This window comes from Sphingomonas sp. S6, assembly GCF_043498045.1.
Taxonomy (GTDB): Bacteria; Pseudomonadota; Alphaproteobacteria; order Sphingomonadales; family Sphingomonadaceae; genus Sphingomonas.
Genome location: NZ_JBIEOE010000001.1, coordinates 394,815 through 452,485, shown reverse-complemented (window position 1 = coordinate 452,485; position 57,671 = coordinate 394,815). Strand labels below are relative to the sequence as shown.

Here is a 57,671-nt window from a genome sequence, read left to right as displayed (position 1 = left end):
GGCACCCTTGCAGAGCGTGCGGATCTTGGCGAGGTTGCCCTTCGCCACCGCCACGGCGCCCTTCATCACCAGCGCCTCGCCCTGTCCGCGCAAGGCGGCGACATCGTTGGGCTCGAGTGTCAGCGCCTCGCGATACAGGCGGATCGCCTTGCCAGGCAGCCCACGCGTTTCGGCAACCTGCGCCAGCGTGATGAACGCCTGACGGTTGCGAGGATCGACCGCGAGGGCGGTTTCGAGCAGGTCCGTCGCCTGGTCGAGGTTGCCCGCGGCTTTGGCGGAGCGTCCTTCGCTGAGCAATTGCAGCGACCGCGCGTCGATCTGGTCGTCGGGACGCTGGCCGCTAAGCGAGGTGGAGACGCAGACTAGGGTCAGCGCAGCGGCAAGGGCGACGGACATAACGCGCATGAAGGTCTCCACGGGGGGCACGCCCCGAGGACTAGCAGGCGCGGATCAGCCGCGCGACAAAAAATCCGTCGGTGCCATGGCTTGCCGGATCAAGTCGCAGGCCGGCGCCGCGTGGGTTCCCCGCGGGTAGGTCGAGCGGTTCCGCGCGCCAGTCGGAATGATGCGCGAGGAAAGCCTCGACCTGCCCTGCCCCTTCGGCGTCGAGCAGCGAGCAGACGATATACACCAAGGCCCCGCCCGGTCGGACGAGTCCTGCCCCAACCTCCAGCACATGACGCTGCTGCTCGGCGAAACGGGCGAGGCGGTCGGCGGTGAGCCGCCACCGCGCCTCGGGGTTGCGGCGCCACGTACCCGTGCCCGAACAGGGCGCATCGATCAGCACGGTGTCGGCCGTGCCTTCCCAATCGGTCAGCGCCGCCGCCTCGCGCTTCGGATCGAGCAGGCGCGTTTCGACGACCGTCACGCCGGCCTTTTCGGCACGTGGCATCAGACGGGACAGTCGCGCCCGGTCGATATCGGTGGCGAGGATATGCCCCTCGTTACGCATCGCTGCAGCGAGCGCCAGCGTCTTGCCCCCCCCACCGGCGCACAGGTCGACGATGCGCTCGCCGGGCTGAGCACGAGCGGCGAGGCTCACGATCTGGCTGCCGGCATCCTGTACCTCGATCTGCCCGGCATAGCCGTCGACATTGGTGCCGGTTGGCAGGCGGAGCGCATCGGGCACGCCGGGGATCGGTTCGCCACCCAATGCCTGGGCGATCGACGCCGGGTCGGCCAGCAGGCGATTGACGCGCACGTCCAACGGCGCACGGTCGATGAGGGCTGCCTGTTGATCAGGCGAGACGCGGGACGCGGACAAGGCTTCCGCGAGCCATGATGGCATGACACCGTTGGCCGCCATCTGTTCGTCCGCGGCGATCGGTGCCGGTCCGTGCGCCGAGCCGTCGAAGGTTGCGGCGACTGCGGAGTCGCTCGCCGCCACCGACAGCATGGCGGCGCGGCCGGATGCCGGTACGTCCCCTGCCCGCCGGATCGCGGCATAGACGAGGTCACGCACCGCGCGCCGGTCCTTCGATCCGGCGTAGCGGCGCGTCGCGAAATAGCGCGCGATCAACGTGTCTGCCGCCGCGCCGCCGCTGCGCGCGGCGTCGATCACCGCATCGAGCAATTCGATCGCGGCCTGGGTGCGGGCGGCGGGCGTCACTTAACGGGTCGGATAATTGGGCGCTTCGCGCGTGATCGTCACGTCGTGGACGTGGCTTTCCTTTAGGCCCGCGCCGGTGATCTGGACGAACTGCGCACGCGTCTGGAGGTCAGGGATCGTCGCCGATCCGGTATAGCCCATGGCCGCCTTGATGCCGCCGACCAGCTGGTGGATCACGTCCTTCGCTGGCCCCTTATACGCGACCTGTCCCTCGATGCCCTCTGGCACCAGCTTCATCTGATCCTTGATGTCGCCCTGAAAATAGCGATCGGCCGAGCCGCGGCCCATCGCGCCGACCGATCCCATGCCGCGATACGACTTGTAGGCGCGGCCCTGGTACAGGAAGGTCTCGCCCGGTGCTTCCTCCGTGCCCGCAAGCAACGAGCCGACCATGCAGGTCGAGGCGCCCGCAGCGAGCGCCTTGGCAAGATCGCCCGAGGTGCGCAGGCCGCCGTCCGCAATCACCGGCACGCCCGCCTTCGCGGCGCCCTCCGCGCAATCCATGACGGCGGTGAGCTGCGGCACGCCGACACCGGCGACGACGCGCGTCGTGCAGATCGAGCCTGGGCCGATGCCGACCTTGATCCCATCCGCGCCCGCATCGATCAGCGCGCGTGTCGCTTCGCCGGTCGCGACGTTGCCGGCGACGACCTGCACCGAATTGCTGAGCTTCTTCACCCGCTCGACCGCGCGCGCCACGTCGCGGTTGTGGCCGTGCGCGGTGTCGATGACGATCAGGTCGCATTCGGCGTCGACTAGCGCCTCGGTCCGCTCGAAGCCCTTGTCGCCGACCGTCGTCGCGGAGGCGACGCGGAGGCGACCGGCGGCATCCTTCGTCGCCGATGGATAGGTAACCGCCTTTTCGATGTCCTTCACCGTGATCAGACCGACGCAGCGATAGGCATCGTCGACGACCAGCAGCTTCTCGATCCGGCGCTGGTGGAGCAGCCGGCGTGCCTCTTCCTGCCCGACGTCGGTGGTGACCGTGGCGAGGTTCTCATGGGTCATCAATTCGGCGACCGGCTGTTTCGGATTGCCGGCGAAGCGCACGTCGCGGTTGGTCAGGATGCCGACGAGCTTGCCATCGCGCTCGACGACCGGGATGCCGCTGATCCGGTGGTGCGCCATCAGCGCCTGCGCTTCGGCAAGCGTCGCGGTGGGCGCGATGGTGATCGGGTTGACGACCATGCCCGATTCGAAGCGCTTGACCTGCCGCACTGCGGCGACCTGTTCCTCGATCGACAGATTGCGGTGGAGCACGCCGATCCCGCCCAATTGCGCCATGACGATCGCCATGTCGGCCTCGGTCACGGTATCCATGGCTGAAGAAAGAATCGGGATGTTAAGCGCGATGCCGCGCGTCAGCTGCGTGCGCGTATCCGCGGTGCTCGGCAGGATGTCCGACTCGCCCGGTACGAGCAATACGTCGTCGAAGGTGAGACCGAGCCGGATATCCAAGGTGCCATGTCCTCGCGGGAGGGGAGTAAGTGGCGGGCCATGTAACCGCAGTGCAGCAGAAGCGCTAGAGGGCCGTGCATGACTGGCGGACTGTGCTATCGTCGCAGGACAGCGCGGGGCAGATTCGCGCGGCAAGGGGATACGACACCGATGGCCATAACGATCGCAGCCTTCGCCCTCGTCCTGGTGCTCTTCTACCTGATGACGAGCATCAAGATCGTCCGCCAAGGCTACCAATATACGATCGAACATTTCGGCCGTTACACGACCACGGCGAGCCCGGGCTTCAACTTCTACCCCGCCTTCTTCTACCGGGTCGGTCGGAAGATGAACATGATGGAGCAGGTGATCGACATTCCGGGTCAGGAAATCATCACCAAGGACAATGCGATCATCTCGACCGACGGCGTCGTCTTCTTTCAGGTGCTCGACGCGGCCAAGGCCGCCTATGAGGTTTCGAATCTCTATACCGCGCTGCTGCAGCTGACGACGACCAACCTGCGCACCGTGATGGGATCGATGGACCTGGACGAGACGCTGTCGAAGCGCGACGAAATCAACGCGCGACTGTTGTCGGTCGTCGATCATGCGACGGTACCCTGGGGGGTCAAGATCACCCGCGTCGAGATCAAGGACATCCGTCCGCCGGCCGATATCGTCACCGCCATGGGCCGGCAGATGAAGGCCGAGCGCGAGAAGCGCGCCAATATCCTAGAGGCCGAGGGCACGCGCGCATCGGAAATCCTAAGGGCGGAAGGCCAGAAGCAGGCGCGGATCCTGGAAGCGGAGGGACGGCGCGAATCGGCCTATCGCGATTCCGAAGCCCGCGAACGCGCGGCGGAGGCGGAGGCGAAAGCGACGCGCGTCGTGTCGGAGGCGATCGAGCAGGGCGGGACGCAGGCGATCAACTATTTTGTCGCGCAGAAATATGTCGAGGCAGTCGGCAAGTTCGCCACCAGCCCTAACGCCAAAACGATCCTGTTCCCAGTGGAAGCGACGCAGCTGATCGGCACGCTGGGCGGCATCGGCGAGCTGGCAAAGGATGCGCTGGCGAAGGCCCCTGCCGCCGCCCCGGCCAAGCCCGAACCAAAGCGCGGGCCGTTCGAGTTGCCGCAGGCGTGACGCTCGACACGATCGGCGGGGCCGGCGGTGCGTGGCTGATCGCCGCGCTGGCGCTCGGCATTGCGGAACTGCTGATCCCTGGCGTGTTCGCCATCTTTCTGGCGGCAGCCGCGGCGGTCGTGGGCGCGGTCGTGCTGGTGGTGCCGGATCTGCCGCTGCCCGCGCAGATCGCCGCCTTCGCCGTCTGGAGCGTCATCGCGGTGCTGGTCGGACGGCGCTGGTATCGCGACTTCCCCGTGTCGAGCAGCGACCCCAAGCTGAACGATCGGGCGGCGCGTATGATCGGCGAAGTCGTATTGGTCGACGTCGCGATCGGCGAGGCCGGCGGCCGGGTGCGAATCGGCGATGGCAGCTGGCCGGCGAGAGGAGCGCATGCGGCAGTGGGGGAGCGCGTCCGCATCGTTGCGGTCGACGGCGGCATGGTTACCGTCGAAGCGGCGGGCGACTGATCGACGTTCGCCGGGCCATTCGTCGCATCCATCCCGATCGGCCCTGTCGGATCACGCGGGAACTGCTATATCTACAGGCGTGACGCAGAGCATTCCGCATCAGTTTCCGGTTCCGATCGATCCGGCCGACATCGACTTCATGGGGCACGTCAACAACGCAAGTTATCTGAAGTGGGTGCAGGACGCCGTCGTCAGCCATTGGCAGAAGCTCGCGCCCGCCGATGCGGTCGCCGCTCACCTGTGGGTCGCACTGAAGCACGAGATCACCTATCGCAAGCCGACCTTCCTCGGCGACGACGTGATCGCGACGGTATTGCTGGAAAAGGTACAGGGCGCACGCGCCTTCTACGACACCGTCATCCGCCGCGGTGAAGAAGTGGTCGCAGAGGTGAAATCGAGCTGGTGCTGCCTCGATGCGGAAACGCTCCGGCCCGCGCGACTGGCACGCGATATCGTCGAGCGCTTCTTCCAGCTCGGCGAAGGGCCCCTGCCCGCGACGGGTCTGGTCGAACGCCGCTAACGATGGCTCAGGCGATCGTCGCCTCGCAAGCGTAACCACCCCATAGCGGCCGGGCATCGGCCTGTCGGTTGGCTTGCGTCGCGAGGCGCGTAACCTCTTCCGTCAGGTCGGCGCGCGGCGTCACGTCGAAATGGCGCAGCCAGGCAAGAAACGCTGTACGCCACCAGGCGGGCCAGCCGACCTGCGTGCCGAAGTCCATCACCGCGAGCCGCCCGTTCGCTGCCGTTACCGCCAGCCCTTGCTGCAATGCGGCGCGCCATGGCGGGATCATCGACAGCGTATAGCTGAATACGACCCGGTCGAAGCGCGCGAGGCCGAACAGCGCGACGGGATCGAAGTCCGCGGCATCGGCCTGCGCCAGCGTGATCCGACCGGACAGACCCGCCGCCGCAACCTTGGCACGCGCGGTCGTGAGCATCGCGGCCGAGATATCGAGGCCGTAGAAGCGCGCGTCCGGCCACGCCCGCGCCGCCCGGATCAGATTGCGTCCCGTTCCGCAGCCAACCTCCAGCACGGTGGCACCCGGCTGAAGGTCCAAGCGATCGATCATCCGATCGCGCCCGAACAGATAATATTTGCGCGTCAGATCATAGATGTGGCGCTGGCCGGCGTAGATGCGGTCCATCCGCGCGGCGTGATCCACCTTACGCGTCCTGCAGGATGTAGAGGTGGACGCCACCATAGATCGCCGATCGATCTTGCGCGGTGAAGGCTTTCGATGCCTCGGCCTGATACGCCCAGCGCGACAGGGCGGCATCGGGGATGCGGCCGGGGATGATGTCCGCCTCGCCGGCGGTGCGGAACAGAATGCGGGCGCCGGAGCGCGCCGTTCGGGTGATCTGCGTCCACAGCGCGGACAATTGCTCGTCCGTCATCCAGTCCTGCGCGTCGAGCAGAATGTAGCGGTCACGCGAGGCGTCGGGGAGGCTCGCGAGATGCTCGGTCAGATTGGCGTGGGCGAGCGTGATGCGGCCGACGCGGTCGACGATGGCGTCGTAATGCTCGGCCTGCAGATAGGGCGGCAGCGGCGCGGAGGGGCCTTCGCCATATCGGCGGCCGAAGGCCTGCCAGGCGAAGTAATTATCCTTGAGGTCGAAGCCACAGGCGAGTTTTTCGAGGCGCTGGCGCAGGACGCCGGCCATACGCTCCTCGCCGGCCAGCGCATCGAACTGGGCCGGGGGAATGCCGAGGCCGAACAGCGATGCCGGCTGATCGGTCAGCCACTTGACGAAGCGCCGGTCGAAGACCGGCGCAAATTTGTGATCGAAGATCGCACGCTGTTCCTCGATCGATCGCGCGTCGAGCAGCAGGCGCGGGTCGACACCATTGAGCTTGGCGAGCAGATGCGCCGCACCGATGAACCGGCCCAGCAGGCCGCGTTTGTGGACGCCGTGCGCGAAGCCGCCGATGCGGCGTCGGCCGATCAGGTCGCGGCCTTCCCAATAGCGGCGCGTCGGCTCATCGATATGCGGGCGGATGTAGCGCTGATAGGCATCGAGATTGTCGCCGCTGGCGGCGTGGCCGAAGAACCGCAAGAAGCTCGCGTGATCCGGCAGGTGCCGGGCCGCAGCGAGCTTCAAAGTGCCAAGCGCGATATGCGCGGTGTTGAGGTCGACGGCAGTGATCGCCGCCGGATTCGCGGTCAGGTACGACAGCGCGTTGCAGCCGCCCGATGCGATGGTGACGACGTGGCAATCCGGCGTGATCGCCAGCGCCGCCATATCGACGACCGGGTCTTCCCAGATCTGCGCATAGACGAGGCCGCGAAACGCCCAGGTGAAGGCGCGCTCCAGCAGGCCTTGTTTGGAAAGATGGCCGTGCCGCTGCATCGCTGCGGCCACGGCCTTCTGCGTGTTACCCGTCATCTGCCCACCCCTCGGCTGTCCGTCGAGCGGCGCCATGCGCGCGGATTGTGACGCGCCGGGGAAAGTCCTGCGATGATCGCGTGACAGCGCCGCGAGCCCCTCCAGACTCGCGGCGTCGGTTCTCGTCAGGCGGCTTCGGTCGCCTTCACCCGCGGCGCGGACTGACGGACGCCTTCATCGACATGGTCGGCAAATTGCGCAAAATTCTCGACGAACAGGTCGACCAGACGCGCTGCGGTCGCGTCATAGGCGTCCTTGTCCGCCCAGGTGCTGCGCGGGTCGAGGATTGCGGCATCGACGCCCGGCACCGCGACCGGTACCTGGAAACCAAAATTGGGATCGGTGCGGAACTCCGCGTCCTTCAGGCTGCCGTCGAGCGCGGCGTTGAGCAGCGCCCGCGTCGCCTTGATCGGCATGCGATTACCGACGCCATATTTACCACCGGTCCAGCCGGTGTTGACCAGCCAGCAGTCGACACCGCCCTTGGCGATGCGTTCCTTGAGCAGATTGCCGTACACGGACGGATGACGCGGCATGAACGGCGCGCCGAAGCAGGTCGAGAAGGTTGCGTCGGGCTCGGTCACGCCGATCTCGGTCCCCGCCACGCGAGCGGTATAGCCCGACAGGAAGTGGTACATCGCCTGATCGGGCGTCAGCTTCGCGATCGGCGGCAGTACACCATAGGCGTCCGCCGTCAGCATCACGATATTCTTCGGCACGCCTCCCATATTCTCTTTGGAGGCGTTGGGGATGAAATCGATTGGATAGGCGCCGCGGCTGTTTTCGGCGAGGCTGTTGTCGTCGAGGTCGAGCTGCCGCGTGACGGGATCCATCACGACGTTTTCCAGCACGGTGCCGAAGCGCTTGGTGGTCGCGAAGATTTCCGGCTCGGCATCGGCCGACAGACGGATCATCTTGGCGTAGCAGCCGCCCTCGAAATTGAAGACCGCGGTGTCCGACCAGCCATGTTCGTCATCGCCGATCAGCGTGCGGCTGGCATCGGCGCTCAGCGTCGTCTTGCCGGTACCCGAAAGGCCGAAGAAGACGGCGGTCGAACCATCCGCGCCCATATTCGCCGAGCAGTGCATCGGCATCACGCCGGTCGTCGGCAACAGATAGTTGAGCAGGCCGAACACGCTCTTCTTCATTTCGCCGGCATAACGCGTGCCGCCGATCAGGATCAGCTTCTCGGTAAAGTTGACCGCAATCACCGTCTCGCTGCGCGTGCCGTGACGCGCCGGGTCGGCGCGGAAGGTCGGCAGGTCGATGATCGTGTATTCGGGCTGGAAGTCGCGCAGCTCGCGCTCTTCGGGGCGGACCAGCATCGTCCGGATGAACAGATTGTGCCAGGCGAGTTCGTTGATGACGCGCACGCGCACTCGGTTTTCGGGCTGCGATCCGCCGTACAGATCCTGGACGAACAGATGTTCCTTGCTGCCCAGCTCTGTCAGGAAGTCCGCCTTCAGCGCGGCGAAATGCTCCGGCGCCATTGCCTTGTTCGACTTGCCCCACCAGACCGTACCGTCAGTTTCGGCATCGCGAACGATAAACTTGTCCTGCGCGGACCGGCCGGTATGCGCGCCGGTTTCGACGACCAATGGTCCGTCGGCGCTGAGCTTGCCCTCGCCGCGCGCGACGGCGGCTTCGACCAATCGCGCCGTCACCAAGTTCCAGTGCAGGTCGGCCCGCGTTTCGATACCCTGTGCAGCAAGACCCGCGTGCGGAATGCGCTCGTTCACAATCATCCTCCCATGACTCGCCACGGCCTGCACATCCTGGGGAGGGCTGTGCGCACGCCGCTGATATCCCATCATATAGGATACAGCGTTTAACACGTCAAACACTTGACGCAGGGGCAGGTGTTGAGCCGCGGCGCGCTTTGCCCTACGCCACCCTACATGGATCGAAGGCGCCCCAGAGCATGACCGCGACGATCGCGCTGGTCGACGACGACCGCAATATCCTGACGTCCGTCTCCATCGCGCTCCAGACGGAGGGGTTCCTGACCCGTGTCTATTCGGATGGCGAAACGGCGTTGAAGGCACTGACCGACAACCCGCCTGACCTTGCCATCTTCGACATCAAGATGCCGCGGATGGATGGCCTCGAGCTACTTCGGCGATTGCGCGAGAAGAGCCAGATTCCGGTCATCTTCCTGACCAGCAAGGACGACGAGCTGGACGAGGCACTGGGCCTGGCGATGGGCGCGGACGATTATATCGCCAAGCCTTTCAGTCAGCGCCTGCTGATCGCCCGCATCCGTGCGATCCTGCGCCGGACCGAGGCGGTGGCGAGCCCCGCCGAGGAGGGCGAAACGACTGCTGCGGCCCCGCTCGTCCGCGGGCGCCTGTCGATGGACCCGGCGCGGCATCGCACCACTTGGGACGATGCGCCGGTCACGCTGACCGTCACCGAATTCCTGATCCTCGAAACGCTCGCGCAGCGCCCGGGGATCGTCAAGACGCGCAACCAGTTGATGGATGCCGCCTATCAGGACGACATCTACGTCGACGACCGGACGATCGACAGCCACATCAAGCGGCTGCGGCGCAAGTTCCGACAGGTCGATCCCGAATTCGACGCCATCGAGACGCTGTATGGCGCCGGCTACCGCTTCTCCGAAGAGTGAAAGCGGCGGCAGCGACCGGCGACGCGAGGCGAGCGACCTCGCGCTCCGCTGGTCGGGCCAGATCTCGCTCACTCGCCGCATCCTGGCGGTCAACATCTTCGCGTTGCTGCTGCTGGCGGGCGGGTTCTTCTACCTCGATTCGTACCGCAGCCGGCTGCTCGATGCGCGGGTGGCGCAATATGTTCGCGAAGGGCGGCTGATCGCCGAATCGCTGGCGATGGTGGGGCCGGAGCAGCGGGATGACCTCATTACGCGACTGGCGCGAGACACCGGCGCTCGGCTGCGTATCTTCGACGATGGCGGGCGGACGATCGCCGACAGTCGCGACCTCGGCGTCCGCAACGCCGTGCTGCTCGACCCGGACAAGCAGGCATGGAACCAGAGCGTCGCCCGCTTCCTCGATGCGGCCATCGATACGATCGTCGGCGCTGTCCGCCCGCCCTTGTATCGCGAGCGCGGGGACGGACGCGAATGGCCGAACGTTTCGATTGCGGCAGCGCAGAGCAAGGTGTCGGGCAGCATCTGGCGGGCGCCGGATCGTACTCCCGTCATCACTGTCGCGGCGCCGCTGCCGGGCAAACGCGTGGTCATGAGCACGATCAACGCGCGCGACATCACGCAGACGGTGCGGATCGAACGGTTCCGGCTGAGCATCGTGCTGCTCGTCGTGACGCTCGTTTCGGTGCTGCTGTCGCTGTTTCTGGCGCGCACCATCGTCCGGCCGCTGCGACGGCTGGCGCGGGCGGCGGTGCGGGTGCGGCTGGGGCGTGCCCGCGAGGTCGTGGTGCCGCGTCTGCCCTCGCGCCGCGACGAGATTGGCAGCCTTGCTCGGGCCCTGTCCGACATGAGCCTTGCGCTCCGGGCGCGGATCGATGCGACGGAGGCGTTTGCGGCCGACGTGACGCATGAGATGAAGAACCCCCTTGCCTCGCTGCGGTCGGCCGTCGAGGGGCTAGGACGAGTGAAGGACCCGGAGTTGCAAGCTCGGCTGCTCGGTATCGTGCGCGACGACGTGCATCGGCTCGACCGGCTGATCACCGACATTTCAGAGGCATCGCGCCTCGATGCGCAGCTCAGCCGCGCGCATTTCGAACCGATCGATGTCGCCGCGATGATCCGCGCGCTCGTCGCCCAGCGCATCGAGCGCGTGGTGGAGCGCGGCATCCGGCTGCGGGTCGACGATGATGGCCTGCCATTGGTCGTGCTCGGCGAGGGCGCGCGGTTGGAACGGGTGTTCGAAAACCTGATCGAGAATGCGTTATCCTTCTCCCCGGACGGCGGCGTCGTCGCCATTGCCGCGGCATGCAGTGACGAAGACGTCGTCGTCCGGGTCGAAGACGAGGGCCCTGGCGTACCCGAAGAAGCGCGCGAGGCGATCTTCCGGCGCTTCCAATCGATCCGGCCGGAAAGCGAGGCATTCGGCCAGCACAGCGGCCTGGGTCTCGCCATTGCGCGAACCATCGTCGAGGCGCATCAGGGCAGCATCATCGTCGAATCGCGCGAAGACCGGCTGGCGGGCGCGCGCTTCGTCGTGCGCTTGCCGATCGCAGGCGCGCCATCTGCGGCGGACTGAGCATCATGACCATCCTTTCATCGGAAATGCTGCACGCGACCAGCGTCGCGATCGACGGGCATGTCGTGCTGATCCAGGGCGTGTCCGGCACCGGCAAGTCCGATCTGGCGCTGCGCCTGATCGATCGCGGGGCGGTGCTGGTCAGCGACGATCGCACGCTCGTGGTACGGCAGGGAACCACGCTGCGCGCGCGGGCGCCGGAGACGATCCGCGGCCGGATCGAGGTGCGGGGCCTCGGCATCGTCAGCATGGCGCAGGTGGATGACCTGCCGGTCGCATTGATCGTGCATCTGGGCGGTGAGGCGCAGCGCATGCCTGAGCGGCGAGAACGGTTGCTTGCGGGGATCGCCGTACGCGAGCTTGCGTTCGACGCGCATCACGCCTCAACCCCGCTCAAGATCGAATGGGCGGTCCGCCAACCTGGGGCGACGCCCGCGTGACACGCCCTCCCTTCTCCGCCCGCTTTGCAGGGACGTATTGATGACCAAGGACATTCTGCTCGTCACCGGCCTGTCGGGTGCGGGCAAGTCGACCGTGTTGAAGACGCTGGAAGACTTGGGCTGGGAGGTGGTCGACAATCTGCCGCTCGCCCTGCTCGATCGACTGCTGGAAGCGCCGCTGGCACAGGGTGCTGCGGATGGCACGCAGCCGCTGGCGTTGGGCATCGGTGCGCGCACGCGCGACTTCGACCCGAAGCGGATCATCGAGCGCATCCGCGCGCTACGCGAAGGCCATGGGCTCGACGTCGGCATGCTGTTCCTCGATTGCGCGGGGGCCGAGCTCGAGCGGCGCTATTCGGAGACGCGGCGGCGCCATCCGCTGGCACCGGATCGGCCGGCGAGCGATGGCATCGCGCGCGAGCGCGAGCTGCTGGCGCCGCTGCGCGAATGGGCGAATCGGCTGATCGATACGACCGACCTCAGCGCCAACATGCTCGCGCAAAAGGTACGGTCGACCTTCGCCGTGTCGGGCAGCGACGCGCCGGTGCTGTCGATCCAGTCGTTCGGTTTCGCCCGCGGCATCCCGCGCAACGCCGATCTGGTGTTCGACATGCGCTTCCTGCGCAATCCGCACTGGGACTCCGTGCTGCGACCGGGTACCGGCCTAGACGCCGACGTTTCCGCTTATGTCGCCGCAGACCCCGCCTATCCCGCCGCGATGGAGCAGATCGGCAGCCTGCTCGAACTGCTGATTCCGCGCTATCGCGCTGAGGGGAAAGCCTATGTCAGCGTCGCGATCGGCTGCACCGGCGGCCGGCACCGATCGGTCCATGTGGCGGAACATCTCGCTCGACGGTTGCGCGACGCGGGTTTTTCGCCCACCATCACGCATCGCGACCTGGGGGCCGCACCGCAGGACTCGCTCGAGGGGCCGCCGGCCAGCAAATGAGTAACGTAACCGATATGATTGGCCTGGTTCTGGTGACGCACGGACGGCTCGCCGAAGAGTTCGTGACCGCCATGGTGCATGTCGTGGGGCCGCAGGAGCGGATCGCCACCATCTCGATCGGCCCCGACGACGACATGGAAGAGCGCCGCGCGGACATCGCCGCGGCAATCGCCGCCGTCGATACGGGGCGCGGCGTCATCGTGTTGACCGACTTGTTTGGCGGAACGCCGTCCAACCTCGCCATCTCGCTGATGACGCGCGGGCATGTCGAGGTGATTGCGGGGATGAACTTGCCGATGCTGATCCGGCTGGGGTCTGCGCGCAAATCGATGAAAGTTGTCGAAGCGGTGGCTGCGGCGCGCGAGGCGGGACGCAAATATATCTCGGTCGCATCCGAGGTGCTGGGCGAGGCGGCGGCATGAGCGCCGGGATCGAGCGGACCGTCCTGATCACCAACAAGCGCGGTCTACACGCGCGTGCCAGCGCCAAGTTCGTGACCCTCGCCTCCAGCCAGCCGGTCGAGGTGCAGGTGCGCAAGGATGACGGCGCCGTCACCGGCACGTCGATCATGGGACTGATGATGCTGGGCGCCGCCAAGGGCGATTCGATCACGATCAGCGCTGCCGGCGACGGCGCGGAGGCGGCGGTGAGCGCCTTGTGCGAGCTGGTCGAGGCGAAGTTCGGCGAAGACTGAGCGCGCCGACCCGTACGGGTCGGTGGTTTGACTTGAACGCGCCGCGCGGAGCAGCGCCGGCCGTGTGCGTCGTTTTGGCCTTGCGCCATCCCTTGGCTGGCGCGAAGGCACGACGCACGATGCCCCGAGAGATTACCGCCTTTTCCAACCCGCTGGTCAAATATGCCCGCGAGCTGCGCGACAAAAAGCATCGTCGCGGCGCGCGGCAGTTCATGGCCGAGGGATTGCGCATCCTGACCGAAGCGCGCGAGACGGGCCGCCTGCCCCGCATCCTGTTCTACGCCGCGGCGAATGCCGATCATCCGTTGGTCCATGCCCTGTCGATCGACGTCGAGATGGCGGGCGGCGAGTCGATCCAGACGACTCCCGACATCCTGTCCAAGCTGTCGGGCAAGGATAACCCGCAGGCGGTCGTCGGCGTATTCGACGAATTCGATCGCACGCTTGCCGATCTCGACCGCAACAGTGCCGGCATCTGGCTAGTCGCCGAGCGACTGCGCGATCCGGGCAATCTCGGCACGATCTTGCGCACTGCCGATGCGGTGGGAGCCGGCGGACTGATCCTGATCGGCGAGTGCGTCGATCCCTTCTCGGTCGAAGCCGTTCGCGCGAGCATGGGGGCGTTGTTCACCGTACCCGTCGTGCGGAGCGGTTGGGAGGACTTCCTCGGCTGGCTGCGCCAGGGGCCGGGGCAGCTGGTGGGGCTGAGCCTCGACACCACCCACGACTATCGGGGTGCGACCTACGCAGCGCCGACGTTCCTGCTGACGGGCAATGAGGCGCAGGGGATGCCGGCGGATTATGCCGGGGCATGCGACCTGCTGGTCAAGATTCCGATGCTGGGCAAGGCGGACAGCCTGAACGCCGCTGTGGCGACGGCGGTGATGGCCTATGAGGTTCTGGCACAGCAGAGCCAGTAGTCGCCGCATTTCCCGGCAACATAGACAACATCAACACCTTGGCGGAAACGATCGGGGCTGATCGTTTCGGTTGCTGTACCCATGCTGCCCGCAAAGGGGCCGCAGGTAACAGCAAGCCATCTATCCGCCGATCATACCGCTGATGCGCACCGCGCCGCCGTCGTTGAAGACCCGGCCGGATACCATGCCAGTAATCCGAGCGCGGGCACCCTCTTCGACATAGACGTCGCCAGCGACCATGCCGCTGATGCGGACGTCGCAGCCGGGACGAATGACGACATCGCCCGCGACCATGCCGGCGATGCGGCCGTCCTGATCCATCACGATATCGCCGGGGTGCATGCCCTTCATAGCGGCCTCGCTCATTCGGCCGCGTCGGGTAGGCGCAGCACGTCGTCTCCATAGCGCGCCAGAGCCTCGACCGGTTCCGCGACGCCGATCTCGCGTGCCCCGGGTTCGATGTTGAGGTCGCGGAACTTGCGTGCGGACACCAGAGCACGGCTCTCAAAGCTGGAGACGAAGCTGTTGTAATTGTTCACCGCCGTGGTGAGGCCGCTGCCGACCTTCCGTAGATCCTCACCGGCCTTGGCGAGACGGTCGTACAACTCCTTGCCCAGTGCGCCGATCGCCCGGGCTTCGCTGGCGAGCTTTTCCTGACGCCAGACCGCCGCGACGGTGCGGGCGATGGCGATGAGGTTCGTAGGGGTGGCGAGCAGGACCTTCTTGTCGAAGGCATAATCCCATAGCCCCGCGTCATGCTCCAGCGCGGCGGAGAGGAAGTGTTCGCCGGGGACGAACATCACGACATATTCGGGTGTGTCGTCGAATTGCGACCAATAGGCCTTGGCGCTGAGGCCGTTGATATGTGCGCGCATCGAGGCGGCGTGAGCGGTGAGGCCGATATGGCGTTCGTTCTCGTCGACCGCACCGAACGCGTCCTGATAGGCGTTGAGCGACACCTTGGCGTCGATGATCAGCGACTTGCCGCCGGGCACGCGGACGATCGCGTCGGGGCGCAGGCGCCCGCCCTCCCCGTCCGCGACGCTGACCTCCATCGCGAAATCGGTGTGCTCGGCGAGGCCGCACGTCTCGAGCACGTTGCGCAGCTGCTGTTCGCCCCAGCGGCCGCGGGCCTTGGGCGCGTTGCGCAGCGCGTTGACGAGCTTGGCAGCTTCGCCCGAAACGCGCTCCTGGCCGAGGCGCATCTGTTCGATCTGGCCCTTGAGATCGCCGAAGGCGTCGCGGCGTTCGGCCTCGACCTTGGCGACACCCTCTTCATAGCGCGCCAGGCGGTCGTTGACCGGCTGGAGCAGCGACTTGAGGTTGCTGCCGGCGAGCTCTTCGGACTGGCGGAAGCGTGCTTCGGCGCGGTCGAGGAACGCCTTTTGCGCGTCGGTCAACGCCTTGTTGGCGAGATCGTTGAACTGCGTCGCCATCAACTCCTTTGCTTCGCGCATGTCGGCGAGGCGGGCTTCGAACGCCTCGCTCTGCGCCTGCATCGCGGCGAGATCGGCGCGGGCGGCATCGCGATCGGCGCGGATCGTGGCGAGTTCGCGGCGGAGCAGGTCGGCAGCGGCGAGGCTCTGGTCGATCTGCGCGCGGAGATCGATCAGGCGCACCTCGGCCGCCTCGACCTGCGCACCCGCGGCGGCGAGATCGGCGCGCGCCGCATCGCGGTCGCTGCGAACGGCGAGGAGTTCGGTGCGCAGCGCGTCGGCGGTGGCGATCCGGTCGTCGACCTGGGCGCGCAGGCCAGCGAGTTCTCGCATCGCGTCGTTGCGTTCGCGCTCCACCGCGTCGCGCGTCCGGGCGACGAGCTCAGCGTCGGCGACCTTGCTCTGCGCGACCGCCAGATCGGCGGCGAGCCGGCCGCTGCGACGGGCCGCCAGCAGCCAACCAATCAGCAGGCCGGCGGCAAGCGCGAGAATGGCAACGACAAGCAACTGATCCACGAACGTCCCTTCGAAAGGTCACAAAAGTCACGCCGAAGAGGGTGTTTTTCCGTGACGATCCCTTGGCCTATGCCGGGAACATAGATCGAACGAAGCGTGTAGGACAGCCCCTTTTTCAATCCGACCGGCTGAGAGGTTGGACACGCGCGACCGGGCGGCTACGATAGCGCTCACAAGAAGCAGGGGAGAATGTCGTGGGCAGTGGTTGGCTGGGTGTCATGGGCGCCGCAGTGCTGGTGTCGGGCGCGGTGCCCGCCGCGGCACAGGTCAGCGCCGCCGGCGATCCCTTTACAAGCGACCCGACCGGGATCGTCGCCGATCCCTGCCCTGCCCATCCCAAGGTTAGCTGGACCGAGCAGCAGCTGCACAATCTGACCCGCGATTTCGGGCAGCTATGCCGCTATCGTGCCGCAAATGCCGCGCTGACGGAACGCCCGCGGGTCGTGTTCGCCGGGGATTCGATCACGGACAATTGGATCAATTTCGATCCCGCCTTTTTCACCAACGGCGTAATCGATCGCGGCATCGGCGGGCAGACGACGCCGCAGCTGCTGGTCCGCTTTCGCCAGGACGTAATCGATCTGCACCCGCAGGCCGTCCACATCATGATCGGCACCAACGACATTGCCGGCAACACCGGTGCGGCGACGATCGAGACGGTGGAAGGGCATATCGCGAGCATGGCGGAGCTGGCGCGGGCGCATGGCATCCGGGTGATCCTCGCCTCCGTACCGCCGGCGGGCGCCTTCCCCTGGGCGAAGGACAAGCAGCCGGTGCCGCAGATCGCGACGCTGAATGCGTGGATCCGGGATTACGCCCAGCGCGAGGGGTTCACCTATGTTGATTATCATCCCGTGCTGAACGACGGACGGGGCGCGATGAAGCCGGGGCTGGCGAGCGATGGTGTGCATCCGACAGCGGCCGGCTATGCGGCGATGCGGCCCGTGGCGGAGGCGGCGATCCGCCGGGCGCTGGGTGGACGGGGAGCGGGCCGATGAAGCGCCTCGCCCTGATTGCCGCGCTGCTGGCCGGCAGTACGCCCGCCTATGCACAGCGGCTGGCGACCGTCGAGCGCAATGGGGCGCTGGTGTCGGTCGAGCCCTACGGACCGGGGATCGTGCGCGTGACGATCGCGACGGATCGGGCCCAAGCGGAAGGCCTGCCGGGATATGGCATTTCCGGCAAAAGCGACGATGCGGGCTGGGCCCGGCAGCGTGGTAGCGACGGCAGTGACGTCTTCGCCTCGAGCAACCTGCGCGTCACCGTGGCGGCGCAACCCTGGCCCAAGCCGCCGAGCCAGATGGAACGCTATTTTGCTCCGTCCTTGCCGCCGGTGTCGATCCGCTTCGATCGTGCCGACGGCACGCCGCTGACGGCGATGACCGGGTGGGAGATGGCGCCACACGACGTGACCGGCGAGCATACGTTCCGTGTCGGCGCGACCTTCGCCGACACGCCCGACACGCATTATTACGGCCTCGGCCAGTATCAGGACGGCGTGCTCGATCTGCGCGGGCGGACAATCGACTGCCGCCACGATTACGATCGCCCCGCCGGCGAAGCGGTGTGCGTGCCGTTCATGGTGACGGACAAAGGCTATGCGATCCTGTGGGACAATCCGTCGGCGACGATGGTCTCGCCGGGGTTGCACAGCCAGACGCATCTGCAATCCAATGTCGGCGAGCGCGTGTCGTTCTTCGTCATCGCCGGGCGGACCAGTGACGATCTGTATGCGGGCTATGCCAGGCTGACCGGCGCGACGCCGCTGCCGCCCAAAGCGGCATTCGGCCTGATCCAGAGCAAGGCGCGTTACGAGACACAGGCGGAGCTGACCGCGGTGGCGGACGGCTATTGGCAGCGCCGCTATCCGCTCGACATCATCGTGCTCGACTGGTTCTACTGGACCCGGATGGGGCAGATGGACATCGACCGGACGGCCTTTCCCGACCCGGCCGCGATGAACGCCCACCTGAAGTCGCAGGGCGTCCGCAGCATCGTCAGCATTTGGCCGCGGTTCGAGAAGGAGAGCCGCTGGTTCGACACGCTCGCCGCCAAGGGCTGGCTGCTGCACGACGCGGACGGCAAGCCGGTGGACGGATTACCGATCCGGTCGGATCGCGCGGGCGCACTGATCGATAGCACCAATCCGGACGCGCGCGCCTGGTATTGGGGCAAGATCCGCGACGATATCTTCAGCGCAGGCTTCGACTTCGCCTGGCTGGACGAGACGGAGCCCGATCTGGTGCCGGACGGCTTCCACTATGCGATCGGCACCGGCGATCGCTATCACAACGTCTTTCCGCTGCTGCATACGCTGAGCGTCGCGGAAGGGTCGGCGCGCGATCGACCGGATATGCGCAATTTGATCCTGTGCCGGGCGGCGTATCTGGGGACGCAGGCCAATGGCTGTCTGTTCTGGTCGTCGGACGTGCGCTCGACGTGGGAGGCGTTGCGGCGGCAGGTGCCGGCGGGCCTGGGCATGACGGCGAGCGGCATCGCCTATTGGTCGAGCGATACGGGCGGGTGGCAGTGGCCCAACGGCCCGGCGGCCCGGCGCCCCGTGCTCCTCGATCCGGCGGGCGCGACCGCCATGGCGCCGTCGTATCGCGACTATCCCGAACTGTTCGTGCGCTGGTTCCAGTATAATGTGTTCACGCCGACGCTGCGCATCCATGGCCAGCGACCGGCGACGGCGATCTGGGACTATGGCACGGCGGCCGAACCGGTGCTCGCCGCCTCGCTGCGGCTGCGGTACGAGCTGCTGCCCTATATCTATGCGTTGGGACGCCAGACCAGCCTGACCGGCGCACCGTTCATGCGGGCGCTGTTCATGGATTTCCCCAACGATGCGACGGCCAAGACGCTGGGCGACGAATATATGTTCGGCCCCGCCCTCCTCGTCGCGCCCGTCACCGAACAGGGGGTGACCAGCCGCCGCGTCTATCTGCCCGCCGGGACGGACTGGTACGATTTGTGGACGGACAAGCGCTACACCGGCAGCCAGTGGATCGACGCGGCGGCGCCGATCGACCGCATCCCGGTCTTCGTGCGCGCCGGATCGATCCTGCCGATCGGGGAACAGGTGCAAAGCACCGCACGCGAGCAGGGGCTGGCCAAGGTCCGCGTCTATCCGGGGCGTGACGCGCGCTTCACGCTGTACGACGATGACGGGACGACCAACGCCTGGCGCACGGGGGGCGGACGCAGTGCGACATTGGTGTGGAATGACGCCAGCGGCCGGCTGTCAGTTGAGGGACGGCTGCCGACCGGGCAGGCGCTGGACCCGTTGGTCATGGTGATCGGGCGGTAGCGACGCTGCGTCCTTGACGGCGGCGTCGGCGAGGCCAATGATAGCGATAACGAAAGTTGGAGAGGCTATCATGGCAGCGCCGTCGCGACGCGAAATCCTGGGGGGTGCGGCGCTCGCCGTCGCCGGCATGGCGGCGCCGGCCGCATGGGCCGCGCACCCTGACGACAGTCTGGAGGCGATCGCCGCGCGCAAGGGGCTGCGCTTCGGATCGGCGATCCCATGGCAGCCGGGCTCCCCGGCGGGCCTGCCAGTCCGCGACCCAGGCTATGCGCGGCTAATCGCCCAGCAATGCGGGCTGGTCGTCGCCGAAAACGAGATGAAGTGGCAGCGGCTGCGCCCGGCGCCCGACGTGTTCGACTTCGCGCCCTTCGACACGATCGTCGGCTGGGCGGAGCGCAACGGTCTGGCGGTGCGTGGGCACAATCTGTTGTGGCATCAGCCGAAATGGCAGCCGAAGTGGCTGAACGCCTATGATTTCGGCAGCCGGCCCCGCGCCGAAGGCGAACGGCTGCTGACAACGCATATCCGCACCGTGCTCGGCCGGTATGGCAGCAATATCCGCAGCTATGACGTGGTCAACGAGGCGGTCGATCCGGCGGACGGCCACCTGTACGAAACCGCACTGTCCAAGGCGATCGGCGGGGCGGAACCGACGCTGGACCTCGCCTTCCACACCGCGCGCGCGGCGGCGCCGGGCGCGCAGCTGGTCTATAACGATTATATGAGCTGGGAACCGCACAACGAGGCGCATCGCGCGGGCGTGCTGCGGCTGCTCGAGGGGTTCCGGCGACGCGGCGTGCCGGTGGACGCGCTGGGCGTGCAATCGCACCTCATCACCCAGAGCGCGGACGGCCGCGCGGATGTCGGGCGGTTGCAGGGCGAGTGGCGACGGTTCCTCGATGCGGTGACGGGGATGGGCTATGCGTTGCTGATCACCGAGCTCGACGTGCGCGACAACAACCTGCCAGCGGACATTGCGGTGCGGGATCGCGCGGTGGCGGACTTCACCCGCGGCTATCTGGACGTGACGCTCGCCTATCCGCAGCTGCGCGACGTACTGGTGTGGGGCCTGAGCGATGCGCACAGCTGGATTCCGGGCTTCGAGCCCCGCACCGATCGTGCCGCGCGGCGCCCGACGCCGTATGACGCGGCGCTGCGGCCCAAGCCGATGCGGACCGCCATTGCGGAGGCCTTTGCTGCGGCGCGCCCGCGCTGAACTGTTTTCCGGACCGGCATGGAGCCGGCCGGCAATGAGGGGAGACGATGATGAAGGCCATGATCGCACTGGCGCTCGCCACGGTGCCGCTGAGCGCCGTGGCGGCGGGGCAACAATCGGCGCCGGCGCAGGGGAGCATCTTCGACAAGGCGATCAACCAGCCCGGTATCGGGTGGAGCGTCTATGGTCCCGGCCAGACCGCCAAGCAGGTGCCGGCGGCCGACGTGCCCGGCGGGGCCGCCGTTCGGGTGCAGGTGAGCGAGGCGGGCGCGAACGTGTGGGACGTCGGCGCGACCTATCCGACGATCAAGCCGATCGCCGCCGGCGATACGCTGCTCGTGATGGTGTATCTACGCGCGCCCGAGGCCAAGGACGGTACGACCGTGCCGATCCCGGTCAACGTCGGCGGCGCCGACGCCCCCTACCCGCAGGTCACCGGCGAGACGGTGAACGTCGGTCCGGGGTGGAAGCGCTATTTCGTGTCGGGCCTGTCGAACCAGGCGTTCGCGGCGGGCAAGGCGCGGATCGGCGTACAGCTGGCCGGAGCGAAGCAGGTGATCGAGGTGGGGCCAGCGTTCCTGCTCGACCTGGGTGCCGGGTTCGATCGGTCGAAGCTGCCGCACAACTGACGGATACGAAAAAAGGCCGGCTCCTCGATCACGAGGAACCGGCCCGGCAAGGTGGAGGCGGCGGGATATCCCGCCGCCTTTTTCGTCAGAAATTGCCGCGCAGGATGAACGAGAAGCGGCGATCGTTCATGAAGTAGGAGCGCGGGGCGAGCTGGGCCGGATCGCCCGTATACGCCTGCAACGTCTTGGTGACGGTGTTGGTCAGGTTCACACCCTGGACGCCGATCTTGATCGCCTTCGTCACGTTCAGGAACGCGGACGCGTCGAGCTGGCCGGAGGCGTCCTGGAAGATCGACGTATAGGGGAAGATCACGTCCGCCGCGGTCAGAAGATACTTCGACCGCCAGTTGTAGGCGGCACGCAGCGAGATCGGCCCCTTTTCGTAGAAGAGCGTCGCGTTGACGTTGTGCTTCGACAGGCCCTCCAGCGGCAGGCTGCCACGCACCGTCTGCGCGGCTACGTTGGTCACCGGCGCACCGCCGTTGAGGAACGAGTTCGGCAGACCCGAGCTTTCGATATACGAATAATTGCCGGTGAAGCCGAAGCCGTTGAGGAAGCCGGGCAGGAAGCTGAACGTCTGCTGATAGGCGACCTCGACACCCTTGATCTTACCGTGACCGTTATAGTTCGCCGGCCCACGCGTCAGCAGTGGGAACGTCACGCCATTGTTCTGCAGCGGCAGGCTGACCACCGACTGGTAGAAGAAGTTGGACACGTCCTTGTAGAAGGCATCGACGGTCAGCGACCCGACCTTCGAGAAGTACCATTCCGCCGTCGCGTCGAACTGCCATGCGGTTGCCGGCTTCAGATACGGATTGCCGACCGTGCTGAGGAAGTTGCCGTTGCCGTCGATCGTGATCTGCTGGAAATTGCGGATCAGCGCCGAATCCGGCCGCGTCAGCACCTTCGATCCGGCGAGACGCGCGATCAGGTTCTGCGTGACGCCGAACTTCAGGTTCACGCTCGGCAGCCAGTAGGTGTAGCTGTTCTTCGCCTGGTTGTAGAGGTTGACCGAGTTCACCCCGGCGAACTGCTGCAGCAGCGCATAGCCCGTCGGCCCAAGGTTGCAGACGCCGCCCGGCGTGCTGGGCGTCGCACCCGGAGGGGCACCGGCGGGGGGAGCCGCGATGGCGCAACGCGAGCTATACGGGTTGGAAATGTTCAGCGTCGCCTGGTTGGGCACCGTGGTCGTCCCGAACGAATCGAGACCGGTGCGGACATAGCGAACGCCGGCGTTGCCACTGAAATCGAGACCGCTACGCGACTTGAACGAGATCATCGCATAGGCGGCGGTATCGCGCTGATGCACGCGCTGGATTTCACTGGGCAGATAGGATGTGCCGGCCACGACGCCCGGACGCTCGGCGAGGGGCATCCACTGCTGCTGCGTATTGCCGTTCTGATTGCGCGAGACGGCTTCCACCTGCTTCAGGAAGTTCACCGCCGTGCCGTAGCCGTTGATCATATCGCCATTGTAGAAATAGGCGCCCGGCGGCGAGTTGGTGGCTCCGCGGAAGAAGTTGGGGAAGGTGTAATATTGCGCCTGGTTGCCGCCGTATTGGTCCAGCGTGACAGGATAATCGCCCGCCCAGATTTCGCTGAGCATGCCCCAGTTATAGGTCGAATACTTCACATTCTGGTCGCGATCGGCATAGCGTGCGCCGAAACGAGCCTTATTGAAGAAGCTGTCGTCGGCGAAGTCATAGGTGACGTCCGCCTTGAACTGATATTCCTGACCGACGCTGTCTTCGCTGTGGTCCATTGCCGCACGCCAATATTGTGCGCGCGGATCAGCAAAATACTGAGCGTCGGTTTCGCCAGCGAGGATCGTGTTTGCAGGCTGCGCCCAGCTCGCCGACAGCGTGTTCGGCTTGTGCGAGATGACGCTGGGCAGCTTGCCCGTCAGATCCAGCTCCTGATCGGCGAAGGTCGCGCCGAAGATGCTGAGGCTGTAGTTGTTGTGTTCTGACCGCGTATAGTCTGCGTCGAGGTTGATCGACCAACGCTCGGCCGGATGGATTTCGGCGTTGAGGCCGTAATCGTTGACGAGATTGCGATCGTAGGTCTGCCCGCGCGCGAGCTGAAGCTGCGCGCCGCCGGTCGGCAGGAAGGTGGTAGCCGGCGCGCCACTGCGGCTGGTGCGATAGCCCGTGCCCGGGGACGTGATGTAGCCGCTCTGGAACAGTCCGTTCGAATCGTAGACGTAATTCTTGAACTGGCCGACCGGGCATTCCGCCCGCACCGTGCCGTTGCCATTGTACAGCGGGCCGTCGTTGTTCTGCACACAGCCGACCGGGAAGGTGCTGTATTCCGACAGATCGGGCGCCGCTTCGAACGTGTGCTCATCCGTCGTGTTGGTGGTGTGCGAGCGCAGATATTGCGCGGTCAGCAGGAAGGACTTGTCGCGCGTTTCGAACTGCGCGGCGAGAGCGATGCCGTCGCGCTTGCGGTCGAATTCCTGCGTCCGGTACTGGCCGCCGAGCGGCGCATAGGCCTTAGGCAGCAAATCGGCGAAACCATCCGCCCCGGCCGTCGATGCCGTACCGCATGCCGACCCGGCAGGCGGCAGCGTCGTCGTGTTGCTGTTGCTCGGCAATGGGTTGCGGCAGACGAGCACGCCGTTCCCGTTCTGGAACGGCACCTGCGTGTTATCGCGCGTCTGGAAGTTGGTGATCTGCACGCCATCGGCGCGGCTGCGGATGCGCGAATAGGACAGATCGCCCAGGATGCCGAACGTGCCGATCCCGGTTTCGAAGGTGTCGCTGATCAGGATCGAGCCCGTCGGCGTCCACTTCTTGCGGAAGTCGCCGTAATTGCCTTCCGCATCGACGCCCATGTGGAAGCCGCGATTGTCGAAGGGCTTGCGGGTGTTGAGGTTGACCGTACCGGCGAGACCGCCCTCGATCGCGGCGGCGGTGACGTTCTTGTAGACCTCGACCGAGCCAAGAAGCTCGGCGGGAACGTCAGAGAAATTGAGCGACTGGCCGCCGATACCCGCCGCAAAGGCGTCGCGGCCGTTGAATTCGGACCGGACGAAATTGAGACCGCGTACGACGACGCCCGATCCTTCAACCGAGAAGTGGTCGGGATCGTTGGCGGCAGCGAATCGGCTGATCGAGACACCCGGCACGCGCTGCAGCGCTTCCGTGACCGAGCGATCGGGCAGCGCCCCGATGTCGGTCGCGGTGATGGCGTCGACCACGGTATCCGAATTGCGCTTGATATTCTGCGCATTGGCGAGGCTCTGACGGATGCCGGTGACGACGATGTCGTCGGGCGATCCCGACGTATCGCTCGCCTGCGACGTCGCGGCAGGATCGACTTGCGCGCTCGCGGCAGGCGTGGTGGCCGACGCAGTGCCCGCCGTGCCGGTGCCGGCCTTCGCCGCAGTCGGGGAGGTTTGTTCGGTCTGCTCGACCGGTTGCGCATGGGCGACGCCGGTCACGCTGGCGATGCAGAGGGCGCCGACCGAGGCGCCGCGCAGAAGGCGGACGAGCGATGTGGCAGTCGAATGCGATGGCGCGGTTGGGCGCATGATGATCCTCCCCAATGAGCCGCACGGTTTCGAATCCGCGGGTCTCATGCTCTATTTGTCTGAGCAGAGCGGCGGTTGAACTGCAATGGTTGCGGTAACGCCCGGTCCGGTGCCATTACATTTTATGTCTCCAGTGTGATTTTCAAGCAACATTGGCGCGTCGTCGGAACTGCTGTAGACCGTCGACCAAAGAGGACATTGCATGAGTGGGAGCGCCACCATACGGGAGTCGGGGAGGGATGAGGATGGCCGGGGAACGGCGACAGGCGACCCGCGTGGTCATCGTAGGCGGCGGGACCGCGGGCTGGATGACCGCGGCGGCGATCGCGCGATTGCTGCCGCATCGCGCCGAGGTTCACCTGATCGAGTCGGAGGCGATCGGCGTGGTCGGCGTCGGCGAGGCCACCCTGCCCCATATTCGCGCCTTCAACGAACGGCTCGGCATCCCCGAAGCGGAGTTCATGGCGCGGACGCGCGCGACCTTCAAGCTCGGCATCGAATTCCGCGACTGGGGCGCGATCGGCGACAGCTACATCCACCCGTTCGGCACGTTCGGCACCGGATCGGGTGCGGTCGATTTCCACCATTATTATGCCCGGTTGCTGCGCGAGGGCGCCGAGCTGCCGCCGCTCGACCGGCTGTCCTATGCCTGTGCGCTGGCGCGCGAGGGGCGGTTCGCCATGCCGGAGACGGACCGGCGGTCGCTCGCCGGGACGTTCGGCTATGCCTATCAATTCGACGCGCTGCTGTTCGCGCCCTATCTGCGCGGCCTTGCCGAAGAGATGGGCGCACGGCGCAGCGAGGGGATCGTCGTCGACGTCGCGCGCGACGGCGAGAGCGGCGATATCGTCGCGGTGACATTGGCCGATGGAACGCGGATCGAGGGCGACCTGTTCGTCGACTGCTCCGGCTTCCGATCGCTGCTGCTGGGCGAGGCGTTAGGCGAGCCGTTCGAAGACTGGTCGCGCTGGCTGCCCGCCGATCGGGCGGTGGCGATGCCGTGCCGGACCGAGACGGCGGTGACGCCCTATACCAGCGCGATCGCGATGCCGGCGGGGTGGCGCTGGCGCATCCCGCTGCAACACCGGACCGGCAACGGCTATGTCTATGCCAGCGCGTTCCTGAGCGACGATGCCGCCGCCGCGGCGCTGCGCAGCGTGGTGGAGGGCGAAGCGCTCGCCGACCCGCGGCCGCTGCGCTTCAAGGCAGGCCGGCGGCGGCACAGCTGGTCGCACAATTGCATCGGGATCGGGCTGGCGAGCGGGTTTTTGGAGCCACTCGAATCGACCAGCATCTATCTGGTGCAGCAGGCGATCACGTTGCTGGTCGAGCTATTCCCGGACGGGCGCACCAGCGCTGCCGATCGCGACGAGTTCAACCGCGTGATCGATCTGGAATATGACCGGATCCGCGACTTCCTGATCCTGCACTATCATGCGACGACGCGGAGCGATTCGCCGTTCTGGGACTATGTGCGGACGATGCCCATCCCCGACAGCCTGGCGGAAAAGCTGGAGCTGTGGCGCCGACGCGGGCGCGTAGTGAAATATCGCGAGGGCGTATTCCTGGATGCGTCGTGGATCGCGGTCTACATGGGCCAGGGCATCGTGCCTGCGGGCTGGGACCCGCGCGCCGACGTTCCGCCCGAGGGCGACCTGCGGCGTGGCATCGGCAGCCTTGCGGAACAGATTGCCGCAGATGTGGCGCGACGGCCGGGGCATCGCGCCTTCATCGACGGCTATTGCCCGATGGCGGAGGCGGCGTGACGCAGGATCGCGCCATTCGCAGCATTCTGGTGGCGGGGGGCGGGATCGTCGGCTGGCTCGCCGCGGCCGCACTGAAGCGGCGCGCGCCGTTTCTGACGGTGACGCTGCTTGACGGGGCGCGGTCGCCGAATGCGCTGGCGGATCGGATCGCCTGTACCCTGCCCTCGCTTGCCGGCTTTCATGCCGATCTGGGCATCGGTGACGAGGATGCCGTGGTGCGGACCGGTGCCGGCTATCGGCTGGGCACGCGTTTCGTCAGGTGGGGGCGCGACGACGCAGACTATGTCCATGCCTATGATCATTATGGTCAGGCGTTCGGCGCCACGGCGTTCCACCTCCACTGGCTGCGTGCCGCGCAGGAGGGGGCGGTGCCGCGGTTCGATGCATTCGCGCCGGCCGCGGCGCTCGGTCGGTCCGGGCGATACGCACCGCCGACGCCGGGGACGATCTTCGCCCGGCACCAGCCTGCGCTGACGCTGGACCTGCCGCGCTACATGCGGATGATCCGGGCCTTTGCCGCGCACGTCGGCATCGACGTCGTGGCGGGAGAGATCGCCGACATCGAGCGCGATGAACGTGGCGGGATCGCGGCGGTGGCGCTCGCCGGTGGGGGAAGGCTGGCAGCGGACCTGTACGTCGATGCGACCGGGCCTGAGGCACGGCTGCGCGATACGATCGACAGTGCGCGTGACGACTGGAGCGCGTGGCTGCCGTGCGATCGGGTGATGCTGGCCGATGGGACAACGGCCGAACCGCCGCTGCTGACGCCCGTCACCGCGCATGCGGCGGGCTGGTCGTGGGACGGCGGCACGCAGCGCGGTGTCGTCTATGCCGCCGACCGGCTGGCCGATGACGATGCGGCGGCATTGCTAGGGACGGCGAATGCTACGCCCATCACAATCCAGCCGGGGACGCGCCGGGAGCCCTGGCGTGCCAATTGCGTCGCGATCGGCGATGCCGCAACGGCGATCGATCCGCTGGAATGGTGCAACCTGCATCTGGCGCTGAGCGCGATCGATCGCCTGATCGCGATGCTGCCCGACCGGGACATGGCGCCGGTGGAGGCGGCGGACTTCAACCGCCAGACGCTGGCGGAGGCGGAACGCGTGCGCGACATGATGGCGCTGCATTACCGTGCCACCGCCCGGCCGGAACCGATGTGGCGTGCGGTCGCGGCGGTGCCGCCGCCGGACAGCCTGGCGCATACGATGCGCCAGTTCGAAGAGCGCGGGCGCCTGCCCTTCTACGAAGAGGAAACCTTCACGCGCGACGGCTGGGCGGCTGTGCTGATCGGTCAGGGGATACGCCCGCGGCGGATCGATCCGCTGGCGGACGCCATCCCGCTGTCCGACGCGCATGCGGCGATGCACGGCGTCACCGATGCCATCGCGGCGGCACTGCCGCATGCCCCCACCCATGCCGCCTGGCTCGCGGCGCAAGCGAGGCGCCTAGCCCGATGACCCTGCCCGTCCCCGACCATGCCATCCGCAATATCGTCATTGTCGGCGGCGGCACCGCGGGCTGGATGGCCGCCGCCGCGTTCTCGCGCCTGCTCAACACCGGCTATACGCGCGTCACACTGATCGAATCGGAGGAGATCGGGACGGTCGGCGTCGGCGAAGCGACCATCCCGCCGCTGCTGAATTTCAACCGGATGCTGGGGATCGACGAAAACGAATTCCTCGCGGCGACGGCAGGCACGTTCAAGCTGGGCATCGAGTTTCGCGACTGGGGCGCGATCGGCGATCGCTACATCCATCCGTTCGGCACCTTCGGTCAGGATTTGCAGGGCATATCCTTTCACCAACTGTGGCTGCGTGAGCGCAGCCGCCGGGCGATTCCGGACATCACCGCCTGGTCGATGAGCGCGCAGGCGGCGGCGCGCGGGCGGTTCGGCCGGGCGCGCGAAGATGCACGCTCGCCGGTGCGGGAGCTGTTCTACGCCTATCATTTCGATGCCTCGCTCTATGCGCGCTATTTGCGCGGCTATGCCGAGCGCGGCGGGGTAACGCGGATCGAGGGGCGAATCGCCGACGTCCGGTTGCGGGGCGAGGATGGCTATGTCGAAGCGCTGACGCTCGCCGACGGGCGGCAGGTGGCGGGCGATCTGTTCATCGACTGTTCCGGCTATCGCGGGCTGCTGATCGAGGAAGCGCTGCATACGGGATATGAGAGCTACGCGCAGTGGCTGCCCTGCGACCGGGCGGTGGCGGTGCCGTGTGCGCTGCCGAATGCGCGCGAGCCCGACCCGTACACCCGCGCCACCGCCCGTGCGGCTGGCTGGCAGTGGCGCATCCCGCTGCAGCACCGGATGGGTAACGGTTATGTCTATTGCAGCGACGATCTGTCCGACGAGGCGGCGGAGTTCGATCTGCTCGCCAGTCTGGAGGGCGAGCCGCTGGGCGATCCCCGCCGGCTGCGCTTCACAGCGGGACGGCGGCGACAAAGCTGGAACCGCAACGTCATCGCACTAGGGCTGTCGAGCGGCTTTATCGAACCGCTCGAATCGACGAGCATCCATCTGGTCCAGGCGGGCATTCAGCGGATCGTCGCGATGTTCCCCGACACGCGCTTCGACCCCGCCGAACGCGACGAGTTCAACCGCCAGCTGCACGGTCTGTACGAGGACATCCGCGACTTCATCATCCTGCATTATGCCCAGACCCGGCGGACCGACACGCCGTTCTGGGATCGGGTCCGTACAATGCCGCTGCCCGACAGTCTGACCCGCAAGCTGGACCTGTGGCGCGGCAAGGGGCGGCTGTTTCGCGAGGGATATGATCTGTTCAGCGTGCCGAGCTGGGTCGCGGTGTGCCTGGGCCAGGGACTTGTGCCATCGACCTGGGAGCCGGCTGCGGACGCGCTGGACGAAACTCTGGTCGCCGAGGCGATGGAGACGATGCGGCGCGGCTATGCGGACACTGCGGAGCGGCTGCCGTCGCATGGCGATTTTCTGCGGATGGTGGCGCCCTCCCCGCTCGCCAATTGGGGGCAGGCTCGATGAGGAAGGCCTTGGCGCAGCTGTTGCCGCTGGCGCTGGCGGGCGCGGCGTCGCCGCCGCCTGCGGTGCATCTCAACCAGATCGGCTTTCGTCCCGACACGGCGAAATGGGCGATCCTGTCGGACGACGCCAAGGCGCCGCTGCCCTGGCGCGTCGTCGACGCAAGCGGCAAGGCCGTGGCAGAAGGCAAGACCCAGCCGTTCGGCGACGATGCGGCATCAGGCGATCACGTCCACCAGATCGACCTGAGCGCGGTGCGGGTGCCCGGCACCTATCGGCTGACGGTGGATGGCGTGACCAGCCATCCCTTTGCGATCAAGGTCGACACCTATGCGCCGCTGGCCCGCGCGGCGCTGAACTTCTTCTACCAGAACCGCGCGGGCATCGCGATCGACGCGCGCTATGCCGGCGGCCCGCAATGGGCGCGCGCGGCGGGCCATCCGCATGAGGTGGCGACCTGTTTTGCCGGGCGCGACACCGCAGGGACGGTCTGGCCGGGCTGCCGCTACACATTGGATGTGACGGGTGGCTGGTACGATGCGGGCGATCACGGCAAGTATGTGGTCAACGGCGGCATCGCGCTGTGGACGTTGCAGAATCTGTACGAGGTGAATGCCGCTGCGCCGCCGTTCGCGGATGGTAGCGCGATGCTGCCCGAGGCAGGCAACGGCATCAACGACCTGCTCGACGAAAGCCGATGGGAGATGCGGTTCCTGCTGGCGATGCAGGTGCCCGACGGCACGCAACTGGCGCTGCCGGTCGGGCCGCAATCGCGCCGGCCGACGACCCTGACCAGCGTCGATGCCGGTGGCATGGCGCATCACAAGGTCGCCGATCGCAACTGGACCCCGCTGCCGACGATCCCCGCGGACGATCGCGAGGAGCGGTTGCTGTATCCACCAAGCACCGCTGCCACGCTGAACCTGGCGGCCACCGCCGCGCAATGCGCGCGGATCTGGCGGGCGATCGACAAAGCCTTCGCGCATCGCTGCCTGGCGGCGGCGGGCAAGGCCTACCAAGCGGCGGTGCGCAACCCGGATATCTACGCCGCACAGGATTTCGAGGGCAGCGGCGGCTATGGCGACACGCACCTCGACGACGAGCGGTATTGGGCGACCGCGGAGCTGTATGCGACGACCAGGATGCCCGAGTTGGCCGAGGCGTTGCGCCGCATGCCCCTGCATGCCGCACCGCTGTGGGGCGAAGCGGGCTGGGCCAATGTCGGGACGCTGGGGACGATCACCCTGGCGACCGCCGAGGGCATCCCCGTGGCCGAACGCGAGGCGGCGCGGGCGAAGCTGGTGGCGCTCGCCGATGCATTTCTGGCGGAGCGGGAGCGGTCGGGGTATCACCTGCCCTATGCGACCACCGACTATGTCTGGGGATCGAACGGCGCGATCCTGAGCCGCGGCATCGTGCTGGCGCTGGCGGCGCGCTTTACCGGTGAGGCGCGCTACCGCGATGCGGTGGTCGATACCGCCGATTACGTGCTGGGGCGCAATCCGCTCGATCAGAGCTATGTCACCGGCTTCGGGTGGAAGCCGATGCAGTACCCCCACCATCGTTTCTGGGCGCATCAGTTCGACGCGCGGCTGCCGGGGCCGCCGCCGGGCGTGGTGAGCGGGGGGGCGAACAACACGTCCTTCGCCGATCCCGTCTCGGCCTCGCTGAAGGGGCGATGCGTTGCGCAGCGATGCTGGCTGGACGATTCGCGGGCCTTTGCGGACAATGAAGTGGCCATCAACTGGAACGCGCCGCTGGTCTGGGTCGCGACGTATTTGGCGATGCCGCGCTAGGCATCGCGCGAGAGAGGATCGGGCGAATGAAGGCGGCATGGCGGGGCCGGGTGCGGCGGGCGACGATGGTAACGGGCGGCACGCTGGTGCTCGCCGGGATGGCGGCTGCGGGTTGGGCGCAGGGACCGCACTGGGTGCCAGCCTGGGGATCGGCGCAAATGGTCGCCGCCCAGGCCGAAGCGGACAAGCTGGCGGCGCTGGGGCCAGTGACGGTGCGACAGACCGTCCACCTTTCGGGCGGTGGCACGATGGTGCGCGTGCGGCTGTCGAATATCGCGGGCACCGCGCCGCTGCGGATCGACGCCGCTGCGCTGGGCAAGGGCGCGCCCGCCAGCGCCATTGTCACCGGCAATACGCCGCTGACCTTCGCGGGCACACGTGCTGTCACCATCCCGGCGGGTGCCGAAGTCTATTCGGACCCCTTGCCGCTCGCAACCAAGGCGGGTGACGATCTGACGATCAGCCTGTTCTTCCCGGACGCGCCCGCCACGCGCACTGGCCACCCCGGCGCGCGCGCGACGACCTTTGCCGCGCGCGGCGACCAGACCGCTGCGGCATCGCTGATCGACCCGCAGACCGTCGGCGGCTGGTGGAGCCTCGCCGATGTGGAGGTCAGCGGTGGCGGCACGACGGGGACGATCGTCGCGATCGGCGATTCGATCACCGATGGCCGCGGCGTGCGTGACGATGCGAACACGCGCTGGCCCGACGAACTGGCACGCCGCCTGTCCGCAAACCGCGCCACCGCGGGCCTGTCGGTGGTCAACGCCGGGATCGGCGGCAATCGCGTGCTGCTCGACGGCGCCGGCCCCAATCTGCTCGCACGGTTCGATCGGGACGTGATCGACCGGCCCAACGTACGCGCGGCGATCGTGCTGGAAGGGGTCAACGATCTCGGTATGCTGACGCGCGACCGACCTGTCGATGCCGCGACCCATCGCGCGATGATCACCGCCATCACCGCTGCGTATCGGCACATCGCAGCGCGGGCTCATGCGCATGGCATCCGGCTGATCGGGGGCACGATCACGCCGCTGGTCGGCAACGCGAATTATCACGACGGCCCTGAAACGGAGGCGGACCGGCAGGCGATCAATCGCTTCATCCGTACCTCCGGCACGTTCGACGCGGTGGTCGATTTCGACGCGGCGGTCCGCGACCCGGCGCATCCGGACCGGCTGCTGCCCGCTTATGATACTGGCGACCACCTTCATCCCAACGAAGCCGGCTATCGCGCGATGGCTCAGGCGATCCCGCTGTCGTTCTTCACCGAGCGACGGATTGCTGGCGCCGCCGCCCCGATCACGGTCGGGCCGCAGCCCATGTCGCCGCAGATCGCGCTGACCTTCGACGACCTGCCCTCTCATGGTCCGTTGCCGATCGGGGACGACCGCCTGCGCATCGCGCAGCGCATTATCGCGGCACTGAAGGCCGAACGGGCGCCCGCGTTCGGCTTCTATAACGGCGGATTCGCAAGTGATGCGACGGCGCCTCAGGTGGTTGCAGCATGGCGCCGTGCCGGGCTTCCGATCGGCAACCACAGTTGGAGCCACGGCAATCTGGCGACGACGACGGCGCCCGCCTTCCTCGCCGACGTCGCCCGCGACGAGCCGACGCTGGCTGCGGCCGGAAAGGGCAGCGACTGGCGCTGGTTCCGCTACCCGTTCCTCAGCGAGGGCAAGGATGTCGCGCAGGTCGGCGCAGTGCGCGCAGGGTTGCGGGCGAAAGGCTATCGTATTGCCGCGGTGACGATGAGCTTCGGCGATTACGGCTGGAACGACGCATATGCGCGTTGCGTGGAGAAGAGGGACGACGCCGCCATCGCGACGCTCGAAACCAGCTTCCTCGCCGCCGCGCGTGCGCAAGCGCTCCGCTCGCGCGCATTATCCCAAGCCGCGTTAGGGCGCGACATTCCCTATGTCCTGCTGATGCATCTGGGGGCGTTCGATGCGCGGATGATGCCGCGCCTGCTGGCGCAGTATCGCGAGATGGGCTTCGCCTTCACGACGCTGCAACGCGCGGAAGCGGACCCCTTCTACGCGGCAGCGACTAACCTGAGCTTGCCCGGCCCCAGCCCGACGCTCGAAGCCGCAGCAGCGGCGAAGGGGGTTCCCATTCCCGTCGACGCCCCGTTGCCGCCCGCCACGCTCTGCGCGTGACGGGACGGCGCACGCGTCAGACCAATGCGTTGCGGCGGATCAGTTCCTTGTACCACAGAGCGCTCAGCTTCGGGGTCCGCTTCTGCGTGGCGAAGTCGACGTGGTGGATGCCGAAGCGCTTGCCATAGCCATCCGCCCATTCGAAATTGTCCATCAGGCTCCACAGGAAATAGCCCTTCAGCGGATAGCCTTCGGCGGCGGCGCGGCGGAACTGGCCCAGATAGTTGCGCAGGTACATGATCCGGTCGGAGTCATCGACCAGCCCGCTCGCGTTGACGGGATCGTCCGCCGAACACCCGTTCTCGCTGATGTAGATCGCCTTGGGCTTCCACAACTCGCTGACCGCACGCACGCCCCAATAGGCGACCTCCGGTCCTACATACAGCCAGGGCGATGCCATCCGCGGTGACGAGGGCAGATGCGGCAGCGGCGTGTAACCGCGCGGGGCCGACGGATCGGCCTTCACATACGTCGGCGTATAGATGTTGAGCGCGACGAAATCGATCGGACTGCCGATCGCCGCCATGTCGCCTGCCTGTACCTTGGGCGCGTCGGCCCCGGCGGCGGCGAGATAGCTGTCCGGATATGCCCCCTCCATGATCGCGGTCAGGAACATGGCATTGTCGTCGCGCAGCGCCTTTTTCGCCGCCGCGATATGATCGGGCGTCTCGATGACGGGGACGAAGATATTGGCGTTGTCGGCAAGGCCTACCTCGGTCCCGGCCCGCACATTGGCGCGAATGGCCTGGACCCCCAGGCCATGCGCCAGCACGCCATGATGGCGGACCTGATTGACCTGCCCCTGGGGCAGCTTCAGCCCCGGCGCATGGATACCGACCATATGACCCAGGTCAGTAAAGCAGCGCAGTTCGTTGACCGTCATGAAGCGGTGGACGCGGTCGGACAGCTTGCCCGCCATGAAGCCCGCATAATCGGCGAAGGCCTTCGCCGTATCGCGATTCTGCCAACCGCCGGGCAGTGCCTGCGGCAGATCCCAGTGGAACAGGGTGACATTGGGCTGGATGCCCGCCGCCAGCAGGCCGTCGATTACGCGGTTGTAATAGTCGATGCCCTTTTGGTTGGGCTTGCCGCGCCCGTCGGGAAAGATGCGCGACCAGGCGAGCGACAGGCGATAGGCCTTTACGCCGAGGGCCTTCAGGAGGGCGATGTCATCCTTGTACCGGTGATAGCTGTCGCAGGCGACATCGCCGGTATCGCCATTGGCGACCTTGCCCGGCGTATGTGAGAATACGTCCCAATTGGTCTGCCCGCGGCCGTCCTCCTTCACCGCGCCTTCGATCTGATAGGAGGCGGTGGCGCAGCCCCACAGGAAATCCTTGGGAAAGCTGAGGTCCTGCGGTGTCATCGGATCTGCACCCGCGACTGTGGCAAGACCATTGGCCGCCAAACCGGCAGCACCCCCCAACATGCCCTTCGTCAGAAAATCGCGGCGATCCATGCGCCCTCTCCCTTTGTGATATCGTTAGCATAACGATGTGTCAGAAGTTTCGCTGTGTGAAAAGCGGCCCATCGCTCTTTCCGTTGCAGCCTTTCCTCGCCCTTATGATGGCGTTACCACTAGCCGAAAGGCGTCGTCGTAAGGCGCCAATCATCGAGAGGGTCTGCCATGAAGCCGCTGTTTGCCTTGTTGCTGATCGGCACCAGTGCCGTGGCCGATGCGGCTCCTCGGTTCGATGGCGTCCTGACCGACCATGGTGTGATCCAGCGGGGACAACCGGTCGACCTATCGGGCGATGCGGCCCCCGGCGAAATGGTGATGGTGACGCTCGCCGGGCACAGCGTCACTGCGCGCGCCGACCGAACCGGCCGCTTTGCCGCGCAGCTTCCCGCGCTGCCCGCCGGCGGCCCCTACGACCTGACCATCGCCGCTCCGAGTGGCGCTGCGGTGGTACGCGACCTGTTGGTGGGCGACGTGTTCCTCTGTTCGGGGCAGAGCAACATGGAGATGACCGTTTCGAGCGCGCAGGACATGATCGCCGACGCGCATGCCCCCGCCGACGATAAACTGCGGCTGCTCACCGTAGCGAAAGTGTCTTCCGCGACGCCGCTGGCCCGCTTTGCCGACCAGCCCCGCTGGGTCGCGGCGACGCCCGAGAGCGTCCCCGGCTTTTCGGCCGCCTGCTATTACATGGTGCAGGCCCTCCGCCGCACCGCCGACGTCCCGATCGGCGCGATCCATGCCAGCTGGGGCGGGTCACGGATCAGCGCGTGGATGAGCGATGCCGCCCTGCGCCGTGCCGGCATGGCGGATGCCGCCGACCTGCTGGCGCTGTACGCGCGCGATCCCGCCGCAGCCAACACGCGAGCGATGACCGCGTGGGAGGAGTGGTGGCGAAAGGGATCGGGCGATGCCGCGGGGCGCGAGCCCTGGCAGCCGGGGGCGCGGCTCGACTGGCGACCGGTGCCGTCGATGACCAACTTCGAACATTGGGGCGTGCCCGAACTCGCCGAGTATAACGGCATGCTCTGGTACAGCCGCGACGTCGATGTCTCGGCGCAGCAGGCACGAGGACCGGCGACGTTGACGCTGGGCGCAATCGACGATGCGGATCGGACCTGGGTCAACGGCAAGGGGGTTGGCGGCAGCAGCCTGGCATCGCAGATGCGGGTCTACGCGCTTCCCGCCGGAACGCTGACCGCGGGCCGCAACGTCATCACCGTCAATGACGACGACGTCTATGCGCTCGGCGGGATGACCGGCCCGGCCGAGGCAATGCGGATCACCTTTGCCGATGGCAGCAGCATTCCGCTGGGCTCCGGCTGGCGTTACGCGATCGCCAAACGGTTGACGGGCGCCGCACCGCGCGTGCCTTGGGACGACATCAACGGCGCGGGCACGCTGTACAATGCGATGATCGCGCCGCTGGGGCATACGCATGTCGCCGGCATCGCCTGGTATCAAGGTGAATCGGATACCGGTATCCCGGGATATGACCGGCGCCTTGCCGCCCTGTTTGCCGACTGGCGCGCGCGGCTGGGCAGCCCGCAGGCGGCATGGGGCGTCGTACAACTATCGTCTTATGGTGCCGTCCCCGCCGCGCCGGCCGAAAGCGGTTGGGGCGAGGTGCGCAATGCGCAACGCATGGTCGCCGAGCGGGACGGACGTGCGGGCATTGCGGTATCGCACGATATCGGCGATCCGCTCGATATCCACCCCGGCGAGAAGCATGCCGTGGGCCAGCGGCTTGCCCGCGTCATGCGCGCCGTCGTCTACAAGGACGCGATCGGCGCGTCCGGGCCAGCGATTGCGACGGCCCGGGCGAGCGGCACCGGCGTGGCGTTGCGGTTTAGCGGTGTCACCGGGGCGCTCCATGCACGGGGCGCCGCGCAGGCAATCGGCTTCGAATTGTGCGGCGCTGGGCCGGGCACGTGTCGCTTTGCCGCCGGCAGCACGGTCGACAACGACGGCGTGATGCTGTCGGGCGACGGCAAGCCGGTCACGCGCGTGCGCTACGCATGGGGGGACACCGCCATCACCAACCTCACCGATGATGCCGGCCTGCCGGTGGGGGCGTTCGAGATACCGGTGTCCTGAGCCACGGTCCGCCGTCCCGTCATTCGCACGATTGATGGCCCTATCGTCAATTCGGATTTGCGATTGGTTGCGCGAGCGGCTTTATCGGCGCGATGGACACTTCGACGACCAATCCGCTGCTCGATACCGATGCGCTGCCCCGTTTCGCCGAGATCACGCCCGAGATGATCGCGCCCGCGCTCGACGTGGCGCTGGCCGAACATCAAGCGACGGTCGCCGCGATCAAGGCAGCGAAACCCACCAATTTCGCGTCCGTATGGCTCCCCTATGAGCGGGCGAACACGCGCATCGACGCGATCTGGTCGGCGGTGTCGCACCTGCACGGCGTCGCCGACACGCCCGACATTCGCGCTGCGCATGCCGAAGCGCAGCGCCGGCTGACCGAGCATAGCATCGCCGTCGGCCAGGACCGCGACTTCCACGATATCCTGGTCGGCCTTACGACATCGCCCGATTTCGCCGCCCTGCCAGTGGCCGATCGTGTCGCGGTGGAGCATGCGGTGCGTGATTTCCGCCTGTCGGGCGTGGCGCTGGATGCCGACGATCGCGACCGCTTTCGCGACATCTCGGTCGAGCTATCCGCACTGTCCAACGCGTTTGGCAGCGCGGTGCTGGATGCGACCGAAAGCTGGAGCGAGCATGTCACCGACGCGGCGCTGCTCGACGGCGTGTCCGACGCGGACAAGACGATGCTCGCCGCCGCCGCGAAGGCCAAGGGGCTCGACGGCTGGCTGGTCACGCTGCAACAACCCAGCGTCAACGCGATCCTGACCTTCGCGGCGAACCGCGACCTGCGGGCGCGGGTCTATCGGGCGTCGGCTACGCGCGCATCGGATCAGGGGCCGGACGCCGGGAAATTCGATAACTCGCCGCGCATCGCCCGCATCTTGGAACTGCGGCATGAGGCCGCCCGGCTGTTGGGCTTTGCCGATCCGGTCGAATGGTCGCTCGCCACCAAGATGGCGCCCAATGCCGGCGAAGTGCTCGCCTTCCTGCGCGACCTGGCGCGCCGGGCCAAGCCGGCCGCGGAGCGCGACTTGGCCGAGCTGAGGGCCTACGCCGCCGCGGAGCTGGGCATCGCCGACCTGCAGCCATGGGACGTCGGCTTCGCCTCGAACAAGCTGCGCCAGTCGCGCTACGCCGTCGACGAGCAATTGGTGCGCGCCTATTTCCCCGTCGAACGCGTCGTAGCGGGATGGCAGGCGCTGCTGACCCGACTGTTCGGCGTCACGCTGGTCGAGCGTCACGACGTGTCGCTCTATCACCCGGACGCGCGCTATTTCGACGTGATCGACGAGGGCGGCACGGTGCTGGCCGGCATGTACCTCGACCTCCACGCCCGCGCCGGCAAGCGGGGCGGCGCCTGGATGAGCGAGGCACGGCCGCGGCTTCACGACGGCAACACGATCGCCAATCCAGTGGCCTATCTGGTGTGCAACTTCCCGCCAGCCAGCGAAGGGTCGCCGGCGCTGTTGAGCCACAACGACGTTACCACCTTGCTCCACGAGACGGGCCACGTCCTCCATCTGCTGTTCACGCGGGTGAACCGGCCGAGCATCGCCGGCACCAACGGGTTCGAATGGGACGCGATCGAGCTGCCCAGCCAGCTGATGGAAGATTTCGCCTGGGATGCGGATGTGTTGACCGGCATGTCCGGTCATGTCGCGACCGGCGAGCGCCTGCCGCGCGACCTGTTCGACCGAATGGTGAAGGCGCGGCATTTCCAGGCGGGGCTGTTCATCGTCCGACAGGTGGAATTCGCTTTGTTCGATCTGCTGCTCCACCTCGGAACGATGGGGTCCGACCCGATCGAGGTGATCGAGGCAGTGCGCGACGAGGTGGCGGTGATCCGGCCGCCGGCGTGGAATCGCTTCCCGCATGCGTTCAGCCATATTTTCGCGGGCGGCTATGCCTCGGGCTATTACAGCTACCTGTGGGCAGAGCTGCTGGCCGCCGATGGCTTCGACCGCTTCCGTGAGGCGGGCCTCGTCGACCGCACGACCGGGGACCTGTTTCGCGAGGAAGTGCTGGCGCGAGGCGCGACACGGCCGGCGGCAGACAGCTTCCGCGCGTTCCGTGGTCGCGACCCCGATCCGGTCGCGATGCTGGTGCGGCACGGACTGCAATGATGCGGACGCGTACGAACCGGACGTGGCTGGCCGAGGCGGTGCGGCGGATCGAGGCGGACTTCAACCGATCCGCCGACACGCATCTGATCCGCGTCGATCTGCCGCGCTTTCCGGGTATCACGCTCTATTTGAAGGACGAAAGTTCGCATCCAACGGGTAGCCTGAAGCACCGGTTGGCGCGCTCGCTGTTCCTCTACGCTTTGTGCAACGAGTGGATCGGGCCCGATACATGCGTGATCGAGGCGTCGTCGGGCTCGACCGCGGTGAGCGAAGCCTATTTCGCGCGGATGCTGGGGCTGCGGTTCATTGCCGTGGTGCCCGCCAGCACCGCGGCGCCGAAGCTTGATGCGATCCGCTTCCATGGCGGCGAGATCCACACGGTCGACGATCCGCGGGCGATCTACGAAGCGTCGCACCGGCTCGCTGCGGAAACCGGCGGGCATTTCATCGACCAGTTCACCTATGCGGAACGCGCAACCGATTGGCGTGGCAACAACAACATCGCCGAATCGATCTTCGCGCAGATGGCGGCGGAAGAGCATCCAGTGCCGTCCTGGGTGGTGTGCGGCGCGGGAACCGGCGGCACATCAGCGACGATCGGGCGCTTTATCCGCTATTGTCGCTATGACAGTGAGTTGTGCGTCGCCGACCCCGTGCATTCGGTGTTCCATCGCCATTTCTGCAATTGTTCGGTGACTGCCTTGCCTGAAGGATGCGGTTCGCGGATCGAAGGCATCGGCCGCCCGCGTGTCGAGCCGAGTTTCGTGCCGAGCGTCATCGATAGGATGATCGCGGTCGAAGATGCGGACAGCATCGGCGCGATGCGCGCGCTGTCGGATCGACTGGGGCGACGGGTCGGCGGATCGACCGGCACCAACTTGATCGCCTGCATGACGCTGATCGAGGAAATGGCGGCGGCAGGCCGCACCGGCAGCGTCGTCACCTTGCTGTGTGACGGGGGCGAGCGGTACGGCTGTACGTACTATGACGATGCCTGGCTCAGCACCCATGGCGTCGCGTGGGAAGCCGCAGCGGCGCGAACCGCTGCGTTCCTGGGTTCGTAGAGCGGCTTATACCTTGGCGGCGCTCGAGCCGCCTTCGGCGTAGAGGGTGGCATAGCGGCGGGTGATCGTCGGCAAGGCGTCGTCGATCCATGCCGCCATCCGCTCTTCCTCGCCGAGCGATTGCGACAGCAATGTCGTCGCAGAGCTGAACCCGCCGTCTTCGGCGAGGGTCAGCAGCGATTTGTACGCCGCGATTTCGAAATGCTCGAAGGCGTAATTGGCGAAGCTGTTCTTCAGGATCTCGTCGCCCGCCGGGACGTGGGCGATCGCCGCCATCGTGCCGGACAGGCTGAGCGCCGCCTCCTTCAGCAGCGAGCCGCTGGTGTCGAATCCTTCGAGCAGTTCGTCGAGCCGGGCGATCTGCTGGTTGGTTTCCTCGATGTGGCGGCGAAGCTGGTCGGCGACTTCGGGATAATGTTCGATGCGGCTGACCTGCGGCGTCATGATCGACAGCGCTTGCTTTTCCACGGCGTGCGCATTGCGCAGGCCGACGATGAAGAGGTCGCGCAGGCGGTCCGGCTGGGCTGTCATGGCGTGCTGTCTTTCGATCGTTGAAGGGTACAATCGATCAACGGCCAAAGACGGCCTAAGTCTCGGCGAGATATAGGTTTTTCTGATTGATCCGGGTTAGGAAGGCGCCGGCCCATCGGCCCGGCGCCCTCCCAAATTCATGCCGCGACCGGAGCCTCAGCCAGCGCCGAACGGATGACATCGACCGCATCGGCGGCCTTGCTGCCATCAGGCCCACCGCCCTGCGCCATGTCCGGACGACCGCCGCCGCCCTGCCCGCCGAGAACCGCCACCGCCTTGCGCAGCAAGTCGACCGCACTGACGCGCCCGACCAGATCATCGGTCACGCCGACCGCGATCGAGGCGCGGCCATCGTTCACCGCGACCATCACCGCGACGCCCGATCCGCCGAGCCGCTGCTTGGCCTCGTCGACCGCACCGCGCAGCCCCTTGGCATCGAAGCCGTCCAGCACCTGCCCGATAAAGGCGACGCCGCCGACCTGCTCCGGCCCAGCCGGACCACCGGCGCCGCCGCCCATGGCGAGCGCCTTCTTCGCCTCGGCCAGCTCACGCTCCAACCGGCGTCGTTCGTCGAGCAGCGCGGCGACGCGGGCAGGCACCTCGTCCGGCGTGGTCTTGAGCGTCGCCGCCGTCTCGCGCAGGCGTTCGTCGCGGCCGACCAGATAGGCGCGCGCCGCTTCGCCGGTCAGCGCCTCGACGCGGCGGACACCGGACGACACCGCGCCCTCACCCACCACCTTGAACAGACCGATATCACCGAGCGCGTTGACATGGGTACCGCCGCACAGCTCGATCGAGTAGGTCTTGCCACCAACCTCCGTGCCCATCGAGACGACGCGGACCTCGTCGCCGTATTTCTCGCCGAACAGCGCCATTGCGCCTTCGGCGATCGCCTCGTCCGGGGTCATCAGCCGGGTGGTGACGGCGCCATTGCCGCGGATCTGCGCGTTGACCGCGGCTTCGGCGTCGGCGAGTTCGGCCGGCGTCATCGCGACCGGGTGCGACACGTCGAAGCGCAACCGCTCCGGCGCGACCAGCGAGCCCTTTTGCGCGACATGGGTGCCGAGCCGCTGGCGCAGCGCCTCGTGCAACAGGTGCGTCGCCGAATGGTTGGCACGGATCGCGGCGCGGCGGGCGACGTCGATCTGCAGCTTCACCGCATCGCCGACCGTGATCGACCCGGCCTCGACCACCGCATGATGGACGAAGATGCGGCCGAGCTGCTTCGAGGTTTCGCTGACGGTGGCGCGCAGGCCCGCGTCGGTCGAGATCGTCCCACTGTCGCCGACCTGGCCGCCGCTCTCGCCGTAGAACGGCGTCTGGTTGACGATGATCGCGACAGTGTCGCCTGCACTCGCCGTGTCGACGCGCGCACCGTCCTTGACCAGCGCGACGACTTCCGCCTCGCCGATATCGGCCGAATAGCCGATGAATTCGGTCGAGCCGGTTTCCTCGGCGATGTCGAACCACAGATCGTCCGATGCCTTGGCGCCAGACCCCTTCCATGCCGCACGCGCCGCGCGCTTCTGTTCTGCCATCGCGGCGTCGAAGCCGGCACGATCGACGTGAAGCCCCTGCGTACGCAGTGCGTCCTCGGTCAGGTCGTAGGGAAAGCCATAGGTGTCGTAGAGCTTGAACGCGGTTTCGCCGGCGAGCGTATCGCCCTCGGCCATGCCCGAGGTCGCCTCGTCGAGCAGCTTCAGCCCCTTGTCGAGCGTCTTGCGGAACTGCGTTTCTTCCTGGCGCAACGTCGCCTCGATCAGCGGCTGGGCGCGGACGAGCTCGGGGTAGGCGGCGCCCATTTCTGCGACGAGCGCCGGCACTAGCCGGTGCATCAACGGCTCCTTGGCACCCAGCAGATGCGCGTGGCGCATCGCACGGCGCATGATCCGGCGCAGCACGTAACCGCGCCCTTCGTTTGCCGGCAGCACGCCGTCCGCAACGAGGAAGCCCGATGAGCGCAGGTGATCGGCGATGACGCGATGCGACGCGCGCCGCTCGCCCTCGGCATCGGTGCCGGTCAGCGAGGTGGATGCGGCGATCAGCGCCTTGAACGTATCCGTGTCGTAATTGTCGTGCACGCCCTGCAGGACCGCGGCAATCCGCTCCAGCCCCATGCCGGTATCGATCGACTTCTTCGGCAGTTCGCCAACGATCTCATTGGCCTCCTGCTCATATTGCATGAACACGAGGTTCCAGATCTCGACGAAGCGGTCGCCGTCCTCATCCGGGCTGCCGGGAGGGCCACCGAAGATATGGTCGCCGTGGTCGTAGAAGATTTCCGAGCACGGACCACATGGCCCGCTGTCGCCCATCGCCCAGAAATTGTCCTTCGTGGCGATGCGGATGATCCGCTCTTCGGGCAGGTATTTGGTCCAGAGGCCGTACGCCTCGTCGTCGGTATGGTAGACGGTGGCGGTGAGCTTTTCGGCTGGAATGCCCCAGACGCTCGTCAGCAACGTCCAAGCGTGGTGGATCGCCTGTTCCTTGAAATAGTCGCCGAACGAGAAGTTGCCGAGCATTTCGAAGAAGGTGTGGTGGCGCGCGGTGTAGCCGACATTGTCGAGGTCGTTGTGCTTGCCGCCGGCGCGTACCGACTTCTGGCTGCTCGTCGCGGTGACGTAGGGGCGGGTTTCCAGCCCCGTGAACACATTCTTGAACGGCACCATGCCGGCGTTGACGAACATCAACGTCGGGTCGTTCTGCGGCACCAACGGCGCGGAGGGCACGATGGTGTGGCCGGCGCTCGCGAAATATTCGAGGAAGCTGCGGCGAATGTCGTTGGTCGAGATCATAGGCGTCGTGACTTAGGCGAGAGCGCCCCTCCCCTCAAGCATGATCGGCGGCCCAGCGCAGGCCGCCAGGCAGATCGGTCGCGGCAAAGTCCATCTGCAGCACGCGGCGGCGAAGGCCGGGCGCGCTGCGCGCCGACGCGTGCAGGATCAGCGTGGCGTAGAACCAGACGCTACCCGCCTCGGCGAGGCACGTCGCCGTGCCGCATCGGGCAACGACGTCGGGAATCGCGTCTTCCCAGACAAGCCCCAGCCGGTGTGATCCCGGAGCGACTTCGAGAGGTGCATTATCAGGCCCGACGGGATCGAGGTGCAGGCGTACGGTCAGCATCGTTTCCAGCACGTCGATCGGTGGTGAGACATGCAGCCGCCCCTGTTTGACCGTCCATGGCCCATAGCCGGTAACATCGACGCGCTCGGCGACCTCGATCGTGCGATCCTGATGCCAGCCCAGCGCCCAATTGTTTACGTCTCGCTTGTCGAACAACAGCGCCCGGACCGGCCGCGCCGCGGAACCGATCACATGCCGCACATCGTCGCTGATCGCGCGGCAGGCGCTCAAATGGGCCGCGTCTCCGGGTGCGATCCGCAAACCCGGGCGATCGGCAGGCATGACGTTGAACAGCCGCTCTAATTCGGCGAGGGCCACGGCGTCGAGCCGTCCCGGCCATAGGGTGAAACCGTGCTCTGCCAGCGCCTGCTTCATCCGAACGGCCGATCGATCGAGCGGGGCGGCGTGCTGAACCAGCGGGGGCCGTCGGTGGTCATGTGGAAACAGTCTTCCAGGCGGACGCCGAACTTCCCGGGGAGGTAGAGGCCGGGTTCGTCGGAGAAGCACATGCCGGGTGCGAGGCGCGTCGCTTCGCCACGGACGAGATTGACGGGTTCGTGGCCGTCCATGCCGATGCCATGACCGGTGCGGTGCGACAGGCCGGGCAGCTTATAGTCGGGGCCGTAGCCCAGGCTGGTGTAATAGCCGCGGACGGCATCGTCGACGCTGCCAGCGGTGGCGCCGAGCTTCGCGGCGGCGAAGGCGACCTGCTGGCCGCGGGCGACCTGATCCCAGACCTTGCGGTGTTCCGCGCCGGGCGTCCCCTTCGGCACCCAGGTGCGCGAGACGTCGGACTGATAGCCCTGCACGGTGCAACCGCAGTCCATCAGCAGGATTTCGCCCGGCGTGACGCGATATACCTCGCGGCTGCCGTGGGGCAGTGCGGCTGCGGGGCCGATCAGCGCGAGCGCGAATTCGGGGTCGCCGCCCAGTTTGCGCGTCGCAGCGTTCATCAGCGCGCCGATCTCCGCGCCGATCATGCCGGTTTCGACGCGGGGCGCGAGCCAGCGATAGGCCGCCAGCGTGACGTCCGTCGCAGTCTGCATCAGCGCGAGTTCGGCCGGGGTCTTCACCATACGGCAACCGCGGACGACCGGGTTGGCGCTGACTTGCCGTGCGGCGGATGCGAAGCGGGCGAGATCGGCGGGAATGAAGCTGCGGACGGTTTCCTCGATGCCGATCCTGGCGTTGGCGAGGCCGCGCTCCTTCAGCCAGCCGGCGACGATGGCGAGCGCGTTGCCGTCCTCCTGCCAGACGCGCACCTCTGCGGGGACCGCGAGCGACTGATGGACCGAGGGCTCCTCGAAGAAGGGGGTGACGATCAACGGTTGCCCTTCGCGGGGCAGGATGGCGAGCGTCGGACGCTCGCTGCGTCCCCAGCGGACGCCGGTGAAGTAGATCATCGACGATCCCGGCTCGATCAGGACGGCGCCGATGTCGTTCTGCGCCATCAGCGTCTGAGCGCGGGCCAAGCGGCGGGCGCGCTCGTCGGGACCGATCGGCCGGGCGCCGGTGGTAATGTCGCGCAACGCCGACAGGTCGGGTTCGGCAGCACGAAGCATGGCCGACGAGAGCAGCGGCGTAGCGGCGGCCGCGGCGAGAAACGTGCGGCGCGAGGGGGTGAAGGGCATCGCGAAACGATACGGCGCTTGACCCGGCGCTCGCAATCCCCTTCCCTTAGCGGCGAATCCGGGAGGGAATGAATGGCCAAGCGGCTGACTGTATTTATTGTTATCGGCCTGTTGCTCGGCATCGTTACCGGCCTGGTTCTGAACGGCTGGCTGGACGACGGCACGCCGGAGGCCGCGGCGCGGCTGAAGGCGATCGCCGGCTATTTCACGATCGGCACGACGGTGTTCCTGCGGCTGATCAAGATGATCATCGCGCCGCTCGTCTTCGCGACATTGGTCAGCGGCATTGCGCAGATGGGCGATACCGCGGCGTTGGGGCGCGTCGGCGCCAAGGCAATCGGCTGGTTCATCGGCGCGAGCCTGGTGTCGCTGGGCCTTGGCCTGGTGCTGGTCAATGCGATTCATCCGGGCGTCGGCATCAACCTGGCGCTGCCGCCGGCGGGCACCGATGCCGGCGTGGCCACCGCGGCATTCAGCCTCGACAAGTTCATCACGCATATCGTCCCCGCCTCGATGATCGAGGCGATGGCGACCAACGAAATCCTGCAGATCGTCGTCTTTTCGATCTTCGTCGGCGTCGCGCTGACCGCGGTCGGCGAGCGCGGTGCGCCGCTTGTGCGGGCGGTCGACGGCCTCGTCGCCGTCATGCTGCGGATCACCGACTATGTGATGCGCGTGGCGCCGGTGGCGGTGTTCTGCGCCGTGACCGCCACACTCGCCGAGCGCGGTGCGGGGGTGATCGGGCAGCTCGCCTTCTTCATGGGCAGTTTCTATTTCGCGCTCCTGTGCCTGTGGGCAGTGCTGCTCGGCGTCGGGTTCCTCGTCATCGGGCCGCGGATCAAGGACCTGATCCGCTACGTTCGCGAGCCGCTGCTCGTCGCCTTCACCACGGCGTCGTCGGAAGCCGCCTATCCGCGGATGCTGGAGGCACTCGACAAGTTCGGGGTGCCGCCGCGGATCGCGAGTTTCGTCCTTCCCCTGGGCTATTCGTTCAACCTCGACGGTTCGATGATCTACATGACGTTCGCGTCGCTGTTCATCGCCCAGGCCTATGGCATCGACATGCCACTGGGGACGCAGGTGGCGATGCTGCTGTTCCTGATGATCTCGTCCAAGGGGATCGCCGGGGTGCCCCGCGCCAGCCTGGTGGTGATCGCCGCGGTGCTGCCGGTGTTCGACATTCCGGAGGCGGGGCTGCTGCTGATCCTGGCCATCGACCATTTCCTCGACATGGGGCGTACCGCGACCAACGTGATCGGCAATGCGGTGGCGGCGTCGGTCGTCGCGAAATGGGAGGGCGGCTTCGATCCGCGCGAACCCGCCGAGATCGACCCTGCGGTGACCGAGGGGCCGGCGTTGCCGCCGGCCACCAGCTTCAGGCACTAAGCATCGGGGTCAGGCGTAAGCGTAAGCGCCTCCCTTCGCGAGCGCCGCCTGGTACGCCGGGCGGGCGTGGACCTTTTCGAGCCAGGCGATCGTCGCCGGGCGGGAGGCGTCCAGGCCGGCGCGGCTGCGCGCGGCTTCCAACGGGAAGCTCATCATGATGTCGGCGGCCGTCATCGCGTCGCCGGCGAACCATGGGCGCTGCTTCAGCTCCGATTCGACATAGTCGAGATGGACGTCGATCATCGGCTGAATGCGCTTCACCGCGGCCTTGCCCATCAGCGGCACGCGGCTGAGCACCAGCTTCAGCAACAGCGGCGGCATTAGCGAGCCTTCGGCATAATGCAGCCAGAAGCGGTAGCGGAGCGCCGAGTCGCGGTGCGCGGGCGCGCCCAGGCGGCCATCGGCCTTCTCGACCAGATATTCGACGATCGCACCGGTTTCGGCGATGACGTGGCCGCCGTCGGTATCCTCGATCACCGGCGATTTGCCCAAGGGGTGGACCTGCTTCAGCTCGGGCGGCGCGAGCATCGTCTTCTTGTTCCGCTCGTAGCGCTTGACCTGATAGGGCAGGCCCAGCTCCTCGAGCATCCACAGCACGCGCTGCGATCGGCTGTTTTCGAGATGGTGGACGATGATCATGGCTGTTCCCCTGTTGCGGTCGCGCGCCAGATCCAGGCGGAGGCCGGGAGCGCGACGATGCCGTCGGCTGCATAACGCTTCAATGCCGATTTGAGCCGGTCGTCGAGCGACGGATCGGCGGCGTCCTTGAGCGCCGAGGCGAGCGGGCCGATGTGGTGGAAGAAATCGGCGGCATCGGCGACCGGATCGGGGCCGGCCCCGGCGACATAGGCGAAATCGATGCGGGTGGCGCTGTCGACCGTCCAGCCTGCCGATTCTAGGATCGTGGCGGTGGCCGCCTGGTCGGCAAACCCGAAGGGTCCGGGGGCGTAGCCGGGGGCGACCTCTGGGCGGGTGCCGGTGACCTGCTCGATCAAATCGGATGCCCAGACATTGTCGCGGCGATCGCGGAAGCAGGAGAAGACGAGGCGGGCGCCTGAATTGGCCGCGGTGCGCAGCGCCGTGAAGGCGGCGATGGGGTCGGCGAAGAACATGACGCCGTGGCGCGAGACGATGAGGTCGGCGGGTGGGAGTTGCAGGACCATCGCAACGGCGTCGCCGGCGTGGAAGGTGACGGTGCCGCGGTCGCCGGCGCGGGTGTGCGCCGTCCGGATCAGATCGGCGGACAGGTCCAGGCCGGTGACGGTGGCGTCGGGACGCGCGTCGGCGAGTGCGAGGCTGGTGGCGCCGGCGCCGCAGCCGATGTCGATCGCGTGGAAGGGGCCGGCGGGGGCGGCGGTGCGGATCGCGGCGTCGAGATGCGGCGACAGGTTGGCGAAGGAGCGGTCGGTGCGCTGCCATTCGGCGGCCCAGGTGCGGCCGACGCGGCCGGTCCAGTCGGTGGCGGAGGTCATGGGGTGGGTCCGGTCTTGGTGGGGTGGGCGCACGTCTGCCCCTTGCTCTGCGTCACCCCGGACGTGTTCCGGGGTCCACTCAGCCGCGGGGGCGAGGCTTGAGTCTTCAACTGTGCCCGTGCCGCACGGTGGACCCCGGAACACGTCCAGGGTGACGTGGTGAGTGTGGATCGGGCAGGAACGACACCTGCCCCGCTCATCCGGCTGCGGGCGAGGCGTGAGGGGCTATACGGATTACGCCCCCAACCCATTTTCCGCCAAAACGAGCGTGGAAGTGGACGAAGTGGAGGATACGTCATCGTCCGGAGTATCCCATGCGAAAGGGGCCCGCCGTTGCCGGCGAGCCCCCCCGTAGCATCCGATCGGATGGCGCGGCGATCACAGATCGTCGTCGGCTTCCGGTCCGGCCATCATTTCCTCGGCGACCTTTTCGGTGCGCTGGCGGATCGCCTTTTCGAGGCGGTCGGCCATCTCGGGGTTTTCGCGCAAATAGTTCTTGGCGTTCTCACGCCCCTGCCCGATCCGCACCGAATCGTAGGAGAACCAGCTGCCCGACTTTTCGACGAGGCCCGCCTTGACGCCGAGGTCGAGGATCTCGCCGATCTTCGAAATGCCCTCGCCGTACATGATGTCGAATTCGACCTGCTTGAACGGCGGTGCGACCTTGTTCTTTACCACCTTCACACGCGTGGTGTTGCCGGTGACTTCCTCGCGATCCTTGATCGCGCCGGTGCGGCGGATGTCGAGGCGGACGGAGGCGTAGAACTTCAGCGCGTTGCCGCCCGTCGTCGTTTCCGGGTTGCCGTACATCACGCCGATCTTCATGCGCAGCTGGTTGATGAAGATCACCATGCAGCGCGAGCGGCTGATCGAGCCGGTGAGCTTGCGCAGCGACTGCGACATCAGGCGGGCCTGAAGGCCGACGTGGCTGTCGCCCATCTCGCCCTCGATTTCGGCACGGGGGACAAGCGCGGCGACCGAATCGACCACCAGCACGTCGATCGCGTTCGAGCGGACGAGCGTGTCGGTGATTTCGAGCGCCTGTTCGCCGGTATCGGGCTGCGACACGATCAGTTCGTCGATGTTGACGCCCAGCTTCTTAGCATAGACGGGATCGAGCGCATGTTCGGCGTCGACGAAGGCGGCGGTGCCGCCGTTCTTCTGCGCTTCGGCGATGACATGCAGCGCGAGCGTGGTCTTGCCCGACGATTCAGGGCCATAGACCTCGATCACGCGGCCACGCGGCAGACCGCCGACGCCGAGCGCGATGTCGAGGCCGAGGCTGCCGGTCGAGATCGCCTCGACCTGCATCGTTTCCTTCTGACCGAGCTTCATCGCGCTGCCCTTGCCGAAGGCGCGGTCGATCTGCGCGAGGGCGGCGTCGAGCGCCTTTTGACGGTCTGCGTTTGCGGTTGCCATGCCGGTGTCGATCACTTTCAGATTGGCGGCCATCGGGAGGGTTCCTCGCTAGAGCAAGCGCGCGGCATGAGCAACGCGTCTGTTCTGTATGTACGATGTTTGTTCCATGAGAACAAGAGGGGAACTTTGGTTTTTGGCCATGGGGTTGGTGGGATATGGTGCGCGCGAAGACGCGAAGGCGCGAAGCGCGGAGGCGCTGGGGGCGCGGAGGGGTTGCGCGTGTGCAGCGGCTGTTTGGGGCCTTGGGCGTCACCTCAGCGCGGGCTGGGGTCTTTCTCGGCGCTGGTGGTGCGCTGCAACTATAAGATCCCAGCCTGCACTGGGATGACGGTTGGGGAACGGGAGGGCTAGGCCTTTACGTCAGGGTCGTGGCTAGGGTCCACCAGCCCTTGGCCGCGGCTGCGTCACGAGCCGTGTCTCTCGTACCCCCGTCCGCGAACAGAGCGAAACAGGTGGCGCCGCTGCCGGACATGCGCGCCAGGCGGACGCCCTCTGCCAGTTCGAGGAGCGACAGGACGTCGGCGATGACGGGGGCGAGTGCGAGCGCGGCGGGTTGCAGGTCGTTGCGGCCGGCGATGGCGCGGGTGAAGAGGGCACCCTCTCCGGCTATGCCGCCGCGGTCGGTGCCGTCCCAGCGGGCGAAGACGGCAGCGGTGCTGACCGCGACGCCGGGGTTGACGAGGAGCAACGGCGTGCCGGTGAGGCCGGTGATGGGGACCAACGCCTCGCCCTTGCCGGTGCCCAAGGTGGTGCGGCCGTCGAGGCAGGCGGGCACATCGGCGCCGAGCGTTTCGGCGAGGACGAACAGACGCGGGTCTCCCGGCGCGATAGCGTGCAAGCGGGCGAGCGCGCGTAGCGTCGCGGCGGCGTCGGCCGAACCGCCGCCTATCCCTGAGGCGATGGGGAGATGCTTGTCGAGCGTGATCGCGTGATGCCGGGCGATGCCGAACGTGTCGCGGAAAGCGCTGGCGGCCTTTTGCACGAGGTTCGGGCCGGAGGCCGTCTCGAGTGCCGCGGCAAACGGGCCGGTGATGGCGAAGCTGTCAGTGTCGGCGGGCACGACCGTCACCGTGTCGCCGTCGGCCGCGAAGGCGAACAGCGTTTCGAGCTCGTGATAGCCGTCCGGCCGGCGGTGGCGGACGTGGAGCGCGAGGTTGATCTTAGCGGGGGCGGCTTCGACGATCATCGGGCGGGCGGGCCTTGTGCAATCCGGGCGGCAAGCGCCGCGGCATCCTGGGCCGGGGCGGTCAGCGCCGCGGCGCGCCACGCGTAGCGGGCTTCGTAACGGCGGCCCAGCGCCCAATAGACGTCGCCGAGATGTTCGGCGATTTCGGCATTGGTGGGTTCCGCCTCGGCGGCGCGCTCGATCAGCGGCAGCGCGCGCGTGGTGTCGCCGTTGACGAACAGCGCCCAGCCGAGCGAATCGGCGATCGAGGCGTCGTCGGGCTTGGCGGCGTGTGCGCGCTCCAGCATCGCGATCGACGCGGGAACGTCGACGCGGCGTTCGGCTTGCGCATAGCCGAGGTAGTTGAGCGCGAGCGGCTCGGCGGGGGCGAGCGCCACCGCCTTTTGCAGCGCCGCGCGGGCGGCGGGCCAGTCGCCCGCCTGCTCCAGCGCACCGCCATATTGCAGCCAGGCGTTCCACGCGGTGGGCTGCGCCTCGGCGATGCGGCGATACCAACGGGCGGCTTCGGCATAATTGCCGGCGGTGCTGAGCTGATCGGCGTAGAGCTGCCATGCGGCGGGGCCGGCGTCGGCGCGTTCGGCGTCGCGGCGGGCGAGTGCGAGGGCGTCGGCGGTGCGATCGGCGCGGGCGAGGATCGATATGCGCGCGGCGACGGCGGTGGACGCGAACGGGCTGGACGCCGGCACGGCGTCGAGCGTCGCGAGCGCCTGATCGGTCGCATCCTCCCCCGCGAGCGCCTGGGCGAGCAGCAGGCGGGCGCGATCGTTGGCGGGCGACGCGATGAGCGCGGTGCGGGTGAGCGCGATCGAGAGCGGCGCGACGTCCTGGTCGACGAGGTCGCCGGCGACGCGGGCGAGCAGGCGCGAAACGCCATAGGCGAGTGTCGGCTTGGCGGCGGCACCCTGACGGAGCGCGGCGAGCGCGGGGTCGTTGCCGGCGAGCAGTGCGCGCGCCTCGTCGGCATGGCCGGTGCCGAACAGCAATTGCGCGGCGGACAGGCGCAGGTCGACGGGCGAACCGGTTTCGCGGAGGGCCTGCACGGTCTTCAGCCCCTGCCCCGTGTCGCCGCGGGCGATCTGGAGCAGCGCCGCGGTTTCGGCGGCGAGGCGCTGGGTGACGGGGTCTTTCCCGGCGCTGGTTATGGCGGGGGCGGGATCGCGGCCGGCGGCATAAGCGATCCAGGCGCGCAGCGAGGGCACCATGACGGCGAGCGGTGTGCGCGCCAGCGTTTGCGTCGCGGCCTCGGCCCCTGCCGCATCGTTGCGGGCGGCGGCGAGCGCGAGGGGAAGCAGCGCGAGGTCGGCAGGCGCGCCAGGCTGGTCGCGCAGCACCGCGGCGGCGCGGGTGGCGAGCGGGATGTCGCCCGCGGCGAGCGCCTGGCGGTAGGCACGCAACGCCACCGTAGCATCGCCGGGCCGGGCGGCGAGCGCGCGGGCGTAACCGGCGATGGCGGTGGCGACGTCGCCGTCCGCATCGGCGACGCGGGCCTGCATATAGTCCGCGACCGGATCGGTGCGGCGAGCCGCATCGGCCTGAGCGGGCGCGGCGGCCGCGATGCTCAGAACCGATGCGAAGATCAGACGCTTACATATTGGGATAATTGGGGCCTCCACCGCCCTCCGGCACCACCCAGTTGATGTTCTGCGTGGGGTCCTTGATGTCGCATGTCTTGCAGTGGACGCAGTTTTGCGCGTTGATGACGAACTTGGGATCGCCCGTCTCCTGCCCGACGATCTCGTAAACGCCGGCCGGGCAATAGCGTTGCGCAGGCTCGTCGTAGAGCGGCAGATCGTATTCGACGGGGACGTTGGGGTCCTTCAGCGTCAGATGGACAGGCTGGTCCTCCTCATGGTTGGTGTTCGACAGGAACACCGACGACAGGCGGTCGAAGGTCAGGACGCCATCGGGCTTCGGGTAGACCGGGGCCTTCACCAGATCCTTGCGCCAGAGCGTCTCGTGGTCCGGATGATGCTTCATCGTGAAGGGCATCTTGAGGCCGAAATGTTCGAGCCACATCGTGATGCCGGCAAGACCCGACCCTAGGAAATCGCCGAACTTCTTGACCAGCGGCACGACGTTGCGGACGATCGACAGCTCCTTCTTCACCCAGCTGTGCTCGAACGCCTCGGGGTAAGCGGCCAGTTCGTCATGCTGACGCTGCGACAGGATCGCGTCGGCGGCGGCTTCGGCGGCCATCATGCCGCTCTTCATCGCGGTGTGCGTGCCCTTGATGCGCGGCACGTTGAGGAAACCGGCGCTGTCACCGATCAGCGCGCCGCCGGGGAAAACGAGCTTCGGAATCGACTGGAGCCCGCCGTCGCTGATCGCACGCGCGCCGTAGCTGACGCGCTTGGCACCCTTCAGGATCGCAGCGATTTCGGGGTGGGTCTTCCACTTCTGCATCTCCTGGAACGGCGAGATGTAGGGGTTGGAATAGTTGAGCCAGGTGACGAAGCCGAGGCTGACCTGGCCATTCGCCTGATGGTACAGCCAGCCGCCACCATTGGCGTCGTCGCCCAGCGGCCAGCCCTGCGTGTGGATGACGCGGCCGGGCTGGTGGAACTCCGGATCGATGTCCCACAATTCCTTGACGCCTAGGCCATAGACCTGCGGATCGCTGTCCTTTGCCAGGTCGAAGGTGCGGATCACTTCCTTCGTGAGGTGTCCGCGGCAACCCTCTGCAAAGAAGGTATATTTGGCGTGGAGTTCGAGGCCGGGCTGGTAATCGCCCTTGTGCGTGCCGTCGCGCGCGACGCCCATGTCGCCGGTCGCGACGCCCATCACCCTGCCCTGCTCGTCGAACAGGATTTCGGCGGCGGCGAAGCCGGGGAAGATTTCGACGCCCAGCTCCTCGGCCTTGCCCGCGAGCCAACGGCACAGGTTGCCGAGGCTGCCGGTGTAGGTGCCCTTGTTGTGCAGGAACGGCGGCGTCCACAGATGCGGCAGAACGGTCTTTTTCTTCTCCGTCAGCACCCAGTGGAGGTTTTCGGTCACCGGCACTTCGGCGAGCGGGCAGTCCTGCCGCCAGTCGGGCAGCAGTTCGTCGAGGCTGCGCGGATCGATCACCGCACCCGACAGGATGTGCGCGCCGACCTCGGAGCCCTTTTCGAGCACGCAGACGCTGAGGTCCGCGCCCTTTTCGGCCGCCACCTGTTTGAACCGGATCGCCGCCGACAGGCCCGCCGGGCCGGCGCCGACGATCACCACGTCGTAAGGCATCGATTCACGTTGCGTCATTGTCATCCACTCCCGGATACGGTTGCGGTTGTCGGCGCCGGGGGATAGCGGTCAGGCGCAGGCCGACAACGTCTCGTCTCTGAACCGCGATCGGACAAGTTGACGAAAACGTCAACCTACAGAAAGAGAGAAACGTGGGGGCCGATCAGCATCACAGTTGGAATGAGAGCCTCGCGAGCGCGCTCGACTGGTGGCAGGAGGCGGGCGTCGACACGCTCGTCGACGCGGATCCGCGCGACTGGCTGACCCAGCCGATGGCCACGCCGGTCTTCGCGCGGGCGCCCTCCCCCGCCGCGCCGGTCGAACTGGCACCGGCGATGCCCGCCGAACTGGCCGACTTCATCTTATGGCGCGGCGGCGATGCCGTGCCCGAAGTGTCGTGGCGCGGCGTCTCGATCGCGGCGACCGGCCCGGCGGATGCCGCGGTGATGGTGCTGGTCGACTGCCCCGACAAGGACGACGATGCCGCCGGCATCCTGATGAGCGGCGAGACGGGGCGGCTGTTCGACCGCATGCTCGCCGCGATCGGCCTGTCGCGCGAGACGATCCACCTCGCCTCGGTCTGCGCGAAGCGGCCCGTTGCCGGGCGGATGCCGCGCGAGGTGGAAGCGCAGCTGGCCGATATCGCCAAGCACCACATCGGCCTCGTCGCGCCGAAACGGCTGTTGCTGATGGGCAATGCGGCGAGCCGTGCGATTTTGGGGGCGGAAATGCCCGGGACGCGCGGGTCTTTACACGCGTTTAACCATAGACGGGGAAAGACAGGGGTGGTCGCCAGCTTTCATCCGCGCTTCCTGATCGAGAAGCCGGCGGCGAAGGCGGAGGCCTGGAAGGACCTGCAATTGCTGATGGGGAATTTGTCCGCATGACCCGTACGCTGGCGCCAGGAATAGCGGCTCTGGGAATGGCCGCGATCGCCGCGCTGACCGTATCGCAGGCCGCTTCGGCCGCCGAACCCGGCACCCCCGCAGGCGGCGACGCCCGGATTACCGCAGCAAGCCGCAACGACCGTATCCCCGACCAGCTGGATAGCACGCAGCGCGAGGGGTATCGCGCCGTCTTCCAGGCGATCCGCGACGGCCGCTGGCAGGATGCGCAGATGGGCCTCGACGCGATGAAGCCGGGTCCGCTTCACGCCATCGCCCGCGCCGAACTCTACACCGCCAAGGGATCGCCCAGGGTCGAGCTGGAGCCGCTGGTCGCGCTGCTCAACGAAGCGCCCGAACTGCCCGAGGCCGCCGACCTCGCTCGGCTGGCCAAGGTGCGCGGCGCGAGCGAGCTGCCGCCCCTGCCCGTCGCGCAGCGGCTGATCTGGCAGGATGGCGCGCCGCGCCGCGTCCGCGCCAAGACGACGAGGAGCGACGAGATCGCCGCGGAGCTGGCGGTGAAGATGCAGCCCTATATCAAGGGCGATCAGGGCGCCGAGGCGCAGGTGTTGCTCGAATCGACCGCGGGCCTGACGCCCGAGGCGCAAACCGAATGGCAGGCAAAGATCGCCTGGATGTATTTCCTGACCGGCGACGACCTCAACACGCGCGCGATGGCGGCGAAGGCCGCAAATGGCGTGGGTGACTGGGCCGTGCAGGGCCGCTGGACGGGCGCGCTGTCGGCGTGGCGGCAGAACGATTGCGCCGCGGCCGGCACCGGCTTCGAAGGCGTCGCCGCGCGCGCGACCGACGTCGATCTGCGCGCCGCCGCGCTCTATTGGGCGTCGCGCGCCGATATGGTGTGCGGACGGCCCGACAAGGTGCAGCCGCGCCTGCAGAATGCCGCGCAATTTTCCGAAAGCTTCTATGGTCAGTTGGCGCGGCAGGCGCTGCTGATCCGCGACAAGGGCCGACCGCAGACGCAGGTCGTCGCCGCCGATTGGGCGCGGCTCGACAAGCGTCCCAATATCCGCGTCGCCGCCGCGCTGACCGAGATCGGCGAGACCGACCTTGCCGACAGCGTGGTGCGCCAGCAGGCGCGGATCGGCGATCCGTCCGAATTCGGCAGCCTGGTGCGCGTCGCCGAGGCGCTCAGCCTGCCGGCGACCACCGTATGGCTGGCGCATAACTGCCCGCAGGGCGTCGTCGCCGCCGCCGAGGCGCGCTATCCGACGCCGAACTGGACGCCGACCAGCGGCTGGCGCGTCGACAAGGCGCTGGTCTACGCCCACACGCTGGAGGAAAGCGGCTTCCGCAACAAGGTCGTCAGCCCCGCCGGCGCCTATGGCCTGATGCAGATCATGCCCGCCGCCGCGACCGATTATATGCGCGAGAGCGGCTATACCGTCGACAAGAGCGCGCTGACCAAGCCGGCGACCAATATGGACATCGGCCAGCGTCATCTGGAGCGGCTGCGCGATATGGCGGGCGTGACGGGCGGGCTGCTGCCCAAGGTTATCGCCGCCTATAACGCGGGCCCACGCCCGGTGGGCGACTGGAATGCGATCGTCCACGATAACGGCGATCCGCTGCTGTATATCGAGAGCATCCCTTATTGGGAGACGCGCGGCTATGTGACCACGGTGCTGCGCAATTACTGGATGTATGAGGCGCAGGGCGGTCGCAAGGCGTCGGTGAGCCGATCCGCGCTGGCGCAGGGCATGTGGCCGCGCTTCCCCGGTCTGCCGGGCGCCGCGGCGGTGCGGATGAACGCCCGGCCCGCGACGGCGATCGCGGTGAACGGGCGCGTGTCGCCGCAATCGACGACGGTGTCGGGGAATTAGGGTCTTTCCGGTCCTACCCCGCCAGGGGAGGTGGCGCCGCGAAGCGGTGACAGACGGGCGGTAAGCGGCGCGTTCGGTAAGGGAGTGTGTCGCTCCCTGCCCTCCGCCTTTTGGCTGACGGCGAACTGCTCTCCGTATGGTGTAAGACATAAGCCGCCTCGGGGACTCATTGTCTCATCGGCCCGCGGCGGCGGTAGCGTGCGTGTCGGAAGTTTGCCTCATTCCATAGCGGGTTGACGGTTATGCCCCGTCATCCCGGACTTGATCCGGGATCCCGCTTTGACAGTCGGTTATAGCGGGACCCCGGATCAAGTCCGGGGTGACGGAGAGGCGTGGCTATCAGCCGCCCCGGCCGGCCGCCCCGACAGTCCCCGGCAATTCTTCGTCACATCGGCCATCTTGCCCTCGCTCCTGTCTCGGGTATGGTCCGCTTCGGCAAGAGGCGCACCGATGCGCCCGGACTGAGAGGAGCCACGGATGCTGGGCGGCATGCAGGATTTCGAACTCAGGGTATCGACGCTGCTGGATCATGCGGCGCGCGAACATCCCACGCGGGAGATCGTGACGCATTGGGCGGATGGCAGCCAGACGCGCACCGACTGGCAGGGCGTCGCGCGCGATTCGCGGCGGCTGGC

46 protein-coding genes (2 of these 46 cut by a window edge) are annotated in these 57,671 nt (G+C 67.2%); 26 read left to right on the top strand and 20 right to left on the bottom strand.

Annotated features, from left to right (window positions below; genetic code table 11):
• The 3 genes in view from ACGVWT_RS02080 to guaB are tightly spaced (at most 31 nt apart) and all read right to left on the bottom strand, a layout consistent with a single transcriptional unit that may run on beyond the window.
• Positions 1–405 carry the 5' portion of a M48 family metallopeptidase gene (locus ACGVWT_RS02080; protein WP_315461263.1) on the bottom strand. It extends 96 nt beyond the left edge of the window, so 405 of the gene's 501 nt are visible here — the first part of the coding sequence; its start codon is at positions 403–405; its stop codon lies beyond the left edge, outside the window.
• A 31-nt stretch (positions 406–436) separates the two neighbouring features.
• Positions 437–1,609, bottom strand: a complete 1,173-nt coding sequence (locus tag ACGVWT_RS02075; protein ID WP_315461264.1) for an RsmB/NOP family class I SAM-dependent RNA methyltransferase — start codon at positions 1,607–1,609, stop codon at positions 437–439.
• A complete protein-coding gene (guaB, locus tag ACGVWT_RS02070; RefSeq protein WP_315461265.1) occupies positions 1,610–3,067 on the bottom strand; it encodes an IMP dehydrogenase in 1,458 nt (485 codons plus the stop codon).
• 150 nt (positions 3,068–3,217) lie between these two features.
• Between guaB and ACGVWT_RS02065 the strand changes: the two genes are divergently transcribed.
• The 3 genes from ACGVWT_RS02065 to ACGVWT_RS02055 all read left to right on the top strand — a co-directional run bounded on the left by ACGVWT_RS02065 (position 3,218) and on the right by ACGVWT_RS02055 (position 5,158).
• The gene (locus ACGVWT_RS02065; RefSeq protein ID WP_315461266.1) at positions 3,218–4,189 is read left to right on the top strand and encodes an SPFH domain-containing protein; all 972 of its coding nucleotides are present in this window, start codon (positions 3,218–3,220) and stop codon (positions 4,187–4,189) included.
• Positions 4,186–4,638 carry an NfeD family protein gene (locus ACGVWT_RS02060; RefSeq protein WP_315461267.1) on the top strand — a complete coding sequence of 151 codons (453 nt, stop codon included), beginning with the start codon at positions 4,186–4,188 and terminating at the stop codon, positions 4,636–4,638. The genes ACGVWT_RS02065 and ACGVWT_RS02060 overlap by 4 nt, the downstream gene beginning before the upstream one ends.
• A 79-nt stretch (positions 4,639–4,717) precedes the next feature.
• Positions 4,718–5,158: a thioesterase family protein gene (locus ACGVWT_RS02055; RefSeq protein WP_017978855.1), complete on the top strand. Its 441-nt coding sequence runs from the start codon at positions 4,718–4,720 to the stop codon at positions 5,156–5,158.
• Positions 5,159–5,165: 7 nt separating this feature from the next.
• Here the strand turns inward: ACGVWT_RS02055 and ACGVWT_RS02050 are convergent, their stop codons facing one another.
• The 3 genes from ACGVWT_RS02050 to ACGVWT_RS02040 all read right to left on the bottom strand — a co-directional run bounded on the left by ACGVWT_RS02050 (position 5,166) and on the right by ACGVWT_RS02040 (position 8,768).
• Positions 5,166–5,801: a class I SAM-dependent methyltransferase gene (locus tag ACGVWT_RS02050; RefSeq protein ID WP_315461268.1), complete on the bottom strand. Its 636-nt coding sequence runs from the start codon at positions 5,799–5,801 to the stop codon at positions 5,166–5,168.
• 1 nt (position 5,802) lies between these two features.
• A complete protein-coding gene (locus ACGVWT_RS02045) occupies positions 5,803–7,023 on the bottom strand; it encodes a DUF3419 family protein (RefSeq protein WP_315461269.1) in 1,221 nt (406 codons plus the stop codon).
• 125 nt (positions 7,024–7,148) lie between these two features.
• Positions 7,149–8,768 carry a phosphoenolpyruvate carboxykinase gene (locus tag ACGVWT_RS02040; RefSeq protein WP_315461270.1) on the bottom strand — a complete coding sequence of 540 codons (1,620 nt, stop codon included), beginning with the start codon at positions 8,766–8,768 and terminating at the stop codon, positions 7,149–7,151.
• Between the two features lie 176 nt (positions 8,769–8,944).
• On the opposite strand from ACGVWT_RS02040, the gene ACGVWT_RS02035 reads away from it, so the two are divergent.
• The 7 genes from ACGVWT_RS02035 to ACGVWT_RS02005 all read left to right on the top strand — a co-directional run bounded on the left by ACGVWT_RS02035 (position 8,945) and on the right by ACGVWT_RS02005 (position 14,228).
• On the top strand, positions 8,945–9,652 hold the full coding sequence (locus tag ACGVWT_RS02035; RefSeq protein WP_116461210.1) for a response regulator transcription factor: 708 nt from the start codon (positions 8,945–8,947) through the stop codon (positions 9,650–9,652).
• Positions 9,621–11,225 carry a stimulus-sensing domain-containing protein gene (locus ACGVWT_RS02030; protein ID WP_315461271.1) on the top strand — a complete coding sequence of 535 codons (1,605 nt, stop codon included), beginning with the start codon at positions 9,621–9,623 and terminating at the stop codon, positions 11,223–11,225. Before ACGVWT_RS02035 ends, ACGVWT_RS02030 begins: the two co-directional genes overlap by 32 nt.
• A 5-nt stretch (positions 11,226–11,230) precedes the next feature.
• Entirely contained in the window at positions 11,231–11,665 is a 435-nt protein-coding gene (locus ACGVWT_RS02025; protein WP_315461272.1) for an HPr kinase/phosphorylase, read from the top strand.
• A 40-nt stretch (positions 11,666–11,705) separates the two neighbouring features.
• Positions 11,706–12,614: an RNase adapter RapZ gene (gene rapZ / locus ACGVWT_RS02020; protein ID WP_315461273.1), complete on the top strand. Its 909-nt coding sequence runs from the start codon at positions 11,706–11,708 to the stop codon at positions 12,612–12,614.
• 14 nt (positions 12,615–12,628) lie between these two features.
• Positions 12,629–13,036: a PTS sugar transporter subunit IIA gene (locus ACGVWT_RS02015; RefSeq protein ID WP_017978863.1), complete on the top strand. Its 408-nt coding sequence runs from the start codon at positions 12,629–12,631 to the stop codon at positions 13,034–13,036.
• Complete coding sequence (locus ACGVWT_RS02010; protein WP_017978864.1) at positions 13,033–13,308, top strand: HPr family phosphocarrier protein; 276 nt, start codon at positions 13,033–13,035, stop codon at positions 13,306–13,308. Before ACGVWT_RS02015 ends, ACGVWT_RS02010 begins: the two co-directional genes overlap by 4 nt.
• A gap of 119 nt (positions 13,309–13,427) precedes the next feature.
• Positions 13,428–14,228 carry an RNA methyltransferase gene (locus ACGVWT_RS02005; RefSeq protein WP_315461274.1) on the top strand — a complete coding sequence of 267 codons (801 nt, stop codon included), beginning with the start codon at positions 13,428–13,430 and terminating at the stop codon, positions 14,226–14,228.
• A 120-nt stretch (positions 14,229–14,348) separates the two neighbouring features.
• On the opposite strand, the gene ACGVWT_RS02000 is transcribed toward ACGVWT_RS02005, so the two are convergent.
• Positions 14,349–14,594, bottom strand: coding sequence for a hypothetical protein (locus tag ACGVWT_RS02000; RefSeq protein ID WP_243402887.1), 246 nt, complete (start codon positions 14,592–14,594; stop codon positions 14,349–14,351).
• Positions 14,591–16,180, bottom strand: a complete 1,590-nt coding sequence (gene rmuC / locus ACGVWT_RS01995; protein ID WP_017978867.1) for a DNA recombination protein RmuC — start codon at positions 16,178–16,180, stop codon at positions 14,591–14,593. Before rmuC ends, ACGVWT_RS02000 begins: the two co-directional genes overlap by 4 nt.
• 218 nt (positions 16,181–16,398) lie before the next feature.
• Between rmuC and ACGVWT_RS01990 the strand changes: the two genes are divergently transcribed.
• The 4 genes from ACGVWT_RS01990 to ACGVWT_RS01975 all read left to right on the top strand — a co-directional run bounded on the left by ACGVWT_RS01990 (position 16,399) and on the right by ACGVWT_RS01975 (position 21,335).
• Complete coding sequence (locus ACGVWT_RS01990) at positions 16,399–17,178, top strand: SGNH/GDSL hydrolase family protein (protein WP_315461398.1); 780 nt, start codon at positions 16,399–16,401, stop codon at positions 17,176–17,178.
• On the top strand, positions 17,175–19,490 hold the full coding sequence (locus ACGVWT_RS01985; RefSeq protein WP_315461275.1) for a TIM-barrel domain-containing protein: 2,316 nt from the start codon (positions 17,175–17,177) through the stop codon (positions 19,488–19,490). The genes ACGVWT_RS01990 and ACGVWT_RS01985 overlap by 4 nt, the downstream gene beginning before the upstream one ends.
• Before the next feature lie 70 nt (positions 19,491–19,560).
• Positions 19,561–20,706: an endo-1,4-beta-xylanase gene (locus ACGVWT_RS01980; protein WP_315461276.1), complete on the top strand. Its 1,146-nt coding sequence runs from the start codon at positions 19,561–19,563 to the stop codon at positions 20,704–20,706.
• A gap of 47 nt (positions 20,707–20,753) precedes the next feature.
• On the top strand, positions 20,754–21,335 hold the full coding sequence (locus ACGVWT_RS01975; RefSeq protein WP_315461277.1) for a hypothetical protein: 582 nt from the start codon (positions 20,754–20,756) through the stop codon (positions 21,333–21,335).
• An 85-nt stretch (positions 21,336–21,420) separates the two neighbouring features.
• On the opposite strand, the gene ACGVWT_RS01970 is transcribed toward ACGVWT_RS01975, so the two are convergent.
• Positions 21,421–24,870, bottom strand: a complete 3,450-nt coding sequence (locus tag ACGVWT_RS01970; RefSeq protein WP_315461278.1) for a TonB-dependent receptor — start codon at positions 24,868–24,870, stop codon at positions 21,421–21,423.
• A gap of 245 nt (positions 24,871–25,115) precedes the next feature.
• Between ACGVWT_RS01970 and ACGVWT_RS01965 the strand changes: the two genes are divergently transcribed.
• The 5 genes from ACGVWT_RS01965 to ACGVWT_RS01945 are packed head-to-tail and all read left to right on the top strand — an operon-like array spanning position 25,116 to position 33,592.
• Positions 25,116–26,636 (top strand): tryptophan halogenase family protein, encoded by a 1,521-nt coding sequence (locus tag ACGVWT_RS01965; protein ID WP_315461279.1) that lies wholly within the window; start codon positions 25,116–25,118, stop codon positions 26,634–26,636.
• Positions 26,633–28,096, top strand: coding sequence for a tryptophan 7-halogenase (locus tag ACGVWT_RS01960; RefSeq protein ID WP_315461280.1), 1,464 nt, complete (start codon positions 26,633–26,635; stop codon positions 28,094–28,096). Before ACGVWT_RS01965 ends, ACGVWT_RS01960 begins: the two co-directional genes overlap by 4 nt.
• Complete coding sequence (locus ACGVWT_RS01955) at positions 28,093–29,640, top strand: tryptophan halogenase family protein (protein ID WP_315461281.1); 1,548 nt, start codon at positions 28,093–28,095, stop codon at positions 29,638–29,640. Before ACGVWT_RS01960 ends, ACGVWT_RS01955 begins: the two co-directional genes overlap by 4 nt.
• Entirely contained in the window at positions 29,637–31,433 is a 1,797-nt protein-coding gene (locus ACGVWT_RS01950) for a glycoside hydrolase family 9 protein (RefSeq protein ID WP_315461282.1), read from the top strand. The genes ACGVWT_RS01955 and ACGVWT_RS01950 overlap by 4 nt, the downstream gene beginning before the upstream one ends.
• A 26-nt stretch (positions 31,434–31,459) precedes the next feature.
• Positions 31,460–33,592 (top strand): GDSL-type esterase/lipase family protein, encoded by a 2,133-nt coding sequence (locus ACGVWT_RS01945; RefSeq protein ID WP_315461283.1) that lies wholly within the window; start codon positions 31,460–31,462, stop codon positions 33,590–33,592.
• A gap of 16 nt (positions 33,593–33,608) precedes the next feature.
• Here ACGVWT_RS01945 and ACGVWT_RS01940 read toward each other — a convergent pair whose 3' ends face one another.
• Complete coding sequence (locus tag ACGVWT_RS01940) at positions 33,609–35,051, bottom strand: GH1 family beta-glucosidase (RefSeq protein ID WP_315461284.1); 1,443 nt, start codon at positions 35,049–35,051, stop codon at positions 33,609–33,611.
• A 168-nt stretch (positions 35,052–35,219) separates the two neighbouring features.
• Here ACGVWT_RS01940 and ACGVWT_RS01935 point away from each other — a divergent pair, with 168 nt between their 5' ends.
• From ACGVWT_RS01935 to ACGVWT_RS01925, 3 genes are all read left to right on the top strand, one after another.
• On the top strand, positions 35,220–37,148 hold the full coding sequence (locus ACGVWT_RS01935; protein ID WP_315461285.1) for a sialate O-acetylesterase: 1,929 nt from the start codon (positions 35,220–35,222) through the stop codon (positions 37,146–37,148).
• Between the two features lie 92 nt (positions 37,149–37,240).
• Positions 37,241–39,277, top strand: coding sequence for a M3 family metallopeptidase (locus ACGVWT_RS01930; RefSeq protein WP_394425181.1), 2,037 nt, complete (start codon positions 37,241–37,243; stop codon positions 39,275–39,277).
• The gene (locus tag ACGVWT_RS01925; protein WP_315461287.1) at positions 39,274–40,341 is read left to right on the top strand and encodes a PLP-dependent cysteine synthase family protein; all 1,068 of its coding nucleotides are present in this window, start codon (positions 39,274–39,276) and stop codon (positions 40,339–40,341) included. Before ACGVWT_RS01930 ends, ACGVWT_RS01925 begins: the two co-directional genes overlap by 4 nt.
• Before the next feature lie 6 nt (positions 40,342–40,347).
• Here ACGVWT_RS01925 and ACGVWT_RS01920 read toward each other — a convergent pair whose 3' ends face one another.
• From ACGVWT_RS01920 to ACGVWT_RS01905, 4 genes are all read right to left on the bottom strand, one after another.
• The gene (locus ACGVWT_RS01920; protein WP_116461227.1) at positions 40,348–40,872 is read right to left on the bottom strand and encodes a ferritin-like domain-containing protein; all 525 of its coding nucleotides are present in this window, start codon (positions 40,870–40,872) and stop codon (positions 40,348–40,350) included.
• Between the two features lie 137 nt (positions 40,873–41,009).
• Complete coding sequence (gene alaS, locus ACGVWT_RS01915) at positions 41,010–43,667, bottom strand: alanine--tRNA ligase (RefSeq protein ID WP_315461288.1); 2,658 nt, start codon at positions 43,665–43,667, stop codon at positions 41,010–41,012.
• 34 nt (positions 43,668–43,701) lie between these two features.
• On the bottom strand, positions 43,702–44,370 hold the full coding sequence (locus ACGVWT_RS01910; protein WP_315461289.1) for a phytanoyl-CoA dioxygenase family protein: 669 nt from the start codon (positions 44,368–44,370) through the stop codon (positions 43,702–43,704).
• On the bottom strand, positions 44,367–45,626 hold the full coding sequence (locus tag ACGVWT_RS01905) for a Xaa-Pro peptidase family protein (protein ID WP_315461290.1): 1,260 nt from the start codon (positions 45,624–45,626) through the stop codon (positions 44,367–44,369). The genes ACGVWT_RS01910 and ACGVWT_RS01905 overlap by 4 nt, the downstream gene beginning before the upstream one ends.
• Before the next feature lie 72 nt (positions 45,627–45,698).
• Here ACGVWT_RS01905 and ACGVWT_RS01900 point away from each other — a divergent pair, with 72 nt between their 5' ends.
• Positions 45,699–47,012 carry a dicarboxylate/amino acid:cation symporter gene (locus ACGVWT_RS01900; RefSeq protein ID WP_116461231.1) on the top strand — a complete coding sequence of 438 codons (1,314 nt, stop codon included), beginning with the start codon at positions 45,699–45,701 and terminating at the stop codon, positions 47,010–47,012.
• Positions 47,013–47,021: 9 nt separating this feature from the next.
• On the opposite strand, the gene ACGVWT_RS01895 is transcribed toward ACGVWT_RS01900, so the two are convergent.
• The 6 genes from ACGVWT_RS01895 to ACGVWT_RS01870 form a co-directional block, all read right to left on the bottom strand.
• Positions 47,022–47,651: a glutathione S-transferase family protein gene (locus tag ACGVWT_RS01895; protein ID WP_116461232.1), complete on the bottom strand. Its 630-nt coding sequence runs from the start codon at positions 47,649–47,651 to the stop codon at positions 47,022–47,024.
• Positions 47,648–48,484, bottom strand: coding sequence for a class I SAM-dependent methyltransferase (locus ACGVWT_RS01890; RefSeq protein ID WP_315461291.1), 837 nt, complete (start codon positions 48,482–48,484; stop codon positions 47,648–47,650). The genes ACGVWT_RS01895 and ACGVWT_RS01890 overlap by 4 nt, the downstream gene beginning before the upstream one ends.
• A 378-nt stretch (positions 48,485–48,862) precedes the next feature.
• Positions 48,863–49,936 (bottom strand): recombinase RecA, encoded by a 1,074-nt coding sequence (gene recA, locus ACGVWT_RS01885; protein WP_017978889.1) that lies wholly within the window; start codon positions 49,934–49,936, stop codon positions 48,863–48,865.
• A gap of 322 nt (positions 49,937–50,258) precedes the next feature.
• Positions 50,259–51,089, bottom strand: coding sequence for a 4-(cytidine 5'-diphospho)-2-C-methyl-D-erythritol kinase (locus ACGVWT_RS01880; protein ID WP_315461292.1), 831 nt, complete (start codon positions 51,087–51,089; stop codon positions 50,259–50,261).
• Complete coding sequence (locus tag ACGVWT_RS01875; protein WP_315461293.1) at positions 51,086–52,702, bottom strand: tetratricopeptide repeat protein; 1,617 nt, start codon at positions 52,700–52,702, stop codon at positions 51,086–51,088. The genes ACGVWT_RS01880 and ACGVWT_RS01875 overlap by 4 nt, the downstream gene beginning before the upstream one ends.
• A complete protein-coding gene (locus ACGVWT_RS01870; protein WP_315461294.1) occupies positions 52,674–54,326 on the bottom strand; it encodes an electron transfer flavoprotein-ubiquinone oxidoreductase in 1,653 nt (550 codons plus the stop codon). Before ACGVWT_RS01870 ends, ACGVWT_RS01875 begins: the two co-directional genes overlap by 29 nt.
• Before the next feature lie 134 nt (positions 54,327–54,460).
• On the opposite strand from ACGVWT_RS01870, the gene ACGVWT_RS01865 reads away from it, so the two are divergent.
• The 3 genes from ACGVWT_RS01865 to ACGVWT_RS01855 all read left to right on the top strand — a co-directional run.
• Positions 54,461–55,195 carry a uracil-DNA glycosylase gene (locus tag ACGVWT_RS01865; protein WP_315461295.1) on the top strand — a complete coding sequence of 245 codons (735 nt, stop codon included), beginning with the start codon at positions 54,461–54,463 and terminating at the stop codon, positions 55,193–55,195.
• Positions 55,196–55,230: 35 nt separating this feature from the next.
• Positions 55,231–57,036 (top strand): lytic transglycosylase domain-containing protein, encoded by a 1,806-nt coding sequence (locus ACGVWT_RS01860; protein WP_315461399.1) that lies wholly within the window; start codon positions 55,231–55,233, stop codon positions 57,034–57,036.
• A gap of 477 nt (positions 57,037–57,513) precedes the next feature.
• On the top strand, positions 57,514–57,671 hold the 5' portion of the coding sequence (locus ACGVWT_RS01855) for a long-chain fatty acid--CoA ligase (protein WP_315461296.1). Its footprint extends 1,432 nt past the window's final position; the window shows 158 of its 1,590 coding nt (coding positions 1–158); it begins with the start codon at positions 57,514–57,516; its stop codon lies off the right edge, out of view.

Coding starts and splice junctions, on each gene's coding strand:
- ACGVWT_RS02065 (WP_315461266.1), top strand. CDS start 3,218: ATGGCCATAACGATCGCAGCCTTCGCCCTCGTCCTGGTGCTCTTCTAC.
- ACGVWT_RS02045 (WP_315461269.1), bottom strand. CDS start 7,023: ATGACGGGTAACACGCAGAAGGCCGTGGCCGCAGCGATGCAGCGGCAC.
- ACGVWT_RS02040 (WP_315461270.1), bottom strand. CDS start 8,768: ATGATTGTGAACGAGCGCATTCCGCACGCGGGTCTTGCTGCACAGGGT.
- ACGVWT_RS02035 (WP_116461210.1), top strand. CDS start 8,945: ATGACCGCGACGATCGCGCTGGTCGACGACGACCGCAATATCCTGACG.
- ACGVWT_RS02030 (WP_315461271.1), top strand. CDS start 9,621: ATGGCGCCGGCTACCGCTTCTCCGAAGAGTGAAAGCGGCGGCAGCGAC.
- ACGVWT_RS02025 (WP_315461272.1), top strand. CDS start 11,231: ATGACCATCCTTTCATCGGAAATGCTGCACGCGACCAGCGTCGCGATC.
- rapZ (WP_315461273.1), top strand. CDS start 11,706: ATGACCAAGGACATTCTGCTCGTCACCGGCCTGTCGGGTGCGGGCAAG.
- ACGVWT_RS02015 (WP_017978863.1), top strand. CDS start 12,629: ATGATTGGCCTGGTTCTGGTGACGCACGGACGGCTCGCCGAAGAGTTC.
- ACGVWT_RS02010 (WP_017978864.1), top strand. CDS start 13,033: ATGAGCGCCGGGATCGAGCGGACCGTCCTGATCACCAACAAGCGCGGT.
- ACGVWT_RS02005 (WP_315461274.1), top strand. CDS start 13,428: ATGCCCCGAGAGATTACCGCCTTTTCCAACCCGCTGGTCAAATATGCC.
- ACGVWT_RS02000 (WP_243402887.1), bottom strand. CDS start 14,594: ATGAGCGAGGCCGCTATGAAGGGCATGCACCCCGGCGATATCGTGATG.
- ACGVWT_RS01990 (WP_315461398.1), top strand. CDS start 16,399: ATGGGCGCCGCAGTGCTGGTGTCGGGCGCGGTGCCCGCCGCGGCACAG.
- ACGVWT_RS01985 (WP_315461275.1), top strand. CDS start 17,175: ATGAAGCGCCTCGCCCTGATTGCCGCGCTGCTGGCCGGCAGTACGCCC.
- ACGVWT_RS01980 (WP_315461276.1), top strand. CDS start 19,561: ATGGCAGCGCCGTCGCGACGCGAAATCCTGGGGGGTGCGGCGCTCGCC.
- ACGVWT_RS01975 (WP_315461277.1), top strand. CDS start 20,754: ATGATGAAGGCCATGATCGCACTGGCGCTCGCCACGGTGCCGCTGAGC.
- ACGVWT_RS01970 (WP_315461278.1), bottom strand. CDS start 24,870: ATGCGCCCAACCGCGCCATCGCATTCGACTGCCACATCGCTCGTCCGC.
- ACGVWT_RS01965 (WP_315461279.1), top strand. CDS start 25,116: ATGGCCGGGGAACGGCGACAGGCGACCCGCGTGGTCATCGTAGGCGGC.
- ACGVWT_RS01955 (WP_315461281.1), top strand. CDS start 28,093: ATGACCCTGCCCGTCCCCGACCATGCCATCCGCAATATCGTCATTGTC.
- ACGVWT_RS01950 (WP_315461282.1), top strand. CDS start 29,637: ATGAGGAAGGCCTTGGCGCAGCTGTTGCCGCTGGCGCTGGCGGGCGCG.
- ACGVWT_RS01945 (WP_315461283.1), top strand. CDS start 31,460: ATGAAGGCGGCATGGCGGGGCCGGGTGCGGCGGGCGACGATGGTAACG.
- ACGVWT_RS01940 (WP_315461284.1), bottom strand. CDS start 35,051: ATGGATCGCCGCGATTTTCTGACGAAGGGCATGTTGGGGGGTGCTGCC.
- ACGVWT_RS01935 (WP_315461285.1), top strand. CDS start 35,220: ATGAAGCCGCTGTTTGCCTTGTTGCTGATCGGCACCAGTGCCGTGGCC.
- ACGVWT_RS01930 (WP_394425181.1), top strand. CDS start 37,241: ATGGACACTTCGACGACCAATCCGCTGCTCGATACCGATGCGCTGCCC.
- ACGVWT_RS01925 (WP_315461287.1), top strand. CDS start 39,274: ATGATGCGGACGCGTACGAACCGGACGTGGCTGGCCGAGGCGGTGCGG.
- ACGVWT_RS01920 (WP_116461227.1), bottom strand. CDS start 40,872: ATGACAGCCCAGCCGGACCGCCTGCGCGACCTCTTCATCGTCGGCCTG.
- alaS (WP_315461288.1), bottom strand. CDS start 43,667: ATGATCTCGACCAACGACATTCGCCGCAGCTTCCTCGAATATTTCGCG.
- ACGVWT_RS01910 (WP_315461289.1), bottom strand. CDS start 44,370: ATGAAGCAGGCGCTGGCAGAGCACGGTTTCACCCTATGGCCGGGACGG.
- ACGVWT_RS01905 (WP_315461290.1), bottom strand. CDS start 45,626: ATGCCCTTCACCCCCTCGCGCCGCACGTTTCTCGCCGCGGCCGCCGCT.
- ACGVWT_RS01900 (WP_116461231.1), top strand. CDS start 45,699: ATGGCCAAGCGGCTGACTGTATTTATTGTTATCGGCCTGTTGCTCGGC.
- ACGVWT_RS01895 (WP_116461232.1), bottom strand. CDS start 47,651: ATGATCATCGTCCACCATCTCGAAAACAGCCGATCGCAGCGCGTGCTG.
- ACGVWT_RS01890 (WP_315461291.1), bottom strand. CDS start 48,484: ATGACCTCCGCCACCGACTGGACCGGCCGCGTCGGCCGCACCTGGGCC.
- recA (WP_017978889.1), bottom strand. CDS start 49,936: ATGGCCGCCAATCTGAAAGTGATCGACACCGGCATGGCAACCGCAAAC.
- ACGVWT_RS01880 (WP_315461292.1), bottom strand. CDS start 51,089: ATGATCGTCGAAGCCGCCCCCGCTAAGATCAACCTCGCGCTCCACGTC.
- ACGVWT_RS01870 (WP_315461294.1), bottom strand. CDS start 54,326: ATGACGCAACGTGAATCGATGCCTTACGACGTGGTGATCGTCGGCGCC.
- ACGVWT_RS01860 (WP_315461399.1), top strand. CDS start 55,231: ATGGCCGCGATCGCCGCGCTGACCGTATCGCAGGCCGCTTCGGCCGCC.